Annotated in this window: 50 protein-coding genes and 1 pseudogene (1 of these 51 cut by a window edge); 33 read left to right on the forward strand and 18 right to left on the reverse strand. The window is 66.5% G+C overall.

From position 1 onward, the window contains the following. Window positions 1–1,372, reverse strand: a 1,372-nt coding sequence (locus VMJ11_RS09735; protein WP_325619206.1) for a beta-galactosidase, incomplete at its 3' end; no start/stop codon positions are given. 23 nt (window positions 1,373–1,395) lie between these two features. After that, complete coding sequence (locus VMJ11_RS09740; RefSeq protein WP_325619207.1) at window positions 1,396–2,574, reverse strand: sn-glycerol-3-phosphate ABC transporter ATP-binding protein UgpC; 1,179 nt, start codon at window positions 2,572–2,574, stop codon at window positions 1,396–1,398. A gap of 189 nt (window positions 2,575–2,763) precedes the next feature. Between VMJ11_RS09740 and VMJ11_RS09745 the strand changes: the two genes are divergently transcribed. Together VMJ11_RS09745 and VMJ11_RS09750 are read left to right on the forward strand one after the other, a co-directional pair. Then, complete coding sequence (locus VMJ11_RS09745) at window positions 2,764–3,789, forward strand: LacI family DNA-binding transcriptional regulator (RefSeq protein ID WP_325619208.1); 1,026 nt, start codon at window positions 2,764–2,766, stop codon at window positions 3,787–3,789. A 156-nt stretch (window positions 3,790–3,945) separates the two neighbouring features. Then, the gene (locus tag VMJ11_RS09750; RefSeq protein WP_325619209.1) at window positions 3,946–5,733 is read left to right on the forward strand and encodes a methyl-accepting chemotaxis protein; all 1,788 of its coding nucleotides are present in this window, start codon (window positions 3,946–3,948) and stop codon (window positions 5,731–5,733) included. Window positions 5,734–5,821: 88 nt separating this feature from the next. On the opposite strand, the gene VMJ11_RS09755 is transcribed toward VMJ11_RS09750, so the two are convergent. Both VMJ11_RS09755 and VMJ11_RS09760 read right to left on the reverse strand, forming a co-directional pair. Next, entirely contained in the window at window positions 5,822–6,805 is a 984-nt protein-coding gene (locus tag VMJ11_RS09755; RefSeq protein ID WP_325619257.1) for a response regulator, read from the reverse strand. Window positions 6,806–6,807: 2 nt separating this feature from the next. Continuing rightward, window positions 6,808–7,741 (reverse strand): annotated as a pseudogene (locus VMJ11_RS09760) (histidine kinase N-terminal 7TM domain-containing protein); the annotation flags it as partial. A 404-nt stretch (window positions 7,742–8,145) separates the two neighbouring features. On the opposite strand from VMJ11_RS09760, the gene VMJ11_RS09765 reads away from it, so the two are divergent. The 3 genes from VMJ11_RS09765 (at window position 8,146) to VMJ11_RS09775 (ending at window position 12,536) form a co-directional block, all read left to right on the forward strand. Then, on the forward strand, window positions 8,146–8,787 hold the full coding sequence (locus tag VMJ11_RS09765; RefSeq protein WP_325619210.1) for an HD domain-containing protein: 642 nt from the start codon (window positions 8,146–8,148) through the stop codon (window positions 8,785–8,787). 246 nt (window positions 8,788–9,033) lie between these two features. Then, complete coding sequence (locus VMJ11_RS09770; RefSeq protein WP_325619211.1) at window positions 9,034–10,746, forward strand: diguanylate cyclase; 1,713 nt, start codon at window positions 9,034–9,036, stop codon at window positions 10,744–10,746. Window positions 10,747–10,961: 215 nt separating this feature from the next. Next, window positions 10,962–12,536: an EAL domain-containing protein gene (locus VMJ11_RS09775; protein WP_325619212.1), complete on the forward strand. Its 1,575-nt coding sequence runs from the start codon at window positions 10,962–10,964 to the stop codon at window positions 12,534–12,536. A 16-nt stretch (window positions 12,537–12,552) separates the two neighbouring features. On the opposite strand, the gene VMJ11_RS09780 is transcribed toward VMJ11_RS09775, so the two are convergent. Further along, window positions 12,553–13,191 (reverse strand): GNAT family N-acetyltransferase, encoded by a 639-nt coding sequence (locus VMJ11_RS09780; protein WP_325619213.1) that lies wholly within the window; start codon window positions 13,189–13,191, stop codon window positions 12,553–12,555. A 235-nt stretch (window positions 13,192–13,426) separates the two neighbouring features. Between VMJ11_RS09780 and VMJ11_RS09785 the strand changes: the two genes are divergently transcribed. The 7 genes from VMJ11_RS09785 to VMJ11_RS09815 all read left to right on the forward strand — a co-directional run bounded on the left by VMJ11_RS09785 (window position 13,427) and on the right by VMJ11_RS09815 (window position 18,240). Next, on the forward strand, window positions 13,427–13,912 hold the full coding sequence (locus VMJ11_RS09785; protein WP_325619214.1) for an OsmC family protein: 486 nt from the start codon (window positions 13,427–13,429) through the stop codon (window positions 13,910–13,912). Between the two features lie 661 nt (window positions 13,913–14,573). Further along, window positions 14,574–14,852 (forward strand): DUF2282 domain-containing protein, encoded by a 279-nt coding sequence (locus tag VMJ11_RS09790; protein WP_325619215.1) that lies wholly within the window; start codon window positions 14,574–14,576, stop codon window positions 14,850–14,852. Continuing rightward, window positions 14,849–15,313 carry a DoxX family protein gene (locus tag VMJ11_RS09795; protein WP_325619216.1) on the forward strand — a complete coding sequence of 155 codons (465 nt, stop codon included), beginning with the start codon at window positions 14,849–14,851 and terminating at the stop codon, window positions 15,311–15,313. The genes VMJ11_RS09790 and VMJ11_RS09795 overlap by 4 nt, the downstream gene beginning before the upstream one ends. Before the next feature lie 100 nt (window positions 15,314–15,413). Beyond that, window positions 15,414–16,178 (forward strand): alpha/beta hydrolase, encoded by a 765-nt coding sequence (locus tag VMJ11_RS09800; protein WP_325619217.1) that lies wholly within the window; start codon window positions 15,414–15,416, stop codon window positions 16,176–16,178. 77 nt (window positions 16,179–16,255) lie between these two features. After that, window positions 16,256–16,519 (forward strand): hypothetical protein, encoded by a 264-nt coding sequence (locus VMJ11_RS09805; protein ID WP_325619218.1) that lies wholly within the window; start codon window positions 16,256–16,258, stop codon window positions 16,517–16,519. Window positions 16,520–16,597: 78 nt separating this feature from the next. After that, entirely contained in the window at window positions 16,598–17,488 is an 891-nt protein-coding gene (locus VMJ11_RS09810) for a DUF692 domain-containing protein (RefSeq protein WP_325619219.1), read from the forward strand. Beyond that, a complete protein-coding gene (locus VMJ11_RS09815) occupies window positions 17,485–18,240 on the forward strand; it encodes a DNA-binding domain-containing protein (RefSeq protein WP_325619220.1) in 756 nt (251 codons plus the stop codon). Before VMJ11_RS09810 ends, VMJ11_RS09815 begins: the two co-directional genes overlap by 4 nt. 7 nt (window positions 18,241–18,247) lie before the next feature. Here the strand turns inward: VMJ11_RS09815 and VMJ11_RS09820 are convergent, their stop codons facing one another. Continuing rightward, window positions 18,248–19,144: a LysR family transcriptional regulator gene (locus tag VMJ11_RS09820; RefSeq protein ID WP_325619221.1), complete on the reverse strand. Its 897-nt coding sequence runs from the start codon at window positions 19,142–19,144 to the stop codon at window positions 18,248–18,250. A gap of 233 nt (window positions 19,145–19,377) precedes the next feature. On the opposite strand from VMJ11_RS09820, the gene VMJ11_RS09825 reads away from it, so the two are divergent. Then, complete coding sequence (locus VMJ11_RS09825; RefSeq protein ID WP_325619222.1) at window positions 19,378–20,430, forward strand: NAD-dependent epimerase/dehydratase family protein; 1,053 nt, start codon at window positions 19,378–19,380, stop codon at window positions 20,428–20,430. A gap of 37 nt (window positions 20,431–20,467) precedes the next feature. Here the strand turns inward: VMJ11_RS09825 and VMJ11_RS09830 are convergent, their stop codons facing one another. Then, window positions 20,468–22,210, reverse strand: a complete 1,743-nt coding sequence (locus VMJ11_RS09830) for an IlvD/Edd family dehydratase (RefSeq protein WP_325619223.1) — start codon at window positions 22,208–22,210, stop codon at window positions 20,468–20,470. A 284-nt stretch (window positions 22,211–22,494) separates the two neighbouring features. Between VMJ11_RS09830 and VMJ11_RS09835 the strand changes: the two genes are divergently transcribed. The 8 genes from VMJ11_RS09835 (at window position 22,495) to VMJ11_RS09870 (ending at window position 31,259) form a co-directional block, all read left to right on the forward strand. Further along, on the forward strand, window positions 22,495–23,445 hold the full coding sequence (locus VMJ11_RS09835) for an ABC transporter substrate-binding protein (RefSeq protein ID WP_414694354.1): 951 nt from the start codon (window positions 22,495–22,497) through the stop codon (window positions 23,443–23,445). A 93-nt stretch (window positions 23,446–23,538) separates the two neighbouring features. Then, complete coding sequence (locus VMJ11_RS09840) at window positions 23,539–25,056, forward strand: sugar ABC transporter ATP-binding protein (RefSeq protein WP_325619225.1); 1,518 nt, start codon at window positions 23,539–23,541, stop codon at window positions 25,054–25,056. After that, the gene (locus VMJ11_RS09845) at window positions 25,053–26,090 is read left to right on the forward strand and encodes an ABC transporter permease (RefSeq protein ID WP_325619226.1); all 1,038 of its coding nucleotides are present in this window, start codon (window positions 25,053–25,055) and stop codon (window positions 26,088–26,090) included. The genes VMJ11_RS09840 and VMJ11_RS09845 overlap by 4 nt, the downstream gene beginning before the upstream one ends. Before the next feature lie 32 nt (window positions 26,091–26,122). Next, window positions 26,123–27,265 carry a galactofuranose ABC transporter, permease protein YjfF gene (yjfF, locus tag VMJ11_RS09850; protein ID WP_325619227.1) on the forward strand — a complete coding sequence of 381 codons (1,143 nt, stop codon included), beginning with the start codon at window positions 26,123–26,125 and terminating at the stop codon, window positions 27,263–27,265. 257 nt (window positions 27,266–27,522) lie between these two features. Then, window positions 27,523–28,626 (forward strand): sugar ABC transporter substrate-binding protein, encoded by a 1,104-nt coding sequence (locus tag VMJ11_RS09855; protein WP_325619228.1) that lies wholly within the window; start codon window positions 27,523–27,525, stop codon window positions 28,624–28,626. Next, complete coding sequence (locus tag VMJ11_RS09860; protein ID WP_325619229.1) at window positions 28,626–29,636, forward strand: ABC transporter permease; 1,011 nt, start codon at window positions 28,626–28,628, stop codon at window positions 29,634–29,636. Before VMJ11_RS09855 ends, VMJ11_RS09860 begins: the two co-directional genes overlap by 1 nt. Then, window positions 29,636–30,460 carry an ATP-binding cassette domain-containing protein gene (locus tag VMJ11_RS09865; protein ID WP_325619258.1) on the forward strand — a complete coding sequence of 275 codons (825 nt, stop codon included), beginning with the start codon at window positions 29,636–29,638 and terminating at the stop codon, window positions 30,458–30,460. The genes VMJ11_RS09860 and VMJ11_RS09865 overlap by 1 nt, the downstream gene beginning before the upstream one ends. 52 nt (window positions 30,461–30,512) lie before the next feature. Beyond that, complete coding sequence (locus VMJ11_RS09870; RefSeq protein ID WP_325619230.1) at window positions 30,513–31,259, forward strand: FadR/GntR family transcriptional regulator; 747 nt, start codon at window positions 30,513–30,515, stop codon at window positions 31,257–31,259. A 217-nt stretch (window positions 31,260–31,476) separates the two neighbouring features. Here the strand turns inward: VMJ11_RS09870 and araH are convergent, their stop codons facing one another. From araH to VMJ11_RS09905, 7 genes are all read right to left on the reverse strand, one after another. Continuing rightward, a complete protein-coding gene (gene araH, locus VMJ11_RS09875; protein WP_325619231.1) occupies window positions 31,477–32,487 on the reverse strand; it encodes an L-arabinose ABC transporter permease AraH in 1,011 nt (336 codons plus the stop codon). Window positions 32,488–32,566: 79 nt separating this feature from the next. Then, window positions 32,567–34,123 carry an L-arabinose ABC transporter ATP-binding protein AraG gene (araG, locus tag VMJ11_RS09880; protein WP_325619232.1) on the reverse strand — a complete coding sequence of 519 codons (1,557 nt, stop codon included), beginning with the start codon at window positions 34,121–34,123 and terminating at the stop codon, window positions 32,567–32,569. A gap of 25 nt (window positions 34,124–34,148) precedes the next feature. Next, entirely contained in the window at window positions 34,149–35,153 is a 1,005-nt protein-coding gene (locus VMJ11_RS09885; RefSeq protein ID WP_325619233.1) for an arabinose ABC transporter substrate-binding protein, read from the reverse strand. Between the two features lie 59 nt (window positions 35,154–35,212). Continuing rightward, window positions 35,213–36,142: a Gfo/Idh/MocA family oxidoreductase gene (locus VMJ11_RS09890; RefSeq protein WP_325619234.1), complete on the reverse strand. Its 930-nt coding sequence runs from the start codon at window positions 36,140–36,142 to the stop codon at window positions 35,213–35,215. A gap of 55 nt (window positions 36,143–36,197) precedes the next feature. Next, window positions 36,198–37,127 (reverse strand): dihydrodipicolinate synthase family protein, encoded by a 930-nt coding sequence (locus tag VMJ11_RS09895; RefSeq protein WP_325619235.1) that lies wholly within the window; start codon window positions 37,125–37,127, stop codon window positions 36,198–36,200. 39 nt (window positions 37,128–37,166) lie between these two features. After that, window positions 37,167–38,534 carry an MFS transporter gene (locus tag VMJ11_RS09900; RefSeq protein WP_325619236.1) on the reverse strand — a complete coding sequence of 456 codons (1,368 nt, stop codon included), beginning with the start codon at window positions 38,532–38,534 and terminating at the stop codon, window positions 37,167–37,169. A 148-nt stretch (window positions 38,535–38,682) separates the two neighbouring features. Next, window positions 38,683–40,434, reverse strand: coding sequence for an IlvD/Edd family dehydratase (locus VMJ11_RS09905; RefSeq protein ID WP_325619237.1), 1,752 nt, complete (start codon window positions 40,432–40,434; stop codon window positions 38,683–38,685). A 141-nt stretch (window positions 40,435–40,575) separates the two neighbouring features. Here VMJ11_RS09905 and VMJ11_RS09910 point away from each other — a divergent pair, with 141 nt between their 5' ends. The 3 genes from VMJ11_RS09910 (at window position 40,576) to VMJ11_RS09920 (ending at window position 43,757) form a co-directional block, all read left to right on the forward strand. After that, window positions 40,576–41,574, forward strand: a complete 999-nt coding sequence (locus VMJ11_RS09910; protein ID WP_325619238.1) for a LysR substrate-binding domain-containing protein — start codon at window positions 40,576–40,578, stop codon at window positions 41,572–41,574. A gap of 52 nt (window positions 41,575–41,626) precedes the next feature. Next, window positions 41,627–42,487, forward strand: a complete 861-nt coding sequence (locus tag VMJ11_RS09915; protein WP_325619239.1) for a class I SAM-dependent methyltransferase — start codon at window positions 41,627–41,629, stop codon at window positions 42,485–42,487. Window positions 42,488–42,563: 76 nt separating this feature from the next. Next, the gene (locus VMJ11_RS09920) at window positions 42,564–43,757 is read left to right on the forward strand and encodes a tyrosine-type recombinase/integrase (RefSeq protein ID WP_325619240.1); all 1,194 of its coding nucleotides are present in this window, start codon (window positions 42,564–42,566) and stop codon (window positions 43,755–43,757) included. Between the two features lie 344 nt (window positions 43,758–44,101). Here VMJ11_RS09920 and VMJ11_RS09925 read toward each other — a convergent pair whose 3' ends face one another. From VMJ11_RS09925 to VMJ11_RS09940, 4 genes are all read right to left on the reverse strand, one after another. Beyond that, window positions 44,102–44,842: a 3-ketoacyl-ACP reductase gene (locus tag VMJ11_RS09925; RefSeq protein ID WP_325619241.1), complete on the reverse strand. Its 741-nt coding sequence runs from the start codon at window positions 44,840–44,842 to the stop codon at window positions 44,102–44,104. Window positions 44,843–45,252: 410 nt separating this feature from the next. After that, window positions 45,253–45,504 (reverse strand): hypothetical protein, encoded by a 252-nt coding sequence (locus VMJ11_RS09930; RefSeq protein ID WP_325619242.1) that lies wholly within the window; start codon window positions 45,502–45,504, stop codon window positions 45,253–45,255. Window positions 45,505–45,588: 84 nt separating this feature from the next. Beyond that, entirely contained in the window at window positions 45,589–47,541 is a 1,953-nt protein-coding gene (locus VMJ11_RS09935; RefSeq protein WP_325619243.1) for an AI-2E family transporter, read from the reverse strand. A gap of 254 nt (window positions 47,542–47,795) precedes the next feature. Next, a complete protein-coding gene (locus VMJ11_RS09940) occupies window positions 47,796–48,413 on the reverse strand; it encodes an ABC transporter substrate-binding protein (RefSeq protein WP_325619259.1) in 618 nt (205 codons plus the stop codon). Window positions 48,414–48,833: 420 nt separating this feature from the next. On the opposite strand from VMJ11_RS09940, the gene VMJ11_RS09945 reads away from it, so the two are divergent. From VMJ11_RS09945 to VMJ11_RS09985, 9 genes are all read left to right on the forward strand, one after another. After that, on the forward strand, window positions 48,834–49,700 hold the full coding sequence (locus VMJ11_RS09945; RefSeq protein ID WP_325619244.1) for an STAS domain-containing protein: 867 nt from the start codon (window positions 48,834–48,836) through the stop codon (window positions 49,698–49,700). A 29-nt stretch (window positions 49,701–49,729) separates the two neighbouring features. Continuing rightward, window positions 49,730–50,089, forward strand: a complete 360-nt coding sequence (locus VMJ11_RS09950; protein WP_325619245.1) for an STAS domain-containing protein — start codon at window positions 49,730–49,732, stop codon at window positions 50,087–50,089. Between the two features lie 26 nt (window positions 50,090–50,115). Further along, complete coding sequence (locus VMJ11_RS09955; protein WP_325619260.1) at window positions 50,116–50,541, forward strand: ATP-binding protein; 426 nt, start codon at window positions 50,116–50,118, stop codon at window positions 50,539–50,541. Further along, the gene (locus VMJ11_RS09960) at window positions 50,526–51,668 is read left to right on the forward strand and encodes an ATP-binding protein (RefSeq protein ID WP_325619246.1); all 1,143 of its coding nucleotides are present in this window, start codon (window positions 50,526–50,528) and stop codon (window positions 51,666–51,668) included. Before VMJ11_RS09955 ends, VMJ11_RS09960 begins: the two co-directional genes overlap by 16 nt. Then, window positions 51,637–53,043 (forward strand): ATP-binding protein, encoded by a 1,407-nt coding sequence (locus VMJ11_RS09965; protein WP_325619247.1) that lies wholly within the window; start codon window positions 51,637–51,639, stop codon window positions 53,041–53,043. Before VMJ11_RS09960 ends, VMJ11_RS09965 begins: the two co-directional genes overlap by 32 nt. After that, window positions 53,040–54,563: a response regulator gene (locus tag VMJ11_RS09970; RefSeq protein ID WP_325619248.1), complete on the forward strand. Its 1,524-nt coding sequence runs from the start codon at window positions 53,040–53,042 to the stop codon at window positions 54,561–54,563. Before VMJ11_RS09965 ends, VMJ11_RS09970 begins: the two co-directional genes overlap by 4 nt. Before the next feature lie 236 nt (window positions 54,564–54,799). Next, window positions 54,800–55,177 (forward strand): DUF2306 domain-containing protein, encoded by a 378-nt coding sequence (locus VMJ11_RS09975; protein WP_325619249.1) that lies wholly within the window; start codon window positions 54,800–54,802, stop codon window positions 55,175–55,177. Next, window positions 55,174–56,310 (forward strand): sensor histidine kinase, encoded by a 1,137-nt coding sequence (locus tag VMJ11_RS09980; protein ID WP_325619250.1) that lies wholly within the window; start codon window positions 55,174–55,176, stop codon window positions 56,308–56,310. The genes VMJ11_RS09975 and VMJ11_RS09980 overlap by 4 nt, the downstream gene beginning before the upstream one ends. A 101-nt stretch (window positions 56,311–56,411) precedes the next feature. Next, window positions 56,412–57,004, forward strand: the 5' portion of a protein-coding gene (locus VMJ11_RS09985; protein WP_325619251.1) for a LytTR family DNA-binding domain-containing protein. It continues 283 nt past the right edge of the window; 593 of the gene's 876 nt are visible here — the first part of the coding sequence; it begins with the start codon at window positions 56,412–56,414; the stop codon falls past the right edge of the window.

Genomic DNA, 57,004 nt, shown 5'->3' on the forward strand with positions numbered 1-57,004 from the left:
GCGCGTGCACCGAAACGATATCCACGTCGAAGCCGAGCGCGCGCAGCGCCGAGTAGTACTCCACAGCAAAGCGCGGATAGTGGAAATCCGCGCCTTGCGGATGGATCTCGAAGAGCCACTTGGCCTCGTAGTCGAACACGAGCGCAACGGGTGTCTTCACGTCGAAGTCGAAGTCGCGGTCCGCCTTTGCCGCCGCGAGCACCGCGTCGATTTCCTCGGCCACGCGCGCCGCCTCCGCGCTGGCGAGATCGGGCCGGTTATCGGGCGTATTCAGGCCCGCGTGCATCTGCTCCTGCGCAAACGGCGCCTGGCGCCAGCGAAAATACGACACGCAGCCCGCGCCATGCGCGAAAGCCTCCCAGCTCCACAAGCGCACCATCCCCGGCAGCGGCGCGGGGTTCCACTGCGCCCAGTTCACGGGACCGGGCTGCTGCTCCATGACCCAGAACGGCAGCTTCGACATGCCGCGATACACGTCGTGATTGAACGAGGCGAAATCCGGGTGACCCGTGCGCAGATAGCGCGCCTTGACTTCGGGCGCATACCACTGCTCTTCGAGCGCGCCGAGCGGATAGCTGTCCCAGGTGGCGACGTCGAGATCGGCGGCAACCTTGTAGTGGTCGAACTCGGTGAAGAGTTGCATGAAGTTGTGCGCGATGGGCCGGCCCGGCGAATGCGCGCGCAAGATGTCGACCTGCATGCGGTTGTAGCGCCGCACTTCATCGGAGGCAAAACGGCGGTAGTCGAGCCGATGCGAAGGATGCGCCTCCGTCACGGTGCCGATAGGCGCGTCGATCTCGTCGAAGCTGCGGTACTCCATGCTCCAGAACACGGTGCCCCAAGCGGTGTTGAGCGCCTCCACGCTGCCGTAACGCTCGCGCAGCCATTCGCGAAAGCGCCGCACGGCGGCCGGCGAGTAGCTGACCACCGTTTGATGGCAGCCATATTCGTTGTCGGTCTGCCAGTAAGCGACGGCGGGATGCTGGCCGTAACGCGCGGCGACCGCTTCGCAGATGCGCCGGGACGCCTCGAAATACGTGGGCGATGAAAAATCGTAGTGCCGCCGCGAGCCGAACGCGCGCACGCGGCCATCGGCGCCAACGGGCAGGATGTCCGGGTGCCGGTCGATCAACCACTTGGGCGGCGTGGCAGTGGGCGTGCACATCACCACCTGCAGGCCCGCCGCGCCGAGCGTGTCGATGGCGCGATCGAGCCAGCCCCAGTCGAACTCGCCGGGCGAGGGCTCGATGCGGCTCCACGCAAACTCGCCGATACGCACCTGCGCAATGCCGAGCGCCTTCATGCGCGCAGCGTCGTCTTTCCACATGGCCTCAGGCCAATGCTCGGGGTAATAGCAAACTCCAAGACGCATTCTTATGTCCTCGCTCGTTGTTCTCATGCGGTTTGATCGACGGTGGCGAGCGGCGCGACGGCGAAGCCGTCCTCCGCGAACAGGTGGCACGCGCTCACGCTCGCGCGAAAGCGCGCGGTTTCGCCGGGTTGCAGGCGCGCGCCGCCGGGCGCCTTGGCGATGAGCGCCGCGCCGCCCGGCTGATCGAGGTGCACGTAGCTGTGCTCGCCGAGTTCCTCGACGAGCGTGATGGTTCGCGTGATGGTCAAGACATCGCGGCCGTCCCGCGTGCCGTCTTGCGCGCCCGGCGCGGCGTTCTCCACCGGTTCGAGATGCTCGGGACGCACGCCGAACGTGACCGGCGCGCCGACGGCGAGGCGCGCGCCCTGCACGGGCAGACGCACCGTCTCGCCGCTTTCGTCGAGCGTGACGCTCACGCCGTCCGCCTCGATGGCCACCACCCGCGCGGGCAGAAAATTCATGCGCGGCGACCCGATGAAGCCCGCCACGAAACGGCTCGCGGGCCGGTGATAGAGCTCGAGCGGCGCCCCCACCTGCGCGATGCTGCCATATCGTTCGGTATCCTTACCGCTGTGCAGCAGCACGATCTTGTCGGCGAGCGTCATCGCTTCGATCTGGTCGTGCGTGACGTACACCACGCTCGCCTGCTCGAACTGGCGATGCAGGCGCGCAATCTCGATGCGCGTCTGGCCGCGCAAGGTCGCATCGAGATTGGAGAGCGGTTCGTCGAACAGGAACACGCCGGGCTCGCGCACGATCGCGCGGCCAATCGCCACGCGCTGCCGCTGGCCGCCCGAAAGCGCCTTCGGGTGACGATCGAGCAGCGCTTCGAGTTGCAGGATGCGGGCGGCCTCGCGCACCTTGCGGTCGATCTCGGCCTTCGGCGTTTTCGCGAGCTTCAGGCCAAACGCCATGTTCTCGTACACGCTCATGTGCGGAAAGAGCGCGTAGCTCTGAAACACCATGGCCACGCCGCGCTGCGCGGCGCTGACCTCGTTCACGAGCTTGCCGCCGATCGAAATATCGCCTTCCGTGACATCTTCGAGGCCCGCAATCATGCGCAGCAGCGTGGACTTGCCGCAGCCCGAAGGCCCGAGAAATACGCAGAACTCGTTCCTGCCGATTTCCAGATCGACGTTGCGAATCACCGGCGCGTTGTCGCCGTATACCTTCTGAACGCCACGTAACGATATGCTCGCCATCGTCTCCTCTCCATGTTCTAATCAGCACGAAGCGGAGATTAAGCGCTTAATCAGCAAGCCATAAAAAAACGATCGCGCGCGATCCAGGCCTGCCGTGTCTCCGATAATCGTTCTGATAGTCGGGCAATACTGCAGCGTGACGCGACCATCAGGCAAATATTGAATGACCATCCCATATTTTGAGATTACATGCCGACCCTGAGCGAAGTCGCGCGCCGCGCCGGCGTTACGCCGGCCACCGTGTCGAACGTGCTGCGCAACCGCGGGCGCGTGGGCGAGGCCACGCGTGAGCGCGTGCTCGAAGCGGTCGAGGCGCTGGGATACCGCCCGCATCTGTCCGCGCGCGCGCTCGCCGAAGGCCGGCCGCCCACCATCGCGCTGATGGTGTCGAGCATCGCCAATCCGTTCTACCCCGAGTTCGCGCTCGCCGTGGAAAATGCGCTGCGGCGCAGCGGCCAGTTCCTCATCATCTGCAACACCGACGGCGACCCGCAAACGGGGCGCGCCTACCTTGAGCAGATCGCCGGCACGCTTTCGGCGGGCGTGCTCGTGATGAACGCCAACCTCGACTTTGCCGACCTGCGCGCCACCGAGCGGCGCGGCGCGCCCGTCGTGCTGTGCATGTGGGAGCGCCCGCTCGATCCGCCGGGCCTCCCCTGCGTGGCCGTGGACTTCCGGCTCGCGGGCGAACTTGCCGCGCAGCACCTGCTCTCGCTTGGGCACCGGCGTATCGGTGCGATCGTCGGCAGCAAGGTCTCGGGCATCCACGCGGCGCGCTATGAAGGCTTCGTCGCGGCCATGCAGGCGGCCGGCCTCGACGGCGCGCTCGCGCCCGTGCGCCAGGCCGCTGACACGACCGAAGGCGGCTACGCGGCCGCGCGCGAACTGCTCGCGCAGCGCCCCGAGCTCACCGCCCTGTTCGCCACCAACGACCTGCCTGCGCTCGGCGCGATGCAGGCCGCCGCGGACCTCGGGTTCGACGTGCCGCGCAAGCTCTCCGTGGTCGGTATCACCGATATCCGGCTCGCGCGCGAGTCGCGTCCCACGCTCACGACCGTTGCAGTTGCAACGACCGAGGCGGCGGAACTGGCCGTGGCCCTGCTCACGGAGCTGATCGAAACGCCGGCTTCGGCCACGGCGGCGGCCTCGCGCGTGCGTGTGACGTCGGCGCCGCGCCTCGTCGTGCGTGCCTCGACAGCGCCGCTGCGGCCGTAAGGCAAACGTCACGTTTGGCGCCACGAACCCGCATCAGGCGCAAGGAACGTCCGAACGAGCCCTCATGTTTCCAGCGGCCTGTCCGTTAAACATGTCGGCGCCGCGGGTCCCCGCCGCCACGAGAACACAATCGAGGATGGCTGGAGAAAAGGGAACGTGAAGCGAATAACGTTGAATCAGAAGGCCTGGAGCATCGTCGCGCTCCTGTGGGCCTCACTCGTCGTGCTGGTGGTCACCAACGCCTTCATGACGCGCTCGGGCTTGCTGGCAGACCGCAAGGCCCTGCTCGAGCAGGAAACGCAAACGGCAATGGGCGTCGTTTCGTACTACCAGAAGGAAGCGGCTGCCGGGCACATGAGCGCCGACGACGCAAAGCGCCTCGCCATCGCCACGCTGCGCAGCATGCGTTATGGCGAGAACCAGAGCGGCTACTTCGGCATCTACGACAGCAACGTCATGGCGGTGCTCGTACCGCCCAAGCCCGAGATGGAAGGCAAGAGCCAGGCGAACACGACCGACCCGCGCGGCACTCGCGTCGCGGTCGAAATCGTCAAGAGTTCGTCGCCGGGCGGCGACGGCTTCAGCAACTACTGGTGGCCGAAGCCAGGCAAGGACGCGCCGGTCGAGAAGATCTCGTATTCGGCCTTCGCGCAGGACTGGGACTGGCACGTCTTCACCGGCGTCTATACCGACGACATCGACGACGCCTTCGAGGCCGCGCTGATCCGCAGCCTTCTGCTCGTGGCCGTGATCGGCGCGGCGGTGACGCTCGGCCTCATGTGGCTCATTCGCATCATTCGCACGAGCCTTGGCGGCGACCCCGAGTACGCCTCGGAAATCTGCCGGCGCATTGCCGAAGGCGATCTCACGGCCCACGTGAACCTCGCGAACGGCGACCAGCAAAGCCTCCTCCACGCGATGCACCAGATGCAGCGCCAACTGGTCGGGACCGTGCAACGCATCCAGGCTTCGGCGGAATCGATCACGACGGGCGCGCAGCAAATCGCGGCCGGCAACATGGACCTCTCCTCGCGCACCGAGGAGCAGGCCGCCTCGCTCGAGGAAACGGCCGCCAGCATGGAAGAGCTCACGGCCACGGTCAAGCACAACACCGACAACGCGCGCCAGGGCAACACGCTCGCCGTCAACGCATCCGAAGTAGCGGCACGCGGCGGCGAGGTCGTGCGCCGCGTGGTCGAGACGATGAACGAGATTTCGGGCAGCTCGCAGCGCGTGGAGCAGATCATCGGCGTGATCGACGGCATTGCCTTCCAGACCAACATTCTCGCGCTCAACGCGGCCGTCGAGGCGGCGCGCGCAGGCGACCAGGGCCGCGGCTTCGCGGTCGTGGCCGGCGAGGTGCGCAGCCTCGCGCAGCGCAGCGCGAGCGCCGCGAAGGAGATCAAGGACCTGATCGGGCAGTCGGTGGCGCAGGTGGCGCAAGGCTCGCAGCTCGTCGACGAAGCGGGCAAGACCATCGACGAGGTGGTGATCTCGGCGCGCCGCGTGGCCGACCTGATGGGCGAGATCGCGGCCGCATCCGAAGAGCAGCACAGCGGCATCGAGCAGGTCAACCGCGCGGTCGCGCAGATGGACGAAGTGACGCAGCAGAACGCGGCACTCGTGGAGGAAGCCTCGGCCGCGGCGCAGTCGATGGCCGCGCAGTCCACCGGGTTGCGTGAGGTCGTGACGGTGTTCCGGGTTGGGGCGCAAGCGGCGTCGTCAGCATCGTCAGTATCGACGGCGGCGGCTCGGCCCGCGCGTGCCGCGCGCCCCGCTGCTTCTGCAGCACCCGCCGCAGCGCTCAGGCGCCCGGCGCCGGCGCGCATGACGCCAGCTGTGAGCCCGGCACCGCGCAAGGCCGGAACCGGGGCCCCCGCAGCCGCGACGGCAACGCCCGTGGCCAAGGCGTCGAACGACACCCCGGACTGGGAAACGTTCTAGATCGCCGCGCCGGCCGCAGCCATGCGCCGCCCGGCGCGTGGCCTGCACTCACGCGAACTCACGCAGGCTCACGCAGAATCACACGAAATCACGCGAAGCGGCCGCCCCCACCCGGCGCGCCGGTCGCGGCCCGCCACGCCGCGAACGTGATCAACCCAGACGCCAGGCCCGGGTCGCCGATGCGGGTCCAGCTCGTATGCGCGTCGTCGAGGCCGGGCACCGGCTTCGGCGTTGCGAACTCCACGCGCGCCATGCCCGGGCGGTATGCCTCGTGCGGCCAGAACACCGGCATGACGCGGCGCGCCGCCATCTCCTCGCGCCATGTGCCGGGGCCGCCTTCGTCGGCCACCACGTCGCACTGCGCCGCCCAGTCGCGAGCGTCCCACGCGAGAAACACGCCCGCGTTGCCCTCAACATCGAACGTCAGCACGGCATTCTGGTCGGGCCGCCAGTAGTACTCGACAAGACGTTCGCGCTGCGCGAGTTCGTGCAGCACGTCGGCCGTGCGCCGGTTCGCGTAGACCGCACCCACCCCGTGCAAGCCGATATGCCCGCGCCGCGCGCAGAACTTGCGTTTGGCATCGTCGATCGCGCCGCGCAGCTTGCGCGTCATGGCGGGGTCCGACTTCTTCACATAGAAGTCGATCAGACCCGCGTTGAAGGCCTCCACGGCGCGCGATTCATCGGCCACGGCCGTGAGCAGGATGCGCGTGCACGCAAGGTCCTTCACGGCGGCGAGGAATTCGAGGCCGTTCATCTCCGGCATTTCGTAGTCCACAACGAGCGCGGCGATGTCGCCAAAGCGCGCCGCGTCGGCCATCACGTCCTCGCCCAGCGCGTTGCCGCCGTTCTTCTCGAACGCCGACCACACGGCGCCCGCTGCGAGGTTGGCCGCCGTCTGGCGGGCCTCTTGCGAAGCGACGAAAGCCAGCGCCTCGCGGGCGCTCGTGAAGTAGCGGTCCGTGGGCGCGTCGGGAAAGAGACCGCGCAGCGCGTGGAGAAAGTCGGCGCTGTCGTCGAGGAAAACGACGGAGACGGGGTGGTACACCGGCTGTCTCAGGATGGCGCCCATCTCCAGACTGCGGCGACCGAACCGGTCGAGCGCGAGCGAAGCCAGCGACATTTCAACCACGGTGCTCGTGCTATCCACCTGGCGGCGAATCGACGAAGCGAGCGAGCTGAGCCGCTCGACCTGCCCCGGATGAAGCGCGTCGGCACACAGCCCGTGCTGCACGGCCAGCTGGTAGCCGCGCATGAGTTCGGGCAGCGCGTTGCCGATCTCCTCGGCATGCATGCCGATGGCCGCGAGCGGCGTGGCGACCTCGTGCGCAACGGCGGCCGCGATCAGGTAGGGCCGCATGAGGCCATGACGCACGATCGTGACCGCGAGTATGCCCAGGCTGATCGCGATGAAAACCGCCCCCATGGGATAGAACGCGGCGCCGTAATTGACGGCGTAGTCGGAGGCGGCGAGCCCATACAGGCAGAGGCTGAAGAGGCACAGGTCGAGCAGGCGGCGGCGTTCGTGCGCTTGCGTCTGGCGGCGCGCGACGAACAGCAGCCACGCGCTGCGGCACGCGAGCACCACCGTCTGCGCCACGTGCACGGGATGCAGCGTGCCTGCCTGCGGATATTTTCCGAAGAAAAACGTGCCGTAGCCGTCCACGACTTCGTTGCCCGTGCGCAGCAGCACCGCAAGCAGCAGACTCAGCGCATAGGAGCCGATGAGCAGCGAGCGCTCGCCGCGCCGCCCGCTCACTTCGATCACGAAGTGATAAAACGTGGTGGGCAGAAACAGGATGAAAAAGTAACCGGCCTTGACGAGCACGGCGGCCAGTTCGGCATCGGATGTCTGAAACAGAAAGGCCCACGTGCCCTGCCAGAAGAACGTGGTCGCGCACATCAGCGCGAACGGCACCGAGAGGCGCGTCACGCCTTCGGTCAAGAGCACGTATGCGCCGAAACCCAGAAAGAGTGCGGACACGAACGCAGGCAGGATCGAATACATAGTCTGGTCTCGTATGGCTTCTTGTTTTACCGACCGGAATGGCGCAGCGCGTTCCCCGCAACGAAGCAATGGTGACGACGCGCGGCGAGCCGCATGGTCATGAATCGCTGTCCCAGGCGGCCGCTACCCGACTCGACGGTCACGGCGCCGTTTCGCGGCGTATGCATCGTGCATTGAGAACGCGCCGATCGAATCGATTTTGGCGATTATCGCCGCGAATGCCGGGTCGTAGCGAAATTTCCCTGCCGGCGGCGCGGGCGCGATGCGACAGGTGAAGCCGGCACCGCCGCCACCGCGACCCGTATCTCAAGCGAAATGGCAGAAAACCACGGCATCCGTTGATTGAGGACGCGTCTGGCACAGACCACAATGAATCTCACCACCCACCCCAACGGAGCACCAAGATGAACCTGACCCTCGCCGACGTCGCCATCCCCGACAGCAAGCTCGCGCGCGAAATCACCGAACTCGTGCGCGACACCGAATCGCCGCTGCTTTTCCACCATTCGAGCCGCGTCTATTACTTCGGCGCGCTGGCCGGCCGCCGCCGGGGCCTGAAGTTCGACAGCGAACTGCTCTACGCAGGCGCGATGTTCCATGACATGGGACTCACGCACGCGCACAGCAGCGAGCATGAGCGCTTCGAAGTGGACGGCGCGAACGTGGCGCGCGACTTCCTGCGCGGGCACGGCATCTCGCAACAGGACATCGACCTCGTGTGGACGGCCATTGCCCTGCATACGACGCCTGGCATTCCAGAGCACATGCATCCCGTGATCGCACTCCTCACCGCCGGCGTGGAAATGGACGTGCTCGGCATTGCCTACGACCAGTTCAGCGAGGCACAACGCGAAGCCGTGGTGCACGCGCATCCGCGCACCGAGCATTTCAAGGAGGACATCATCCAGACCTTCTACAACGTCATCAAGCACAAGCCTGCAACAACCTTCGGCAATGTGAAAGCCGACGTGCTCGCGGACAAGGACCCGCATTTCCACGCCGGCAACTTCTGCAGCGTGATCCGCCATTCCGCATGGCGCGGCTGAGTGCGGCTGGGTGCAGCCGTGTGCGGCCGAGTAAGGCTGAGTAAGCCTGAGCGCCGCTAGCTGCGGCTGCGCTTGGTCGAGGTGCGCCGCGCGAGCCCCGCCTGCCGTGCAATGCTATGCTTTTCGCCACGCCCGGTTCGCGCCGCCGGGCCACGCAGCAGTACCCGCGCGTCCATTCGGCGTCCGGAGGGTTTCATGCAGCACACGCCAGGCCGCACGCGGCCTGCTCGCTTCTCCAGCATGGTCATGAAACGGCCGTACCTGGTGGTGACGGTGTGCTTCCTCGCCGCCTTGATACTCGTGAGCCTCGTGGGCCTGAGGCAACTCTACAGCATGACCCGCTACGACCTCCAGAGCCGCCAGCGCGACCTGGAAGTGCGCGCCGTGGGGGTGAATGCGTTGATCTCCGCGGAGCGCCGCCGTCTTTTCTTCCTGCGCGATTACGCCGAGCACGTGCTCACCTCGCCCAGCGAACAGCGCAGCGGCCTGCAGAATCCGGCCGTGCAGGCCGCGCTGCGAGCGAGCACGAAGCCCGCATGGGAAGTCCCCGGCGCGAAGGACGGCCCGAGCGTGTTCGGCACCAACGCACAGGCGCTCGTGGGCCTCGAAGGCTTTCACCGGAACACGGCCACGCTGGCCTCCGACATCGTGCTCGCCCACGCCATCAGCCCGCTGCTCGCGATCAGCCAGCATGGCGACGTGGTGCAAAGCACAGTGGCATTCGTCTCCACCAACGGCGTATATGTGCTTTCGCCCGAGCGCCGGGACGTGCAAGCGCCCGACCTGCTGCAGCGCTTTAGCATCATGCCGTACTACCGCTTGCAGCTCCCCGAACACAATCCCGAGCGCAACGTCATTTCGACACCGATCTATGCCGAATCGAAAAAGAGCGAGGCGATCGCCACGCTGAGCGCCCCGGTGTATGCGCACGGCAGTTTTCGCGGAGCGGTGTTCATGGACGTCGTGCCATCGCGCCTGCTCGCACTGCAGCTCGCCGCAGCCGGCTCGTCAGAAGACGACGAACCCATAGAATTCGGTCTCCTGAATAGTAACGGCGACCTCGTCTACTTTCTCGATGGCCGGATCACGACGCAGCGTCCTGCAGACTTCGATGCACAACTGCTCGACACGGCACGGGCACAGGCCGCGCTCTGGTTGAAGCGCGGCCAGGGCTATGTACGGCACAAGGGCAACTATCTGCTCTACCAGCACGTGGGCGATTCGAAATGGATCCTGCTCGCGACCACCAGCGACCGCGAACTCACGCTCGCGGCGGCGCGTACCGTGTTCAGCAGCCCGCTGATCGTCGCGTGGGTGGCGATCGCCGTGCTCCTCGTCGGCACGCTGCGCATCGTCACGAGCATTTTCGGCCACTACGTCGAAGCGAGCACGCGGCTCGAAACGCTCGCGCGCAGCGACCCGCTCACCGGTCTCGCGAACCGGCGCCGCTTCGAGGAAGTCTTCGACGAGACGCTCGAGCGCGCCGGGCGCACCCAACCGGGGGCGAGCGCCCTGGCGATGCTGATGCTCGACATCGACTTCTTCAAGCGCGTCAACGACCGCTTTGGCCATGCGGCAGGCGACCGCGTGCTGGCGATATTCGCGCAGATCCTGCGCCACAGCCTGCGCAGCGTGGACCTGCCCGCGCGCGTGGGCGGCGAGGAGTTCGCCGCACTGCTGCCCGGCGCCGATCTCGAAACGGCGGCGGCCGTGGCCGAGCGCATCCGCGCGGAGGTCGAGGCGCACGCGGCTCACGCCCCCACGCCGGGCGACGCCGCCCACCCGGACGCCATTGCGTTCACGGTGTCGATAGGCGTCGCGGCAACTCCCACGGACTGCCCCGCCAACTACGACACGCTCATGTCGGTAGCCGACCGGCGGCTCTATGCCGCGAAGGCGGCCGGCCGCAACCGTGTCGTTGCAGAGGATTCCAGAACGATCGATCCGGCGCGTGCGTGAGCGCGCCTGCGCGGGCGTTCATGCGCCGCGCATCGGTTGGCTCATGCTGGCCATTCCGATCGCACCGGCATCCAGCCGGGACAGCAGCACGTCGACACCGGGCGAAAAACGTTACCATCGGCTGCAGCGATCAAAGAACGTGTCAAGGCGCAGCGCATGCCGTTGATCTTCGCGACCCGCCGCCTTCGTTCGTGCCCGCCGGAGCCCGACACGCCATGAGCAACCGACTCGCCGCCTTGAGGACGTTTTGTGTCGTGGCGTTCGCCATCCTGACGACGCTCGCGCTCGCCGTCTACGCTTCGAACGCCGTTTCGGAGCGCCAGCAGCGGCACCAGATCGACGCGTTCTCGCGCCGCGCGCTGCTGCGCGCAGAGCTGGTGACCTCCGATGCCGAAGCCGCTTTGCGCATGCTCACACCGTTCGACGGCACGCCGTGCACGGGCGAGCACCTGCAGCATTTGCGCCGCGCCGAGGAGCAGTTTCGATACATTCGCGAAGCTGGCTGGACGGATGGCGAGCGGCTGCGCTGCACGTCGCTGCGCGGCCTGATCGACGAAGCGCTGCCGCCCCCCAAATGGACCTATGCAGAAGGCTTCACCGCCTGGCATACGGAGGTTGGCGAGCCCGGGCACGAGCAGCGCATGCTCAACATGCGTCTCGGCAGCCACATAGTGGTGATCGACACGCGCTTCTACCTCGACATCGTGTCGCTCGACGACACCATCGAGCTCGCCGTGCTCGAAGCGCAGGACGGCACCATCATCTCGCGCTGGCCGCGCACGGACCCCGACCTCATGCGCGCGGCGCTGCTGCGCGAAACCGGCAGCCCCTACTTCGAGGGGCGCTATTACGTCGTGGAGCGCTCGCGTCGCTATCCGATCGCCGTGGTCGCCTACGAGCCCGAAGGCCGCGTGCGCAGGAATCTGCTTGCGCAACTCAGGGCGATGCTCGCGCCCGCGCTCGTCACGAGCGCGATCGGCACGTGGCTCGTCATGCACTGGCGGCGCATGCAGCGCACGCCGCGCAGCGTGCTGCTGCAGGCCATCCGCCAGCGGCAATTCGAGGCCTGGCTGCAGCCGCTCGTCTCGCTCGAAAGCGGGCGCTGCGTCGGCGCGGAAGCACTCGTGCGCTGGAAGCTCGAGGACGGCACCGTGGTCGCACCCGACACGTTCATCCCGATGGCCGAATCGCTCGGGCTCGTCGAGCCCATCACCGATCAGGTCGTACAGTCCGTATTCGAGGGCGTGGGCAGCCTCCTTGCCCGGCGCCACGACCTGCACGTTTCGATCAATCTTTCGGGCGAGGATCTCGCGGGCACGCGCTTGCTCGACACGCTGAAGGCCAGCCTCGCGAAATACGCGGTGCGCCCCGAGCAGATCTGGTTCGAAACGATCGAGCGCGCGTTTGTCGACACGGCAAGGGCAGCGCCGGCAATCGAGGCATATCGTGCGGCCGGCCACCTCATCTTCATCGACGACTTCGGCACTGGCTACTCGAGCCTCTCCTATCTGCAGGAGCTGCCGGTGGACGGCATCAAGATCGACAAGACATTCACCCGCTCGCTCGCGAGCGGCGCGCAAGCGAACAAGATCGTGCCGCACATCATCGACATGGCGCGCAGCCTCGACCTCGCGATAGTCGCCGAAGGCGTGGAAACCGAGGCGCAAGCCAACTACCTGCGCGAGCGCGGTGTGCAGTATGCGCAAGGCTGGCTCTACGCGAAGGCAATGCCCGCCGCTGAATTCCTGCGCTATCTGGCGCGCGAAGCGCAAATGGCCCGCACGGCGTGAGCGTTGCGGGCATGCCTCACAAGAACGGGCTCGCCCCCAGCGCATGGGGCAGCGCGCCGGGCGCATGCGGGAACCCGCCGCCGCCATGCAGCGCCGCTGCCTTGCTGAGCACCGCGCTGTCGTAGCCACGGCCGGCAAAGCGCACGACATCGACCAGACTGAAGCCTTGCGCGCGATAGAACGCGATCAGGTGGTCGGCCGGGAACGGCGTGTCGAGCGCGATTTGCGTGTACCCGCGTGCGGCCGCCCAATGGCCCGCGAAAGCGAGCAGCGCGCGGCCGATACCGCGGCTTTGCCACTTCGGCTCGATACCGAACTGATGGACCGAGGCAACGCCGCGCTGGCGATAATGTTCGCACTGCGAATGACTGTCGCGCCCTTTCACCGTGAGCGTTCCGACGATCCTGCCATTGCAGACGGCCACGAAGCAGTCGCCGGCCAGCGCGCGCTCACGCGTGATGTTCGCCGACTGATCGGCGCACAAGCAATGCAACCCGAGTGCCGCGAGGCGCGCGAACGCCCGATTCAGGAGCCGCGTGAGCGCCTCCCATGAATCGTGGCGCGCATCGAAACGCCGCAGCACGAGCCGGCCTATGCCGGGCTGAATGCAGGCGATCCGTTCATCCAGGCGCTGTGGGGCACGCGCGTTCGACATGGCGTCTCCAGTGGTTTCGATGCACCCAGTCTAGATTTGCGCGGTAAGGGCCTCAAGAAAAAATGTCGTAAAAAGCGCGGTGATCCGTGTGAATGCGCCATCATATGCGCCCGCGCGCATACGCGTCGCGATGGCCGCGAATGGCCGCGAGCTGGCGGGCATTGCCGCACGCACGGTATAGCAGCTCACCAGCTGTCATAATTGACCCAAACGGTTTGATCACATGGAGAGCGACATGGCGCACGGCGAACACACCTACCGCGTTTCGGTGCAATGGACCGGCAATCGCGGCAGCGGCACCTCGGGCTATCGCGAGTACGGCCGCGATCACGTCATCCGTGCAAGCGGCAAGCCGGATATTCCCGGCTCGTCGGACCCTGCCTTTCGCGGCGACGCCGCGCGCTGGAACCCCGAAGACCTGCTCGTGGCTTCAGCCTCGGCGTGCCACAAGCTCTGGTATCTCCATCTTTGCGCCGACGCGGGCATCGCGGTGCTCGCCTATGAGGACGATGCCGTTGGCACGATGGCCGATACACCTCAGCGCGGCGCCTTCACGCAGATCGTGCTGCGCCCGCGCGTGACGATCCGCGCGAGCGACAATCGCAGCCTCGCCGAGCGCCTGCACCATGCGGCGCACGAACAGTGCTATATCGCGAACTCGGTGAACTTTCCCATACTCTGCGAGCCGACCATCGAGTTGGGCGCGCCCGGCGAAGCGTGAGCGGCGCAGGGTCGTGGCCGCCCCTGCGGGCGGCAGCCCCGTTTGCCAGTGCGTGAAATGCGTCTGGCAGAAAGGTTCATGCGCCTCGATATGCCAGCCAGCAGATTCGCAACGCAGCGTTTTATTTGGCTTGTTTCGACAACGTGCGGTTCTGCAAGCGCGTGTATCCGTTCGCATTGCAGATACATTCGAAAGCAAACGCAAAGTCATCCTCCCGCCTCACCCTACGTCGCGCCATGCTGGCGGGCGACAACATGCACTCGCGTTCCGCCTCTCGATCCACGAAAAGGCGCGCAAATCCCCTCTGATACTCGCCCGGTGAAAGCACCGTCTTGCGACTGAGCAGCTGGTCAAACGTATCGAGAACGCCATACCCGGCGTACTGATCGTAGCGCCCCCTCTCCCCGTCCCCGATTTTCGATCGTCCGGTTTGTTTCCCAATGTATATGCGGGCACGCGAGATACACGACGTTGCACGCGGCGCCCCTCCCGGAAACAACCCAGATACACGCGCGCGCTTCAATGGCGTCAACGCCGGACGGCCTTTGCCCGCCGCCCCGGCGCCGTGAAAGTAGCCCGTAAGCCTGAGCGCCGCCAGCCCTGCCCGCGGCGCGCCTGGTCGCCGATCCACCCTTAGCCGCTGTTGCCCCAGGAGAACACCATGAACCGTACCCGAGCCGGCCTCGCCGCCGCCTTTGCCCTCTCGATCAGCGTGGCCAGCGGCCTGGCCCACGCCTCCGACGCGGACAGGAAACCGCAGGAAAAATGCTTCGGCGTCGCGCTCGCCGGCAAGAACGACTGCGCCGCTGGCCCCGGCACTACGTGCGCTGCCACATCGAAGGTCGACTATCAGGGCAACGCCTTCGTACTCGTCGACAAAGGCACCTGCACGACCATCAAGACACCGAAGGGCTACGGCTCGCTGAAGGCCACGTCATGAGCACGCGCGCAAAGCCGGTGGCGCAGCCACCGCTCCCGCACATCGAGACAGTGCTGCAGCGCGCGTTGCCGCCCGCGTTGCTGCTGCTCGTGGCGAGGCTTGGCATCGCCGCGATCTTCTTTCTCTCAGGTCGCACGAAAGTCCAGGGACTACTGACGATCAAACCCTCGACCTATGAGCTGTTCCGCTCGGAATACGCGTTGCCGCTCATTTCGCCCGAACTCGCCGCGCACCTCGCCACCTACACGGAACACCTGTGCCCGATCCTGCTCGTGCTCGGGTTGCTCACGCGTCCCGCGGCTTTCGTGCTGCTCGCCATGACGGCAGTGATCGAGATCTTCGTCTATCCCGACGCGTGGCCCACGCACCTGAGCTGGGCGGGGCTGCTGCTGCCGCTCATTGCCTATGGCGGCGGCGCATGGTCCGTCGATGCCTGGCGTACCCGCCGTTCCAACACGTAGCGCAAGATGTCGGCCGCCAGCTCGGCGCGCCGCCCCCTCTTTCATCAACTCAACAACTCATCAACCTCATTGGCCGATCGAGGCCCCCCGGAGACAACGCATGCGCATTCTTTCGTCCATCGCCGCCGCCTGCATCGCGCTGGCCGCGCCCGTCCTCGCGTCCGCGCAGACGCCGAGCGCGCCCGCCGGCGTGAAGAACATTGTCATCGTCCACGACGCCTTCACCGACGGTTCGGGCTGGCGCACCGTGGAAGACATCCTGACCCACAAGGGCTACAACGTGAACGTCGTGCAGGAGCCGCTCACGAACTACGACGAAGACGTCGGCGCCGTGCGCTTCGCCACGCTCGCGGCCGTCGGGCCTGTCGTGCTGGTCGGCCATGGCTACGGCGGCGAGGTGATCACGGCCGCGGGCGCGCGCGCGAAAGTGAAAGCGCTCGTCTACGTCGCGGCGTATCAGCCCGACGTGCTGGAGAGCGTGACCCAACTCGTCTCTTCAATGCCGGCGCCCAGCAACGACTGGGTGACGACGCGCGACGGTCACATCTACTTCAATCAGTCCCATTACGCCGCCGACTTCGCCGGCGACGTGGCGCCCGAACGCACTGGCTTCATGGCCGTCTCGCAGGTGCCGGCCACCCTCGCGGCATTCGGTGCCGCGCCATTCGAGGCGGCCTGGCACGACCATCCGAGCTACGCCATCGTCGCCACGCAGGACCGCGCGCTGAGCCCGGATCTGCAACGCTGGATGGCCGCACGCGCGCACTCGAAAGTCACCGAGATCAACGCAAGCCATTCCGTCGAGATCTCGCAGCCCGAAGCGGTTGCACAGGTCATCGAGAATGCAGCGCTCAACGCTCACTGACCGCGTTCGCGCCTGCACGCTTTCACCAGCCGATTTTTCGAGTCGTTCCCTCAACAAGCCATGGAGAAATCATGAGCATGACTATCAAATCCCGCGCGAGCTTCGCGGCCGCCGCCGCACTGCTCGCCCTCGCTTCGGCCTCGGTCGCCACTGCCGCTAACGCGGCCGGCACCGAGCAACCGGGCCGCTGCTATGGCGTCAATGCCTGCAAGGGCCAAGGGCTCTGCGCGACTTCGCAGAACGATTGCAAGGGCCTCAACAGCTGCAAGGGCAAGGGCCTGCTCGTCAAAACGCCGACCGAGTGCCATGCACTGGGCGGCACGCTGACCGAGCCGAAGTAACCCGAAGTCACGCGCCTCCGGGCCCGGCTCCTTCGAGCCGGGCCGGCGCCCCTTCAATGTCCCGACCGGATACCCGCGATGCCCGCTTCCAACCCCCGCTTTTCCGGCTATGGCCTCGGCCTGCGCAAGGAGCATTACCGCGACTTCCTGGAGACGGCCGTGCCGGTCGACTTCGTCGAAGTCATTTCCGAGAATTTCATGGTCGACGGCGGGCAACCGCGCCATATCCTGCGGCAGATCCGTGAACGCCATCCGGTTGCGCTGCACGGCGTTTCGATGTCGATCGGGTCGGCGGACGGTCTCGACGCCGGCTATCTGCGTCGGCTCAAAGCACTCGTCGACGAAATCGAACCGCTATTCGTGTCCGACCACCTGAGTTGGTCGCGCTTTGGGGGCTTCAATTCTCACGATCTGCTGCCGGTTCCTTATACAGAAGAAGCACTCGACGTCGTCTGCACGCACATCCAGGTGGCGCAAGACGCACTCGGACGCACGCTGCTTGTCGAAAACCCTTCGAGCTATCTGGTGTTCGACGACGCCTCCATGACCGAATGGGAGTTCGTCGCACGCATGACGCAGCGCACGGGATGCGAACTGCTTCTCGACGTCAACAACATTTTCGTAAGTGCTACGAATCATGGATTCGATCCGCTCGAATATCTCGAGGGCATCCCCGCGCAGCGCGTGCGCCAGATTCATCTCGCAGGCCATACGCAGGGGCGCGGCCTGCTCATCGACACCCACGACACGCCCGTGCGCGACGAGGTCTGGGCGCTTTACACGCATGCCGTATCGCGATTCGGCCCCGTCGCGACGATGATCGAGCGAGACGGCGATATTCCGCCGCTGCAGCATCTACTGGATGAGCTCGCCATTGCGCGGCGCACACGTGCTGCGGCCCGTAGCACCGCCGGCGCTACCTTCGGCAACGTTCATGCGCTGCACGCCACCGAGCGGGAGGCCGCATGACGCTCGCCCAGATGCAGGCGCAGTTTCGCGCGTGGCTCGTCGAAGGCAATGACGCTCCCATGCGAAATGTGGCGCGCCACGCAGGCGCCGGCCTGGATGTGTACCAGAACAACTACCGCGCGCAACTCGTCGGTTGCCTCGAAACATCCTTCCCGCAGGTGCGCAAATGGCTCGGCGAGGAAAATTTCATCCATGCGGCGATCAGCCATATCGGCCGCCAGCCGCCGCATGCCTGGACGCTCGATGTCTACGGCAGCGCTTTCGATGAAACGCTCAAGGCCGTGTTCCCGGACAACCCCGATCTCCATGAGCTCGCATGGATCGAGTACGCCGTTTCGGATGCGTTCGTCTCAGCGGATGCTTCGCCGCTTTCACTGGACGGATTGACGGACATCGACTGGGGTACTGCGCGCATCCACCTCACGCCGTCGCTCAGAAGCCGTGTCGCGACCACCAACGCCGAGGCCATCTGGTCGGCCCTGTGCGCGGAACAAACGCTGCCCGAAAGCGAGATGCTTGCCGAAGCGCGCGGCCTGCTCGTCTGGCGGGTTGGCTACGCCACCTGGTTCAAGGAGGTCGATGCGCTCGAGCACGCGGCACTGCTGCGCCTGCAGCGCGACGCCAGTTTCGAGTCGCTGTGCGAGTGGCTGGCTGTGCGGCTAGGCGAGGATGAAGGTGTGGAGAAAGCCGGCGCGCTGCTCGCGAGCTGGCTCAACGCAGGGCTGATCGTCGGGACCGAAACGATGCAGTGAGGATGGATCATGCGCCGGATAGATAGGCGTGCAACCCCGAAACAAGCGCTGCGAATGTCACGGCACAGCGCGCGCTCGTGCGCAAGTCTTCGTGCATGGCCACCCACGTGTCCAGAGTCAGCGAGAATTCTCGCCGGAGCACCCGGACCAGGCCCGGATCTCTTGCCGCCAGGGGAGACTGGCACGCGCCGACACCGAACCCGGCGCGTATTGCGCCCAACTGGGCGAGGTCGCTATCGGCTCGAAAAGCAAAGCGACTGCGCGTGAAAGCTTCAACCTTATTCTTGACCGAGCGAATGTATGCGGTCTCCTGATCGAAGCCGATGAGCGTATGACGTGACAACTCTTTCATCGACCTGGGCACGCCGTGAACCGCCAGATAGCGTTCGTGGGCGTGCAGACCGACTTCAATCGCACCGATGCGCCTGGCTATCAGTGCCTCCTGCACCGGGCGGAACATGCGTACCGCAATATCGGCTTCACGACGCAGCAGATCGTCCGCCTTGTTTGACAGCACCAGTTCTATCGTCAGCTCTGGATGTTCATTGCGCAGGACTGCCAATATCGGCGGCAAGACCTCGACGCCGATGACCTCGCTCGCGGTGAGCCGAACCGTACCGCGGACTCCCGTTCCATGACTGCTCGCCGCCCGGCGCAATGCGGCCGAGGTCATCGCCAGTCCCACGGCGTACGGCTTCAGTGCATTGGCGGCTTCGGTGGGCGAGAACCCGTCGGACGAGCGCGTGAAAAGCGTGAGCCCCAGCGCCGCCTCCAGACTTTCGATGTGACGTCCAACGGTTGGCTGCGTGATGCCCAGCGAGCGGGCGGCCGCCGACAACGAGCCACTCTCCAGGACCTGCAGAAAACTCCGGTACCACTCCCAGTTCGGTTCCCTTTCGGCCATGATATGCAAATCTCCAGAGCCACAAGCTCGATGACAAGGCCCGCCTTCCGTACGTCCCCGATCACATCTGCCCGCCGGAATGAACACAAGCGGATTCGGCGGCTACCGATTTCCAGTCCAGATCGGAAGCTATACATAAATGTATAGTCTCCCGTCTATTTTCGCCAATTTTCTATTGGTGGGTAACAGCGCAGAATGGCCTTCATGACAGCTGATCCGCGAGGAGAATCCGCATGAACGGCATCCCCCTGAATCCGCGAAGCCGTGCGCTCGTGCTCGGCGCGAGCGGCGGTATCGGCAGCGAAGTGGCGCGCCAGTTGCGCGAGGCCGGCTGGCAGGTGCGCGCGTTGCGGCGCGGTGGAGCGCCCAGCCCGGCGTCCAGCTCCGCGCCGGGCGTGCAGGCGACAAATCCGGCGCTCCCCGAGGCTGAGCACATCGAATGGATCGACGGCGACGCGCTCTCGCGCGACGCGGTGCTACGCGCGGCGCAAGGCTGCGCATTGATCGTGCACGCCGTGAACCCGCCCGGCTACCGGCGCTGGGCGCAAGTCGTGCTGCCGATGATCGACAACACGCTCGCCGCCGCGGCCGCCACGGGCGCGACCGTCGTGCTGCCGGGCACCGTCTACAACTACGGGCCCGACACGTTCCCGGTGCTGCGTGAAGACGCGCCGCAGCAGCCGCTCACCCGCAAGGGCGCGATTCGCGTCGAACTGGAGCGGCGCATGCAAGCCGCGAGCGAGCGCGGTGTGCGTTCGATCGTCGTGCGCGCGGGCGACTTCTTCGGGCCACGCGTGGGCAACAGCTGGTTCGCACAAGGGCTTGTGAAGGCGGGCGCGCCGGTGCAGGTCGTGCGCGAACCCAGCGCGCGCGGCATCGGTCACGCCTGGTCGTATGTGCCGGACGTGGCGCGCACGATGCTCGAACTGATCGCGCGGCGCGACACGTTGCCTGCGTTCGCCACGTTCCATATGGCCGGCCACTGGGACGCCAATGGCATGCAGCTCTCCGAAGCGATTTGCCGCGTTGCCCGGGGTCACGGACTGGAGCCGCAACGCAAGCCCTTCCCCTGGACCTTCGTGCGCGCCGTGTCGCCCTTCGTCACGACCCTGCGTGAGCTGATGGAGATGCGCTATTTGTGGCGCGAGCCGTTGCAGCTCGACAACGCGCGGCTCGTGGCCGAACTCGGGCGCGAGCCCCATACGCCGCTCGACGAAGCCGTCGAGGCAACGCTCATGGGGCTTGGCTGCCTCGGCGCGCAGGAGCGGATGCAAAAAGCGGCGTGAACGGCGGCGTGAACAGCGGCGATTCGCTTCGGCATCCTCAATGAGAATGGCTCGGCACCTCCGCGCCGCGGCAGCCCACGAGGAAGTCGAAATCGCAGCCTTCGTCGGCCTGCAGCACGTGCTCGACATAGAGCTTGCGATAGCCGCTGCGATCCGCTGGTACCGGCTGCTGTTGCGCGGCCCACGCATCGAGCCGAGCGCGAATTTCCTCGTCGCCGATATCGATGCGCAGCAGCCCCTTCTCGCAGTCGAGTTCGATCCAGTCGCCGTCGCGCACGATCGCGAGCGGCCCGCCCGCGCGCGCTTCCGGCGCGACGTGCAACACCACCGTGCCATACGCGGTGCCGCTCATGCGTGCATCTGAAACGCGCACCATGTCGGTTACGCCCTGCGCGAGCAGCTTGGGCGGCAGCCCCATGTTGCCCACTTCGGCCATGCCCGGATACCCCTTCGGGCCGCAGTTCTTCATGACGAGCACGGAATCGGCCGTGACCTGGAGATCGGGGTCGCCGATGCGTGCCTTGTAGTCGTCGAAGTTCTCGAACACGACGGCGGGCCCGCGATGCTTGAGCAGCTTCTGGGTCGCCGCCGAAGGCTTGAGCACCGCGCCGTTCGGCGCGAGATTGCCGCGCAGCACGCACAGCGCGCCGTCCCTGACGAGCGGGCGCTCGAGCGGACGGATCACCTCGGCGTTGTGAATGGGCGCTTCGCGCACGTTCTCCCAGAGCGACTTGCCGTTGGCCGTGAGCGCATCGGGATGCGGCAGCAGGTTCGCTTCACCGAGCCGCCGCAGTACCGCGGGCAAGCCGCCCGCGTAATAGAACTCCTCCATCAGGAAGCGGCCCGAGGGCTGCAGGTCGACGATGGTCGGCGTGCCGCGCCCGATGCGCGTCCAGTCGTCGAGTTCGAGCGGCACGCCAATGCGCCCCGCGATCGCCTTCAGGTGGATCGCCGCATTGGTCGAGCCGCCAATGGCCGCGTTCGTGCGGATCGCGTTCTCGAACGCTTCGCGCGTGAGCAGCTTCGACAAACGCAGGTCTTCCAGCGCCATCTCCACGATGCGCATGCCCGACATGTGCGCGAGCACGTAGCGGCGTGCATCGACGGCCGGAATCGCCGCGTTGTGCGGCAGCGAAACACCCAGCGCCTCGGCCATGCACGCCATGGTCGAGGCCGTGCCCATGGTGTTGCAGGTGCCCGCCGAGCGCGACATGCCCGACTCGGCCGACATGAATTGATGGATCGAGATCTTGCCCGCCTTCACCTGTTCGCTCAGTTGCCACACCACAGTGCCCGAGCCGATATCGTGCCCTTCGTGCTTGCCGTTGAGCATCGGGCCGCCGGTCACGACGATGGCGGGCACGTCGCAGCTCGCCGCGCCCATCAGGAGCGCGGGCGTGGTCTTGTCGCAGCCCACCAGCAGCACGACCGCATCGACGGGATTACCTCGTATGGATTCCTCAACATCCATGGAGGCGAGATTGCGGGTGAACATGGCCGTGGGCCGCAGGTTCGATTCGCCGTTCGAGAACACCGGAAACTCAACAGGAAAGCCACCCGCCTCATACACGCCGCGCTTCACGTGCTCGGCGAGCTTGCGGAAATGCGCGTTGCAGGGCGTGAGCTCCGACCACGTATTGCAGATGCCGATGATCGGCTTGCCCGCGAACTCGTGATCGGGGATACCCTGATTCTTCATCCAGCTCCGGTACATGAAGCCGTTCTTGTCCGTGGTGCCGAACCACGCGGCCGAGCGAAGCTTGGGCTTACGGGTGTTCATGGTTTTGCCCACTTAGTGAGAATATTCAATAAATAGCATGACTATATGAGGGGGGATTCTCGGGAAAACGCTAATCGAAACCCATCATCGCGTTGCATATAGTTTGTCTATTGTGGTCAGCAGGCGACGACCAGGGTCCCCCCGAAAAGGGCGGCCCTGGCTTGGGATGGCGCGATACTTCTCGTGATACTGTCCGGCCGTGATGGACGCGGGTGTAGCGCCATGTTTTAAAGAAATACAACGAACAGGCTACATCGGAGACACGCATGAAACTGGTAACTCGCATGATAAGCGGGCTCGTCGCTGCGGCGGCCGCATTCTCGCTGGCGGCCGGCGTCGCCCACGCGGAAGACAAGCAGATCACGCTGGGTTTCGCGCAGGTCGGCGCGGAAAGCGCCTGGCGCACGGCAAACACCGTATCGATCAAGGCGGCCGCCAAGGACGCCGGCATCAACCTCAAGTTCTCGGACGCGCAGCAGAAGCAGGAAAACCAGATCAAGGCGATCCGCTCGTACATCGCGCAGAAGGTGGATGTGATTGCCTTCTCGCCCGTGGTGGAGTCGGGCTGGGAGCCGGTGCTGCAGGAAGCCAGGCGCGCGGGCATTCCCGTGATCCTCACCGACCGCAACATCGACGTGAAGGACACCTCACTGTACGTGACGATGATCGGCTCGGACTTCATGGAAGAAGGCCGGCGCGCAGGCAAGTGGCTCGAAGACCACTACAAGAACAACCCCGGCCCGATCAACATCGTCGAGCTGCAGGGCACCGTGGGTTCAGCGCCGGCCAACGACCGTCACGCGGGTCTCATCGAAGTGATCAAGAACGATCCGAAGTTCAAGATCATCGCGTCGCAGAGCGGCGACTTCACGCTTGCAGGCGGCAAGCAGGTCATGGAAGCGTTCGCCAAGACGTATGGCAACAAGATCAACGTGGTCTACGCGCATAACGACGACATGGCGCTCGGTGCGATCCAGGCCATGGAAGAAGCGGGCATGAAGCCGGGCAAGGACATCAGCGTGGTCTCGTTCGACGCCACCAAGGGCGGCTTCGAAGCGATGATCGCGGGCAAGATGAATGTCGACGTGGAGTGCAGCCCGCTGCTCGGGCCGCAACTCATGACCGCCGTGAAGGAAGTGGTGGCGGGCAAGCAGTTGCCCAAGCGCATCGTGACCAACGAAACGGTGTTCCCGATGGACGTGGCGGCGCAGGTGCTGCCGTCGCGCAAGTACTGAACTCGCTGCAAGCGGCGCGGCGCGCTTCCTGGCCTTTCATCCTGAAGGGCTCCTGAGGCGCGTCGCGCGCACTGGCCTCTCTCACGGTTGCCTATGAGCGCTTCACCGATACTCGAAACCGTCGGTCTCACCCGAACCTTCCCCGGCGTGCGCGCGCTCGACCGGGTCGATTTTCGTCTGTACCCCGGCGAGATCCACACGCTGATGGGCCAGAACGGCGCCGGCAAGTCCACGCTCATCAACGTGCTGACCGGCGTCCACGCGCCCGAGGCCGGCGAGATCCGGCTGGCGGGCGAGGCGGTGCACTTTTCGACGCCACAGGAAGCCGAAGCCGCCGGCATCCAGACACTCTACCAGGAGGTGAATCTCTGCCCGAACCTTTCGGTGGCGGAGAACATTTTCGCGGGGCGCCAGCCGCGCAAGCGCGGCCTGATCGACTGGAAGACGATCCACCGCCGCGCCGAAGCGGCGCTCGCCGAGCTGAACCTCTCGCTCGACGTCACGCAGTCGCTCGACACCTACCCCATCGCCATGCAGCAGATGGTGGCGATTGCGCGCGCGATGTCCGTCGACGCGCGCATCCTGATTCTCGACGAGCCCACTTCCAGCCTCGACGAAGGCGAAGTCGCGCGCCTCTTCGAAGTGCTGCGCAAGCTGAAGGCTTCGGGCATTGCGATTCTCTTCGTCACGCATTTTCTGGAGCAGACCTACGCCATCTCCGACCGCATTACCGTGATGCGCAACGGCGAGCGCGAAGGCGAATATCTCGCGGCCGACCTGCCCGTGCAGACCCTCGTCGCCAAGATGGTGGGCCTGCAGGACGCGGGCGAGCGGCTCACGCACGCCGAGGTCGCGCACGGCCCCGCAACTGCTACGGATGCCGAACCATATCTCGCCGCGCAAGGGGTGGCGCGCCGCGGCGTGCTGAACCCGCTCGATCTCGAAGTGCAGCCGGGCCAGATTCTGGGTCTCGCCGGCCTGCTCGGCTCGGGCCGCACCGAAACGGCGCGCCTCCTGTTCGGCGCAGATCGTGCCGACGCGGGCGCGGTGCGCATCCAGGGCAAGGTGGTGAAGCTCACCTCGCCGCGCGACGCGGTGCGCCACGGCCTCGCCTATTGCCCTGAAGACCGCAAAAAGGAAGGCATCGTCGCCGATCTTTCGATTCGCGAGAATATCGTGCTCGCACTCCAGGCACAACTCGGCTGGTGGCGCATGATCCGGCGCTCGCGCCAGCGCGAACTGGCCAACGAATACATCGAGCAGCTCGGCATCAAGGCGCGCGACGCCGAGCAGGCCATCGGCCTGCTCTCGGGCGGCAATCAGCAGAAGGTGCTGCTCGCGCGGTGGCTGGCCACGAAGCCGCGCCTCCTGATACTCGACGAGCCCACGCGCGGCATCGACGTGGCCGCCAAGTTCGAGATCATGGACCGCGTGCGCGCGCTCTGCGCGAAAGGCCTCGGCATCCTGTTCATCTCGTCGGAGATCAGCGAAGTGGTGCGCGTGAGCGACCGCATCGCCGTGCTGCGCGACCGCCGCAAGGTGGCCGAGCTTTCGGGCGCGGCGCGCTCGGAGCGCGAAGTCTACGACCTCATCGCCGGAGATCGCCGATGACACGCCCGGCCCTGCCCCTGTGGCTCACGCTCGCGCTCAGGCATCCGCTCGTGTGGCCTGCCGCGACGCTCGTGTGCCTGTTCGTCGTCGACGTCGTCCATCGCGGCAACTTCCTCTCCATCACGCTGCTGGGCGGCCACCTGTTCGGCGCGCCAATCGACATCCTCATGCGCGCCGCGCCGCTCGTCGTGGTCTCGCTCGGCATGACGCTCGTGATCGCCACGCGCGGCATCGACATTTCCGTGGGCGCCGTCGTCGCGATCGCCGGTGCGGCAGCCGCCACGGTGCTCGCCGACGACCCGAGCCGCGTGGGCGCCGCGTTCGGCGCGGCGCTCGTCGTGGGCCTCGTCGCCGGCATGTGGAACGGGCTGCTCGTGGCCTTCGTCGGCATGCAGCCCATCATCGCCACGCTCATCCTCATGGTGGCGGGGCGCGGCGTCGCGCAACTGCTCACGGGCGGGCAGATCATCCCCATCGGCGCGCCCGGCTATCTGTTCGCGGGCGGCGGGTATTTCGCGCTCGTGCCGTGCGCCGTGTGGATCGCCATCGCCGTGACCGTGCTCACCGCGCTCATCGTCAATCGCACGGCGCTCGGCCTCTTCATCCGCTCGATCGGCGTGAACCCGGTGGCCGCGCGCCTCGCGGGCCTCTCCTCGCAGGCCGTGGTGTTCGGCGCCTACGCCTTCTGCGGCGTGACCGCCGCCATTGCCGGCATCCTCATCAGCTCGAACGTGCGCAGCGCGGACGGCAACAACGCGGGCCTTCTGCTCGAACTCGACGCGATCCTCGCCGTGACGCTCGGCGGCACGTCGCTGCTGGGCGGACGCTTCAGCCTGGCGGGCACGGTGCTCGGCGCACTCATCATCCAGACGCTCACCTACACCACCTATTCGATCGGCGTGCCGCCCGAGGCCACGCTCGTCGTGAAAGCCGTGGTCGTGCTGCTCGTGTGCCTGATCCAGTCGCCCGCCGCGCGCGCCTTCGCGTTTCACCAACTCAGGCGCATCGCGCTCGCGCGGCGCGCGCGCGCCTGAACGCCAGTGCGCACATTCGGGGGAAACCCAGCATGACCCGCCCTGCCCTGTCCTTCTCGAACACGCTCGCAGCGTGCCGGCGCGGCGCGACTCGCTTCGTCGATCCGCGCGTGCTGCCCATCGTCGTGACAGTCGTGCTCTTCGCCGCGCTGTTCGGCTTCGGCTCGGTCATGTACCGGGGCTTCTTCTCGCTTCAAGTCGCCTTCGGGCTGCTGGTCGACAACGCGTTCCTGCTGATCGTCGCCATCGGCATGACGTTCGTGATCATCTCGGGCGGCATCGACCTGTCGGTGGGCGCCGTGGTCGCGCTCACGACGATCCTCTGCGCCGTGGGCACCGAGAAGCTGCACTGGCCCGTGGCCGTGGTCGTGCCGCTCGTGCTCGCATGCGGCGCACTCTACGGCGCGGGCATGGGCGCGCTCATTCACTTCTTCAGGCTGCAGCCGTTCATCATCACGCTCGCGGGCATGTTCCTCGCACGCGGCACCTGCTTTCTCATCACCACGGAATCCATCCAGATCAACGACCCCGGCTTTCATGCGCTCTCCGAGTTCAGCATTCCCGTGGGCAGCGGCTCGCTCACCACGGGCTCGCTCACCGCAATCGCCATGCTCGTGGCCGGCATCGTCATCGCGCACTTCACGCGCTTCGGGCGCAACGTCTACGCGATCGGCGGCAACGAACGCTCCGCATTGCTGATGGGGCTGCCAGTGGCGCGCACCAAGATCGGCGTATACGCGCTCTCGGGCTTTTGCTCGGCGCTCGGCGGCGTGGTGTTTACGCTCTACGTGCTCTCGGGCTACGGCCTCCAGGCGCAAGGCATGGAACTCGACGCCATTGCCGCCACCGTGATCGGCGGCACGCTGCTCACGGGTGGCGTGGGCTATGTGATCGGCTCGGTATTCGGCGTGGGCATACTCGGCACGATCCAGACGCTCATCACCTTCGACGGCACGCTCAGTTCGTGGTGGACGCGCATTGTGATCGGCGCGCTGCTCTGCGCGTTCTGCCTGCTGCAGCGCGCGACCGAGCGCCACGCCGCGCGCCGCAAATCCACGGGCACGGGGCGCGGCGCACCGCGCGCCACCCAGCCGCGCACGCAAGCCGCCACTTCGATGGACCAGGCAAAGCTCGCTTCGGCTCCACCGCGCATGCAAGGGGCAAAAGGCGCGTAAGCCCGTTGTCATCCGCGCAAGGCGCTGTGGATTAGTTACGGGTATACATGGATTAGGAGGCCTCATCACACTGCACTAAGATTTTTTGCGGTACCGTCGGCGCCAGGCGAACGCGCGTTCGCTGCGGTTGTCCATCGCGTCATCGCTGTTTGCCCTCGTGAGCGGCGCACGTGCGAACCACCGGTACTGTCCAGTAGCTGCACGCTTTTCGACGATAAGTCGACCATTCGACCACGAAGACAAGAACGGAGGAAGACATGGCGCAGGATCGGGATGACGCAAAAGACGGCAAGAGCTTGATCGACACGGGCCGGCGCGGCCTGATGCAAGGTGCGGGGCTGGGCGCGGCGCTCTCGCTGCTCGGCGCGGTGAGCGGCGGCGGACTCATTTCGACGGCTCAGGCCGCCGAGGCGGCGTTCCCCGCGCACAAGAAGTGGAAGATCGTGTTCGTCAATCACGTCACCACGAACCCGTTCTTCGTGCCGACCCAATACGGCATTCAGGACGCGTGCTCGTTGCTGGGCATGGACTACCAGTGGACCGGCTCGGCCACCTCCGACGCCGGCGAAATGGTGCGCGCCGTGAATTCCGCGATCGCCGCGAAGGCCGACGCGATCGCCGTGCCGATCGTCGACCCCACCGCGTTCGACAAGCCCATCCAGGCCGCGCTCGACGCCGGCATTCCGGTGTTCGCCTATAACGCCGATGCGCCGCGCGGCAAGAAGAATCCGCGCCTAGCCTATATCGGCCAGGACCTGTATCTCTCGGGCTACCAGATGGGCGAGCGTATCGTGAGCCTCATCGACAGCGGCATGGTGGCGCTCTTCATCGCCACGCCTGGCCAGCTCAACATCCAGCCGCGTCTGGATGGCGCGAGCGACGCCATCAAGAAGTCCGGCAAGAAGATCGACATCCAGACCGTGGCCACGGGCGCGACCGTCAACGAAGAGCTTTCGAAGATCAAGTCGTTCTATCTCGGTCACCAGGACGTGAAAGGCATGTTCGCCGTCGATGCCGGCAGCACGCAGGGCGTCGCGCAGGTGATGAAGGACCAGAACCTGCCTTCGAAGGGCGTGCACGGCGGCGGCTTCGACCTGCTGCCCACCACCGTCCAGCTCATTCACGAAGGCTTCCTCGACTTCACCATCGACCAGCAGCCGTACGTGCAGGGCTTCTATACGGTCATGCAGGCGTTCGTGACGCTCGCCTCGGGCGGCCTCGTCGGCCCGGCCGATACCAACACGGGCCTGAAGTTCGTGACGAAGGACACCGTCGAGCCCTACCTGAACACCTCGACGCGTTATGAAGGCAAGACCACCAAGCCGCAAATCGTTCCGATGAACGGCGCAATCAAGTCGTGATGAATACAGTGGACGAAACTGGCAACGCAGAAGTTTCCGCGCGGGCTGCCCGCCCGCGCGGGCAATGGCTCTCCGCCTGGGCACCCGAGCTGCGCATCCTCCTCGTGGCGGCGCTGCTCGCGGCGTACTTCGAATTCTCGAACCGCGATTTCCTGCTGACGAACGCGAGCCTCGTCAACCTCTCGCAGTTCATCGCGCCGGTGGCGATCATCGCGTTCGGCGAAATCATGCTGATGATCGGCGGCGACATCGATCTCTCGGCGGGCATGGTGTTCGCGTTCGCGCCGTTCATGATGGTGTTCGCCAACGACGCGGGCGCGCCCATGTGGCTCGCCGTGATCGCGGGGCTCGTGGCCGCCGCGATCGTCGGCTTCGTGAACGGCGCCGTGACCGTGTGGCTGCGTCTGCCCTCGTTCGTCACGACGCTCGGCACGCTCTTCCTCATCAACGGCATCACGCTCACGGTCTCGCGCGGCACGCCGGTCCAGACGCCCGGTTCGCCCGAGTTCTCGGCCTTCATGGGCGCGTGGGGCTATAGCGAAATCATCTGGACCGTCGTCATCGCGTTCTTCATGCACGTGCTGTTGCGGCACACGCGCTGGGGCCTGCACACGCAGGCAGCGGGCGCGAATCCGCTCGGCGCGAGCGAGGCCGGCATACATGTGAACCGGCTGCGCCTCGGCAACTTCATCATCGCCGCCGTGCTCGCGGGCTTCACCGGCATACTCGAAGGCTTTCGCATCACCTCGATCGACCCGCAGGCGGGCGGCAACCAGATCATGTTCCTCGCCGTGGCCTCGGCCGTGATCGGCGGCACGCCGCTCACGGGCGGCTCGGGCACGATCGTGGGCGGCCTGATCGGCGCGGCCGTGCTCGGCATTCTCAATGACGGCTTCACGCTCATCGGCATCAACGCCTTCACGTTCAACATCATTCTCGGCGCCGCGATTCTCGCCGCCATGATCTTCAATATTCACGTAGGGCGCCTGCGCCGCAAGGGAAGCCGATGATGGACGAATCACAAGGCTCACCGGGCGGCCCGGGCGCCACGGCTGTGACCGCCGCCGCGCCGCTCGCGCTGCGCGGCGACAACATCGTCAAGCGCTTCGGCGCGGTCACCGCGCTCGACGGCGTCTCTTTCACGCTCGGGCGCGGCGAGATACTCGGCATACTCGGCGACAACGGCGCGGGCAAGTCCACGCTCGTGAAAATCCTCACGGGCTTTCACCAGCAAACGAGCGGCACGTTGCAGATCGACGGCAACGAAACGCTGCTGCGTTCGGTCGACCATGCGCGCTCGCTCGGCATCGAATGCGTTTATCAGGACCTCGCGCTCGCGAACTCGCTTTCGATCTATCACAACATGTTCCTGAACCGCGAGATCGTGCGCCGCGGCCCCTTCAAGCTGCTGCTCGATCACAAGCAGATGCGCGAGCGCGCGGCACAGCTCCTCGACGACATCGGCGTGCACGTGCCCTCCGTGGACCTCCCCGTGGAGCGGCTTTCGGGCGGACAGCGCCAGGCCATCGCGGTGGCGCGGGCGGTGCGTTCGAACGCCAGGATCCTGTTGCTCGACGAACCGCTCGCCGCAATGGGCGCACGCGAAGCGGGCCTCATCATCGATCTCATCATGCGGTTGAAGGAAAAGGGCGGCCTATCGATTATCATGATCATGCATAATTATGCGCAAACGCTCGACATTGCAGATCGCATCATGTTGATGCAGCGAGGCCGCGTGACGTACGAGCAGCACAGCGCCAACACCTCGGTGGCCGAGCTGATGGACATCGTGCGGCGGGAATACCGGGCGATGCGCGCCACCAGCGCGCATTGACCTCATAACACAGGGAGACGCTCCGACCGGGCAACCCCCGGGCCGGACAATCATGGATTACCGCAATCTAGAGAAACGCAAGAGCATGCACGCGCGCATCGTGCAGGAGCTCGGCATGCAGATCGTGAGCGGCGCGTTCGCGCCGGGGCAGCGCCTGCCCGCCGAACCCACGCTATGCGAAACCTATGGCGTGAGCCGCCCCGTGCTGCGCGAGGCGACGCGTGTACTCGTTGCCAAGGGCCTCGTCGTTTCGAAGCCGCGCGTGGGCAGCGTCGTGCGCGCGCGCGATGAATGGCACATGCTCGACCCCGACGTGCTGTACTGGACCGTCAACAGCATTCCCGAAGGCGAGTTCTTCCGCTCGCTCATGACCGTGCGGCAGATCATCGAGCCCGCAGCCGCGGCGCTCGCCGCCATCAACGCAAGCGATGAGGACCGCGCGCGCATCGCCGCGGCGTATGCGCGCATGGAGCAGGCCCAAACGGCTGCCGACCTGCTCGAACCCGACCTGGAGTTCCATCGCGCGATCATGGCGGCCACGCACAACAACATGCTCGCCTATATCGGCAACATGCTCTCGCTCGCGCTGTCCGAGTCGATCAAGCTCACGAGCCGCCACCCCAACACGCACGCACTTTCGTTGCCGCGCCACAAGGCCATTCTCACGGCGATCGAGCATCGCGATGCATTGGCGGCGCGGCAGGCGAGCGTCGTGCAGCTCGACAACGCGCGCGTGGACGCCAATTCGATTCTGGGCGGGGCGGCGCTGGAAACCTGGGCGCCCTCCGTGCCCGATTGATCCACTTCTCGAACGGTTTGCCGCGCTTCGCATAGCCTTGCGGCGAGGGATCGGTTTCGGTCTCCTGGTCACCCGTGGGCCCGCGAGAGCCAGGGGCCGATGCCGGCCCTGGCTCTCGCATCGCGCCGCCAATGCCGTGGCACGAAACATCTGAGGCTGTATCACCGGAGAGCGGACAGGCACGCCGGCAGCGCACCTGTCCTCGACTTCAAGAGCCTCACACCGCCCGCTTGCTGCGCCGGAACTGGTCGAACAGCACCGCCAGCAGCAGGATGCCGCCGCGAATCAGGTATTGATAGAAGGTCGGCACATTCATGAGGCTCATGGCGTCCTGCACGGCGCCCATGATGAGCACACCCACCAGCACGCCCGAGATCGTGGCCACGCCGCCCGTGAGCGACACGCCGCCCAGCACGCACGCCGAGATCACGCCGAGTTCGAGGCCCACCGAAGTCTTCGGGTCGCCAAGGCTCATGCGCGAAGCGAGCATCACACCCGCGAAGCCCGTTATGAGCCCCTGCAGCACGAACACCGTGATCTTGATACGCGTGACCGGCAAGCCCGCGAGCCGCGCCGCTTCGCTGTTGCCGCCCACCGCGAGCACGTTCTTGCCGAACACGGTCTTCTTGAGCAGAAAGCCGAACACCACGAAGCCGACGATGTTGCTCCAGATCGGGAACGAGATGCCGAGGAACGAGCCGCCGCCGAGATCGAAGAAGCGTTCTTCCGAGATCATCACGGCGTCGCCGTTCGAGGTGAGGAACGCTAGGCCGCGCACCGCTTCCATCATGGCGAGCGTCGCGATCAGCGAGTTGATCTTGAAGCGCGCGATCAGCACGCCGTTTACGAGGCCGACCGCGCCGCCCGCCAGCACGCCCGCTGCGATGCCCAGCAGCACGCTATGCGACTGCGTGATGACCGTGGAGGCCACCACGCCGGAGAACGCGACGATCGAGGCGACCGAAAGATCGACCTCGCCTAGCGCGAGTACGAACATCATCGTGACGGCAATCGAGCCGATCAGCGTGACGGAGAGCAGCAGGCCCTGAATGTTGCGGGTCGTGAGGAAGTCGGGCACCGTCGCGGATAGCACCGCGAACAGCACCACGAACACCACCACGATGCCCGATTTGTTGATCATGTCCCACGCGCGCGCGCGCGACGCGGTCATGGGCGCGGCGGCTTCGTTGACGGTTGGCGTGCCCTGTGGCTGCATGGCTTCACTCATTTCTGGTTCATCGTTTCGGATCGGCCGCGCGCCTTCATCGCACGCGCGGCCGGCAAGGCAAAAAACAAAAATTACGCTTTCAGCGCGGCAGCGCGAGCTTGATCAGCTCTTCGGGCGAGGCCTCGGCCTTCGGGACGATGCCCGCAATACGCCCCTCGCGCATCACGATGATGCGGTCCGCCACGCCGATCACTTCGGCGAGATCGCTCGACACCATCACGACCGTGCGCCCCGCTTCCGCGAGCTCGTACAGCAGGTTGTAGATTTCGGCGCGCGCGCCCACGTCGATGCCGCGCGTGGGCTCGTCCATCAGGAACACCTCGATGCGCTCGGCAAGCCAGCGCGAGAGGATCACCTTCTGCTGGTTGCCGCCCGAGAGCGTGCCGATGGCCGTATCGCCGTTGCGTGTCTTGATCGCGAGCTTCTTGATGTAGTCCTGAGCGAGTTCGCGTTCGCGCCGCGCGTCGAGCAGGAAGCGCGCCGGGCTGAAGTGGCGGCGCGCGCTGATATTGAGGTTGTCGGCCACCGAGGCGATCGCGACGATGCCCTCCTGCTTGCGGTCCTCGGGGCACAGCGCGACGCCTGCGCGCACGGCGTCGCGCGGGCTCGCGAAATCCACGCGCTTGCCGTCCAGTTCCACATGGCCCGCGCTTGCGCGCGTCGCGCCGTAGATCAGCTTCATGAGCTCCGAGCGCCCCGCGCCCACGAGACCGAAGAAACCGACGATCTCGCCGCGCCGCGCCGTGAACGAAATTGGCTCGGCAAGACCCGGCCCGAGCAGCCCCTTCGCTTCGAGCAGCACGGCGCCCGCTTCGCGCGGACGATACCCGTACACATCCTCGATCGAGCGGCCCACCATTGCCGCAATGAGGCGGTTGCGGTCGAGATCGGCCACCGACTCGAACGTTTCGATATGCTTACCGTCACGGAACACCGTCACGCGGTCGCAGAGCTCGTCGACTTCGTCCATGCGGTGCGTGACGTAGATGATCGCGCGGCCGTCCGCACGCAACGCGTTGATGATGCGAAAGAGATTCTGGGTCTCGCGCGCCGAGAGCGAGCTCGTGGGCTCGTCGAAGGCGATCACGCGCGCGTCGCGCATGAGCGCCTTGCCGATCTCGATCATCTGCCGCTGGCCGATGGAGAGGTTCTTGACCGGCGTGCGCGGGTCGATACGCTCGCCGAGGCGCTCGAGTTCGGTCATCGCGCGCTGCGCGAGCGTGCCCTCGTCGAGCACGCCGAGGCGGTTGGGCAGTTGCCCGAGCATCAGGTTTTCCGCCACCGTCAGCTCGGGCACGAGATGCAGTTCCTGATAGATGATCGCGATGCCCGCGTCGAGCGCCGCGCGCGTGGTCGTGAAGCGGTGCTCCACGCCGGCGAGGCGCAGCGTGCCCTCCTGGGGCTGGTTCACGCCCGAAAGCACCTTGAGCAGCGTGGATTTTCCCGCGCCGTTCTCGCCCATCAGGCCATGCACTTCGCCCGCACGCACTTCGAGCGATACGCGGTCGAGCGCGCGCACGCCGGGAAAGCTCACGGTAATGCCGTCGAGCTCCAGGTACGCGCGTGCCCCCTGTTGAGCGCTCGCACGTGCGTCCGCCGATCTCTGCGCGCCGTCGTCAATCGTGATTTCAGTCATTGCATCCCTGCCCATTACGCAGTCCTTAGATACCCAGCTCGCTGCGCACGGCCTGCCAGTTCTCGCGCGTCATCAGCTTGCCGGTGGTCTGCGTGTCGGCAGCCGGCTCCTTGCCGTTGCGGATCCAGTCGATGAGGTTCTCCGCGCTCTCCTTGCCGTGGTTCGTCGAGCTGACCGCGATCGTGCCGTAGAAGCCCGTAGGCTGCTTCTTCTGGAATTCGGCGAAGGCTTCACCCGCGCCGTTGATGCCCACGCCGATCACGTCCTCCGAGGGAATATGCAGCTGCTCGGTCGCACGCACGGCGCCCAGCACGGATTCTTCGTTCAGCGCGAAGACCACCCACTTCTTGATGTTCGGATGCTGTGCGAGCACGGGCGAAGCCGCGTTGAATCCGCCTTCGTCGTCGGTGGTCTTTTGCGGGGCGTCGAAAATGTTCTCCTTCTTGAAGCCGCCGGCCAGGAGCGATTGCGTTGCGCCGTCCGTGCGCAGTTTCGCCGTGGGCAGTTCATAGTCGGTGATGCGCAGCGCACCCACTTCTTCGGGCTTCCAGCCGCGCCTCTTCATTTCGTCGGAGATCGCCTGGCCCACCTGGTTGCCGATCTTGAACGCCGACATGCCGAGGTGCGGCACATTGGCGAGCGGCTTGCCCGACGAATCGACGAGCTGGTCGTCCACCGTCACGAACTTCATGTTGTAGCGCTTCGCACGCGCCTGAATGGCCGGTCCGAGGCGCACGTCGGGCGCGCAGATCACGAAGCCCTGGGCGCCTTGCGCGCCGAGGTTGTCGATGGCGGCGAGCACCTTCTCGCCGTCCGGCGTGCCGATGTTCACCACCGCGAAGTTCTCCTTCTGACCGAGCGCGGTGGCCGCCTTCTGCTCGTTGATGAACCATGCCTGCTCCGGCATCTTCACGAGGAAGCCAATTTTCACGGGCGAATCGGCATGCGCCGCCACGCTCATGCCGAGCGGGGCCACGCACATTGCCGCGAGCACGGCACGAAGGGTCAAACGGCGGATCTTGCTGGTCATGCTTCTGTCTCCTCTGGTGTGGTCGTTGCGTCTTGGTGAAACTATGAAAAAAGCGGCATTCAGTGGCCGAAGGCCTCGACTTCCACGTGGCGGCCTAGCAGGAAGGCGTCGGCCACGAGGCGCAGCGGGCGCACGTCCACGTCGTCGGTGCCGTGCGCGATGAGCCAGTGGAAGCGCTCGTAGAGCGTCGCGTATTCGCGCTCGGCTTCGAGCGCAACAGGCTCGCCCGCAATCGCGAGGCGCTTGCCGCCTTCTGCGATCGAAAGCAGGCCGTCGGTGGTTTCCACGTCGATTTCCCATTGCTCGACAGGACCATGGCGCCAGTCGAATTCGGCGCGCACGGGCACGCCGTCGGTATCGATGCAGTCGAGGTCGGCCGCAATCGGCGTCGAGCAATCGCTCGGCACGTGCAGGGTCGCGCCACGCAACAGCACTTCACGCGGCAGGATGCGCGTGACGATGGAGAGGGCGTTGATGCCCGGATCGAACACGCCGAGGCCGCCCGGCTCCCAGATCCACTGCTGGCCCGGGTGCCAGCGGCGCACGTCTTCCTTCCAGCGCACGTGCACGGCGCGAATGGTGCGCTCGGCAAGCCACGCGCGCGCCGGTTCGACGGCGCTCGCGCAGCGCGAATGCCAGGTGGCGAACAGCGTGCGGCCACGCTTGTGCGCGAGCTCGCGCAGCGCCTCGACTTCGCTCACGCTCGCGCCAGGCGGCTTTTCGAGCATCACATGCTTGCCCGCCTCCAGCGCGGCGCGCGCCTGCGCATAGCGCACCTGCGGCGGCGCGCAGAGCGAGACGGCGTCGAGATCGGCCTCGGCGGCGAGCAGCGTGCCGATGTCGGTGTAGTTGCGCACGTTCTCCACCTGCGCGTTGCGGCTCGCGCTCGCCACGAGCTCGAAGCCCGGATTGCCCGCAATGGCGGGCAGATGCTGGTCGCGCGCAATCTTGCCCACGCCGACGATGCCCAACGTATAAGACGCTTTCATGACGATCTCCGCCCCTTCACGACAGGGAGATTTTTTATTCTGGATGACGAACGATTCACTTGCCCCAGCGCAGCACGAGCGGGTCGAGCCGGCGCGCAATGGCGATCAATTCGGCACGCGTTTCGGGATGCATTGCGGGCAGCGGGTGGCGCGGCAGCTCACAGGCAATCACGCCGCCCTCCTTCATGAGCGACTTGCAGGCGAGCAGCCCCGCCTGGCGGTTCTCGTGATTGATGAGCGGCAGCCACTTCTGATAAAGCGAAAATGCTTCGTCGATGCGGCCTTCGCGGTGCGCGTCGATGATCGGACGAATGCCGTCCGGGAACCCGCCGCCCGTCATCGAGCCGGTCGCGCCCGCGTTGAGGTCCGCGAGCAGCGTGATGCCTTCTTCGCCGTCCCACGGGCCCTCGGCGTCGGTGCCCGCGAGGCGGATCAGTTCGCGCAGCTTGTTCGCCGCTCCCGGCGTCTCGATCTTGAAGTACGACACCTGCTCGATCTCGCGCGCCATGCGCGCCAGAAATGCGGCGCTCAGCACGGTGCCGCTCGCGGGCGCGTCCTGGATCATGATCGGAATGTCGATCGCGTCGGAAACGCGCGCGTAGAAGTCGTAGATCTGCTGCTCGGGCACGCGGAAGGTCGCGCCGTGATACGGCGGCATCAGCATGACCATTGCGGCGCCCTGCTCCTGCGCGCGCTTGCTGCGCACGGCGGCCACGTTCGTGCCGTAGTGCGTGGTCGTCACGATCACGGGCACGCGGCCCGCCACGTGCTCGAGCACCGTGCGCGTGATGAGCTCGCGTTCGTCGTCGGAGAGCGAGAACTGCTCCGAGAAGTTCGCGAGGATGCATATCCCGTCCGAGCCCGCGTCGATCATGAAATCGACGGCGCGCTTCTGGCTTTCCAGATCCAGCTCGCCGGTTTCGGTGAACGTGGTCGGCACGACGGGAAAAATGCCCCGGTAGCGGGGCGTACGGCTCGTAGTCATGTCAGCGGTCCTGCTTCGAAGTGATGTTTGGCCGGTGCTTCACGATTCGCTCGCGAGGTTCCCCGCGCCACGCGGCGGCGTGCGCAACGCCGCACGCACGGCGAACGTCACGAGCACCGCGAAAACCAGCGTGGCCGCGAGAAAGTAGAGACCGGCCGCCAGGCTGCCCGTCGCGTCCTTGATGAGCCCGATGCCATAGGGGCCGAGATAGCCGCCCAGATTCGCGAGCGAGTTGATCGTCGCGATGCCCACGGCGGCGCTCGCGCCGGTGAGAAACTCGCCGGGCAGCGCCCAGACCACGGCCTGAATCGAGTAGATCGAGAAAGCAGTCAGGCAAATGAACAGCAGTTGCAGCGCCGGCGCGCGGAACCACGCGCTCGCGGCCATCGTCAGCGCCGCGGCAGCCGAGACCACGACGATGTGGCCGTAACGTTCGCGATGCTTGTCCGAATGGCGCGGCACGACGAGCAGGCCCACTACCGCGAACAGATACGGCACCGCGGAAAGCAGGCCCGCCGTGGAATCACTCACGCCGAACGCCTTGATAATGGTAGGCAACCAGAGCGACAAACCATAGATGCACAGCGGAAACGGCAGGAACAGCAGCGCGAGCAGCAGCACGCGGCGGTCCTTGAGCGCGGCGAACGGGTTGCGGTGTGCGTCGAGCCGGTAAGCGCGCGTGTCGGCGGCGAGTTCGCGCTCGATCCAGCGGCGCTCGGCTTCGCTGAGCCAATGCGCGTGCGCGGGCGATTCGGGCAACAGACGCAGCGTGGGAATGCAAAGCAGCACGGCGGGCAGGCCACTCACGACGAAGAGCGTCTGCCAGTTCGACATGCCGAAAAAGCCGTGCGTTTCGAGCAGCGCGCCCGCGATCGGGCCGGTGACGATACCCGCAATGGGTTGCGCGAGCACGAGCAGGCCGATCACGCGCGCGCGGTGCCGCATGGGAAACCAGTGCGTGAGAAAGTACAGAATGCCGGGATAAAGCCCGGCTTCCGCAGCGCCCAGCAGAAAGCGCAACGCATAGAAGCTCTTCGGACCGCTCACGAACGCCATCGCCATCGTGATCACGCCCCACGTGAACAGAATGCGCGCAAACCACACTCGCGCGCCGAAGCGTGCGAGCGCGAGATTGCTCGGCACCTCGCACAGGAAATAGCCGATGAAGAAGAGACCCGCGCCGAGGCCGTAGGCGGCGTCGGAGAGCCCCACGGCTGCGTTCATGTGCAGCTTCGCGAAGCCGACCACCGTGCGGTCGACGTACGCGACCACGTAGATCAGCGCGAGAAACGGCACGAGCCGGCGCGCGATATGGCCGACGATGTGCTTTTCCTCGCTTGCCGGCTCGCCGGCAGCACTCGCCTGGGGAGCCTGGCTCTCGTGTTGCAGCGCCTGGGGGTTCGTCATCGTGTCTCCTTTGCAAAGCTGTTGGCAGCACTCGACGCTTTAGCGTCCCGTGCTGCCCCATGCAAAGCTTCTATGCTCTTTTTCGGCCGTTTCGCGCGCCTCGTGTTCTTTGCGCGTTCGGGGCACCGGCCGGCCCGCCATCAACGCATCAGTGCGAATGTCGCGGCACCGCCGCCCCCCGCTTGCCCACGAGGAAGTCCAGATCGCAGCCCTCGTCGGCCTGCAGCACGTGATCGACATAAAGGCGCGCGTAACCGCCCTTGCCCTGCTGCTCCGCAACGCCGGGCGCCGCAACCGGATCGACGTCGCTCAAACGGCGCGCGAGTTCCTCGTCGCTGATGTCGAGATGCAGGCGCCCCACCTCGCAGTCGAGTTCGATCCAGTCGCCGTTGCGCACGGCGGCAAGCGGGCCGGCCGCCGCCGCTTCGGGCGCCACGTGCAGCACCACCGTGCCGTAAGCGGTGCCGCTCATGCGCGCGTCCGAAATGCGCACCATGTCCTTCACGCCCTCGCGCAAGAGCTTGGGCGGCAGGCCCATGTTGCCGACCTCGGCCATGCCGGGGTAGCCGCGCGGGCCGCAGTTCTTCATTACGAGGATCGAGTCCTTGTCGACGTCGAGCGACTCGTCGCCAATGGTGGCCTTGTAGTGATCGAAGTTCTCGAACACCACGGCGCGGCCGCGATGCCTGAGCAGCTCGGGCGTGGCCGCCGAAGGCTTGAGCACCGCGCCGCGCGGCGCGAGATTGCCGCGCAGGATGCAGATGCCGCCGTCTTCGATCAAAGGCTTGTCGAGCGGACGGATCACCTCGTCGTTGTAGTTCGGCGCCTCGCGCACGTTGTCCCAGAGCGACTTGCCGTTGACGGTGAGCGCATCGGGATGCGGCAGCAGGTTCGCTTCGCCGAGGCGCCGCAGCACAGCGGGCAAGCCGCCCGCGTAATAGAACTCCTCCATCAGGAAGCGCCCCGAAGGCTGCAGGTCGACGATGGTCGGCGTGTTGCGGCCAATGCGCATCCAGTCTTCGAGTTCGAGCGACACACCAATGCGCCCCGCAATCGCCTTCAGGTGAATCACGGCATTGGTCGAGCCGCCAATGGCCGCATTCGTGCGGATCGCGTTTTCGAACGCCTCGCGCGTGAGCACCTTCGAGAGCGTCAGGTCTTCGAGCGCCATCTGCACGATACGCATGCCCGACATGTGCGCGAGCACGTAGCGGCGTGCGTCCACGGCGGGAATCGCCGCGTTGTGCGGCAGCGAGACGCCGAGCGCCTCGGCCATGCACGCCATCGTCGAGGCTGTGCCCATGGTGTTGCAGGTGCCCGCCGAGCGCGACATCCCCCCTTCGGCCGCGAGGAAATGATGAAGGTCGATCTCGCCTGCCTTGAGCGACTCGTGCAGCCGCCACACGGCCGTGCCCGAGCCGATGTCCTTGCCTTCGAGCTTGCCGTTGAGCATCGGACCGCCGGTCACGACGATGGCGGGCACGTCGCAGCTCGCCGCGCCCATCAAGAGCGCGGGCGTGGTCTTGTCGCAGCCGCACAGCAGCACGACGGCGTCGATTGGATTGCCGCGAATCGCTTCTTCCACGTCCATCGAGGCGAGATTGCGCGTGAGCATGGCCGAAGGGCGCAGGTTCGATTCGCCGTTCGAGAACACCGGAAACTCAACAGGAAAGCCGCCCGCCTCGTAAATACCGCGCTTCACGTGCTCAGCGAGCTTGCGGAAATGCGCATTGCAAGGCGTGAGCTCCGACCAGGTGTTGCAGATGCCGATGATCGGCCGGCCGTCGAATTCGTGATCGGGAATGCCCTGATTCTTCATCCAGCTTCGATACATGAAGCCGTTCTTGTCCGTGGTGCCGAACCACTGTTGGGAGCGCAGTTTGGGTTTGGTTGCCGACATCGTGTCCGTCTTGAGGAGCGAGTTGTTCGGCACAGTCTAGGGACATCTCTGATAACCTTCTAATGAAAAAACGGACGTTTCCGATATCGAAACCGGCATTGGTATAAACACCTAAAACTATTTGGGAAATCAGGCGAAAAGATGCTCGATGCGACCCCGTGGTACGTGCGCACACGGCTGAAGACGCGGCAATTGCTGCTCGTCGTGGCGCTGGCCGAAGAAGGCAACATTCACCGCGCCGCGGCGGCGCTCAACATGACGCAGCCCGCCGCCTCGAAGCTGCTGCGCGAGCTCGAAGAGACGCTCGGCGCGGTGCTGTTCGATCGCATGCCGCGCGGCATGCGCCCCACGCTCTACGGCGACGCGCTGGTGCGCCACGCGCGCGCCGTGCTCGGCAGCCTCGACCAGGCGCAGGAGGAACTGAGCGCGCTAAAGGCGGGGCGCCTTGGCCACGTGGCGGTCGGCGCGATCACCTCGCCGGGCGTGCGCGTGCTGCCGGCGGCCGTCGCGGCGGTCAAGCGCACGCATGCGAACCTGCGCGTGAGCGTGGAGATCGACGCGAGCAACGTGCTGCTCGAACACCTGGCCCAGGACAAGCTCGATGTGGTGCTGGGCCGCCTCTCCGCCGAGCACGACAAGCTTCAGTTGCGCTACGAACCGCTCGCGGGCGAGCCCGTGTGCGCCGTGGTGCGGCCCGGGCACCCGATGCTGGGCGGCGCACACACGCCATCGGGCAAGTCACCTCGCGCACCGATCGCGCTGGCCGAGCTTGCGCGCGCCACGTGGGTAGTGCCGCCCGTGGGCAGCGTGCTGCGCCACCGCTTCGAGCTGATGTTCCAGCGCGCGAGCCTCGCGCCGCCATCGAACGTGGTGGAAACGCCCGCGCTGCTTTTCATCACGCGCGTGCTGGAGCAGAGCGACATGATCGCGGTGCTCACCGAAGACGTGGCGCACTACTACGAGGCGCATGGCATGGTGGCGATCCTGCCCGTGCCGATGGATTGCCAGATGGACGACTTCGGCATCATCACACGCGCGGACCGGCTGCCCACGCCCGCCGCGAGCGTCATGATCGAAGCGCTGCGGGAGGTGAGCGCCGAGCTCTATGGAACGCAGCGCGAGAGGCAACTCGCGCGATAATCGTCCGATTCGTCCGATTCGTCCGATCAAAGCGGCCCAGGAGCACGCAGCCATGCAGGACAGCCAACCCGCCGCACCCGACAGCACCGCCATTCGTGTTGCGCTATGGCGCGCGCTGCACGTCGAGGTCGACGACTCACCGCACGTGCTCGAAGACGAGACCGGCATGCGGATCGCCGCGCCCGGCGCCCACTGGCGCGAGCGGCCCGACATGCACCCCGAAGGCACACGCGGCTATCGCGCGTCCATCGTGGGGCGGGCGCGCTTTGTCGAAGACCTCATGGTCGAGCAGGCGGCGAAAGGCCTGGCGCAGCAATATGCGATTCTCGGTGCGGGTCTCGACACGTTCGCGCAGCGCCGCGCCGAGATCGCCTCGCGGCTGCACGTGTACGAGGTGGACAAGCCGGGGCCGCAGGCGTGGAAGCGTCGGCGCCTCGCCGAGCCTGGCTTTCGGGAGCCGGATTGGCTGCGCTTCGTGCCTGTCGATTTCGAAGCCGGCGAAGCGTGGTGGGAGCGGCTCGCCGTTGCCGGGTTCGATGCCGCGCGCCCTGCGGTGATCGCATCGACGGGCGTCTCCATGTATCTCACTCGCGAAGCGAATCGCGCGACGCTGCAGCAGATCGCGCGTCTCGCGCCGGGCTCGACGCTAGCCATGACCTTCCTGCTGCCGCTCGAACTCATCGACGAGCCCGAGCGCTCACAGCACGCCGCCGTGTACGAGCGGGCGCGCGCCGCAGGCACGCCGTTCGTGAGCTTCTTCGCACCCGACGAGATGACTGCGCTCGCTCGCGCAGCGGGGCTTCGCGAGGCACGCCATGTTTCGACTGCGGATCTCACCGCGCATTATTTCGCACAACGTAGTGATGGCTTGCGGCCAGCGAGCGGCGAGTCGATTCTGGTGGCCACTGTATAGGTACGGTGTACGCGGGCGGCCCCATCCGCGTTATAGTCCCTTTCACTTTCCCAGCCACGGCTTTCCCCGCTTCACCATGCAAACCGCCCTGCTCGCCCCGCGCCCCATCGAGACGCTCGAACTTCCCGCCGACCTCGACGGCCACGACGGCGTGAACCGCGCAGCGGGGCGCATGCAGATCGCCGCCGCCAACGACCTGGACGCCGTGCGCGCGTGGCTCGCGCGCGTCGCCGATTCGAAGTCGACGTTCGAGAACTATCGCAAGGAAGCCGAGCGCCTCATGCTCTGGGCGATCGTGCAATCGGGCAAGCCGCTCTCGTCACTCACGCACGAAGACCTGCTCGCCTACCAGCACTTCCTCGCCGATCCCCAGCCCGCCGCGCGCTGGGTGGCGGGCGGCGGGCGCAAGCACGCGCGCAACGACCCGCGCTGGCGTCCGTTCTACGGGCCGCTCTCGCCAACCAGCCAGCGCCAGGCCATGGTGATCCTCAACGCGCTGTTCTCGTGGCTCGTGAGCGCGGGCTATCTCGCGGGCAATCCCCTTTCGCTCTCGCGCCAGCGCGCACGCCGCGCCCAGCCGCGCATCACGCGCTACCTGGAGCGCGAACTCTGGGACGAAGTGAAGGCCTATGTCGAAAGCCTCCCGCGCGCAAGCGAGCGCGAGCGCGCACACCACGGCCGCTCGCGCTGGCTCCTCACGCTGCTCTACCTGGGCGGCCTGCGCATTTCGGAAGTGGGCACGAATACGATGGGCGACTTCTTCAAGCGCCGCGATTCGGCCGGCAAGGAGCGCTGGTGGCTCGACGTGCTGGGCAAGGGAGACCGGCGGCGCCTCGTGCCCGCCACGGCCGAGCTGATGCAGGAGCTCGTGTGCTACCGGCGCGAGCGCGGCTTGCCCGCGTTGCCCACGGAGCGCGAGACCACGCCGCTCGTTCTGCCCATCGGCCAGTCGACGAAGCCGCTCACGCGCGCGGCGCTCCACGCGATCGTGAAGGGCATTTTCGCGGGCGCAGCCGAACGGTTGCGCCAACAACGCAGCGAAACCGGCTCGCCTCACGAGAACGAGGCGCGTGCGGCGCAACTCGAACGCGCCTCGGCACACTGGCTGCGCCACAGCGCGGGCTCCCACATGGCCGACGGCGATCTCGACCTGCGCCTCGTGCGCGACAACCTCGGCCATGCATCGCTGACCACCACAAGCCTCTACCTGCACAGCGACGACGACCGCCGGCACCGCGAAACCGAGGAGCGTCACCGCATCGACTGGTGACGCGCGACTGGTGACGCGCACGACGTCGCACACACAGCCAACCCGCGAAAGCCGGGGTTTTTCCGCATTCACCTGCGCGTGTGCGAGGCCGTTAAATCACTCATGGAGCATGGCAGCGGGTTCAACGACTTGCGGGCCCTTCTGCCCGGCCCCATACCCTGTCCCTGACTGTGGGGGACCACGCAGAGTCGAACTTGAGCGCCGGGAGTCCGCTTCCGGCGCATTTTTCTTTCGACGCTCGGAAAATGAACCAGCGCCTCGAAAAAACGAAGCGGGAGCCGGCATGACACCGCTCCCGCGCGAAAACTTCGTTGTGCTGGCAAATGCCCGGGGGCCCCAGGCGCTCAGCTCATGTGCAGGCCACCATTGAGCGAGAAGTCGGCGCCCGTCGAGAAGCCGGATTCATCGCACGCGAGCCACGCCACGATCGAGGCGATCTCCTGCGGCTCGCCGAGGCGGCGCACCGGAATACTGTCGATGATCTTCGAGAGCACTTCGGGTTTCACCGCCTTCACCATGTCCGTGCCGATATAGCCCGGCGAAACAGTGTTGACCGTCACGCCCTTGGTCGCCACTTCCTGCGCGAGTGCCATCGTGAAGCCGTGAATGCCGGCCTTGGCCGTCGAGTAGTTCGTCTGACCGAACTGGCCCTTCTGCCCGTTGACCGAAGAAATGTTGATCACGCGCCCGAAGCCGCGCTCGATCATGCCGTCGATCACCTGCTTGGTGACGTTGAAGAGGCTCGTGAGGTTGGTATCGATCACGGCGGTCCAGTCTTCGTGCGTCATCTTGCGGAACACGACGTCGCGCGTGATGCCCGCGTTGTTGACCAGCACGTCGATTTCGCCGACGTCCTTCTTCACCTTTTCGAACGCCGCGACCGTGGAATCCCAGTCGGCCACGTTCCCTTCGGACGCGACGAAGTCGTAGCCGAGGGCCTTCTGTTCGTCGATCCAGCGCGTTTTACGCTGCGAATTCGGACCGCAGCCCGCGACCACCGTGAAGCCGTCTTTATGCAGACGCTGGCAGATGGCGGTACCGATGCCACCCATGCCGCCGGTCACGTAGGCAATACGCTTTGCCATAGATCCTCCTTTTGCTTAGGGGGTAGGTGAGATGAAGCAGACTCTGGAGGACGGAGTCAGTTTGACGACCACAAAGAGGCGGTGCGATGGGGATAAACCCGTAGAGGGGAACACCCGTTGGCCAGTTGAAAGGCGAGCCGCCGCACAAAGCTATCGGTTCTCATGCTCGATGGCACTGCATGGCGCGCCCGCAAATAGCCATACCCAGCCACGCTCACTCATTCGCACTGCATAAGAAAAGTCGTATCATCGGGCTCATCGATACCGCCAGTGGAAGTTGGAGCGTAGCAGTGTCCGTTAAGGGACACAAGACGCCGGCGCCTGCCATGTGCGGTTAATCGCACAATTACCTGGCATCACTCAATACATGCCCGAACAGGCAATGCGCCGCGCATGGCGCATCAATGCGATCAAAGGCTCGCCGCGAAACGCTCGCTGCAGAACGCCTCGTGCAAGCCCGTCACGCCATCGAGCCGCCCCACTGCTTCGAGCAGCGAACGGCCGGCCGTCGTGAGCGAGAGCTGGCGATGACCTTCCGTCCACGTGTCGAGCGCGACCAGTTGGCGCTCGAGCAGCGTGTCCAGTTCGTGGCGGTTCATGTCGATCTGGTCCGGCGAATGGCGGACCAGCATCAATGTGGCGAATTCATGCGGGCTCAGCAACGTTGTCTCCCAGTAACTCGAATGCCGCAACCAGGGGCACAGGGTCGCTTATGTTCGGGGTTCAATGTGACACCCGCATGACTGTCACAATTTCGCCCCGGCGCTGTATGGATCCCGTGCGTCCTCGGTGACTGCCTTTTTCGGCTCCTGCGGCGTGTGCGCCGGCCGCAGCGCCGCGCCGCACTCCTCGACGAGATCGCGCAGCGTGGTGGGGAACAGCGTGCCCGGGTCGTCGGCAATGCCGGCGCCTTCGTCGCGCTGCGCCGCGCCGACGCCCACCACGATGGTCGCCTCGGGCGCGCGCTCGCGCACGCGCCGCACGAGATTGCGCAGATACGGCGGCGACTCGGGCGCATCGAGCGTCACCACGCAGATGGCCGGCGAGCGCTCGGCATCTACGAGGGCCGCGCGCGTGGCGCGCACTTCGTCGTAGGTCGTGGCCGTGCAGGGGATATTGCGCCGCAGGAGCAACTGCCCGATGATCGCCACCACCACTTCGTCGAACGCGCCGCGCCCCGGCACGCAGAGCACCTCGCCCCCATCCGGCGAGAGCGTGAACTCGCCGCCCCTCGCGCCCTCGCCTTCGCCTGTCTTGCGTGCGCTGTCGTCTTCGGGCGCCGCGTGGCGCGAATCGTCTACGGATTCGAGGTCCTCGACGATATCGAGCAACGCCTGGTTGATGCGCGCGACCTGCTCGGCCGGCAACACGCCGCGCAGCGCGTCGTTGCGCGCGAATCGCAGACCCTCGAACACCACCTGCTCGTAGTAGTCGATGAGCGGCATGCCCGCCAGCAGCCGGTCGGCCTGCAGCAGCGCTTCGTGCGGATCGTCGGCGAGCAGGCGCTGGTAGCAGGTTTGCGCGGGCGTGAGCGCGGGCTGGTCGCCGAGCAGGATCGTGAGGAAGTTCAGGCGGTCCACGTAGCGGCCGAGCGTGACGATGCACAACGTGAGCGGCGTGGAAAGCACGAGCCCCACCGGTCCCCATAGCCAGCTCCAGAAGATCGCCGCCACCACCACGGCAAGCGGCGAGAGGCCCGAGCGCCGTCCGTAGAGCATCGGCTCCGCGAATTGCCCGGCCACCACGTCCACGACGATGAAGAAGATCAGCGTCCAGACGGCCATGGTCCACTGCGGCTGCGTCGCGGCGGCGACCATCGTGGCCATGATCGCGGCGATCCAGATGCCGATGTAAGGCACGAAGCGCATGAGCGCCGCCACCGCGCCGAACAGCAGCGCCCCCGGCACGCCGATGCCCGCGAGCCCGACCGCGATGATCCCGCCCACCGAGACGTTCACGCCGAGTTGCGCCACGAAGTAGCGCGAGAGCCGCTGCGAGGCGTCGTTGATGGCGGTGGTGGTGCGGTGCAGGTCGTCGGAGCCGAACACGCTGATAAGCCTGTCGCGCAGATCCTCGCGCTGGAACAGGATGAAGATCGTCACCACGAGCACGATGAAGCTCGTTTCGAGCGGCGCAACCACCGGAGCGAGCGCTCTTTGCGCGAGCTGCAACGGCGTGGGCACGGGCGTGTGGACCTCCACGGGCATGGGCTGCTGCGGCTGGTTGCGCGCCGCGCGCCCGCGCGGCTGCGGCGGTGCGGGCGGCGGCGTGGGGGTGACACGCTGCAGCGTGGCGGCGGCGCGCGACATCAGCGAGTCGGCGCGGCCCACGGTCTTTTGCTGCACCGTTTGCACTTTCTGTTCGATCTCTTCCTGGTACTGCGGCAGGGAGGCGGAAAGCTGGTAGACCTGCGCGGCGATCAGCGCACCCACGCCGGCCAGTGCGAGCACGGCGGCGAGCACCGCGACGAGAATGGCGAAGAACTGCGGCACGTGAAAGCGCCGCAGCATGGTCACGAGCGGCGCAAGCAGAAAGCTCAGCAGCACCGAGAGCGTGATGGGAATCAGCACCTCGCGCCCGAAGTACAGGCCACACACCACGACCACGCCGGTAATGACCGAGGCGAGGCTATGCAGGGTGGGCGGACTCGGCGGAAACACCCGGTTGCGTCGGCCCTGCGGCGGCAGCGGGAAATTCATGTCGGATCGAACTGGAAAGAAATGAAATGGACTGAAAGGCTCGCGACAGCTCGGGCAAGCGTGCAGCCATGGGTACGCGCACGCGGCGCGCCTGGAAATGGTACTGCGCCCGCGCGTCAGGCGCGGGGCATGATGAGTCGAATTTTCGCAGGCAACGCGCTAATCGGGTTCCGAACGGCGCCTTCGGATCGGTCCTGCTCGATAGTCGCAGCCGGGGGCGCGGGTGCGGGCGCGGGCGCGGAGCAAGCCGCGTATCACTGCGCCTTACCCGTGACGAGTTCCTGATTACGCGAGGTGAGGAACTGGATGAGCCCGTCCACGCCGCCTTGCTGGATCTTCTCGTTGAATTGCTGGCGGTAGGTCTGGATCAGCCACGCGCCGAGCACGTTCAGGTCGTAGAGCCGCCAGCCCTGCGGGGTCTTGTAGAGGCGATAGTCGATCTCGACGGGGTTGGTGTTCGTCTGCGCGAGCGTGCGCACCACGACGTCGGTGTCGCCGGGGGAACTGCGCACGGGCGGGTAGTTGATCTGCTGATCGGGCTTCAGTTGCGCAATCGCGCCCGAATAGAGATGGATCAGCAGCAACTGGAACTGCTGCTGGATCTGGTCCTGCTGCTCGGGCGTGGCCGTGCGCCAGTGCGGCCCCATGGCGAGCCGCGTGGTGCGGTGGAAATCGACATACGGAAGAATGTCGCGATCGACGATGTCGCGAATGCGCGCGATGTCGTCGGGTGCGATCGACTTCGTACGCACTTCGTCGAGCACCTGCTGCGTGGCGGTCTTGATGAGCGCCTGCGGGTCCGACTGGTCGACCTGGGCGAACGCCGCCGTGGCGGGCAGCAACGCCAGGCACCACGCGAGCAGCGCGGTCATGCGGAATAGCCTGGTCATGGATTTCTCTGAGGAATGGCAAAAGGGCGCAATGCGGTGACTCGCGGCACGAACCGAGCGCGGCGAATCGCACGGGTGGCGCCGGTGCGCCGAGCGCATCGCACGCCAGCGCTCAGTCTACCGGGTCGCGCCTGCGAAGGTCGGCTCGCTGCGCGAGCGCTTCGACCCCATGCACGAACGTGCGGTAAAAACTACAACGGCGCCACGGAAAATCGGAAAGCCATGCAATTCAAGGCGCCCGGTGCTCGTTGCAAGAACAACCAGACGGGCAACGCACATCGCCGGCCGCCACGCGCACCCGCCCGTCGTGTGCGCCCACGTAATAGCTTCAATGGATGCGATGGTGTAACGTTCAGCAGTTCGTCTCAAAAGAAGAGGCGCGACCCTTGCTAAGGAGATCGCATGAACACACCGGAACAAGCCCGCCTGGCGGACGTACTCGGCCAGCATCGCGACACACTTCTTGCCGAATGGCTGCGCCTGCATCTGCCGGTCGCGCTACGCCGAGGCCTCGCGATGGAGGGGGAAATCCGCGAGCAATTCTCCGCATTCCTCAATATCTTTCTCGACACGCTGCCCGAGGCCAACACCTTCGATTGGAGCCACCCCGAGTGGGAACCGGTGCGCGACTTTCTCGCGGAAATGTCGGCCCATCGCGCGCGTCAGGGCTACACGCCGATCGAAACGGCCACCTTCGTGTTCTCGCTCAAAGAGCCGCTCTACGCTCGCCTGCGCGAAGCGTTTTCGCACAGCCCCGCCGAATTCGCCGAGGTGAGCTGGAAGGTGAGCCTGCTGCTCGACGGGTTCGGCCTTTACACCACCGAGGTCTTCCAGAAAAGCCGCGACGCGATCATCGCGCGCCAGCAGGAAGAGCTGCTCGAGCTTTCCACGCCGGTCGTGCAGCTGTGGGAAGGCGTACTCGCGCTGCCGCTCATCGGCACGCTCGACTCCGCACGCACCCAGGTCGTGATGGAGAGCTTGCTGCAAAAGATCGTCGACACGGGCGCGGGGCTCGCCGTCATCGACATCACGGGCGTGCCCACCGTCGACACGCTCGTCGCCCAGCATCTGCTCAAGACCGTGGCCGCCGCGCGGTTGATGGGCGCGGACTGCATCATCAGCGGCATTCGTCCGCAGATCGCGCAGACCATCGTGCATCTGGGCGTCGATCTCACCAACGTCACCACCAAGTCCACGCTCGCCGATGCCTTCGTGATCGCGCTGCAGCGCCTCGGCGCGACCATCACCATGCCGAAGGCCGCGGCCTGACGAATCTCGATGCACGGGGAACGCTCACGATGGAACGCATTCCGATTCTGCGCCTCGGCGACTACCTGATCGTCACGATCCAGGTGGACATGCACGACCGTCTCGCGATCACGCTGCAGGACGACCTCACCGAGCGCATCGTGAAAGAGTCGGCCAAGGGCGTGCTGATCGACATCTCCGCGCTCGACGTGGTCGATTCGTTCATCGGCCGCATGATCAGCAACACGGCCGCCATGGCGATGGTGCTCGACGCGCAAACCGTGGTGGTGGGCATGCAGCCGTCGGTCGCGATCACGCTGGTCGAGCTCGGTCTCACGCTATCCGGCGTGCGCACCGCCCTGAACATCGAAAAAGGCATGGCGCTGCTCAAGCAGCGCCAGCCACGTTAGCGCTAGCACGTCTCTTGCATTCAATGATGAATAGCAACGACACGACAGGGCGGCTCGCAGCGCAATCGAGCCTGCGCTCGGACGAGGAAATCGTCCGGTTGCGGCAGATCGTGCGCGACGCGGCGATCGCGCAGGGCTTCTCGCTCATCGAACAGACCAAGTTCGTGACGGCGGCGAGCGAGCTCGCGCGCAATACGCTGCAGCACGGCGGCGGCGGCGATGCGCGGCTGGAAGTGCTCACGAGGGGCGGGCGCGTGGGCCTGCGGCTCACGTTCGTCGATCAGGGGCCGGGTATTGCCGACATCGAGCGCGCGCTGCAGGACGGCTTCACGAGCGGCAACGGCCTGGGGCTCGGCCTTGGCGGTTCGCGCCGCCTGTGCGACGAGTTCACGATCGAGTCGACGCAGGGCAACGGGACGACGGTCACCATCACGATATGGAAAGTACGCTAGACGGCGCGGCTGGCTCGGCAGGCGGCGCACACCGTTCCTTCGAGATCGGCGACGCGAGCAGCGTCGCCTTTGCGCGCCGCGGCGCGGCCGTGGCCGCGCGCATGGCCGCGCTAGATGAAATCGGCAGTGGCCGGCTCGCAATCGTGCTGACCGAGGCGGCCACCAACATCCTCAAGCATGCCGGCAACGGCGAGCTGCTCGTGCGCCCGCTCGACGGCGCAGTCGAACTGATCGCGCTCGACCGCGGCCCCGGCATGGCCGACGTGGGCGCTGCGCTCGCCGACGGCCATTCCACCGCCGGCACGCCCGGCACCGGGCTTGGCGCGATCGGGCGCCTCTCGAACCAGTTCGCCATTTACTCGCAGCCGGGTGTGGGCACGGTGCTGCGCGCGCTCGTGCACAAGAACCGCGGCGGTGCGCAGCGCATGGCGCTCGGCGGCCCCGAAATCGGCGCGGTGTGCGTGCCCTATCCAGGCGAAGAAGTTTGCGGCGACGGCTGGCAGGCGCAGCCCGACCCGAGCGGCTTCACGCTAGCCGTGGCCGACGGCCTCGGCCACGGCGACCAAGCCCACGTGGCCGCCATGGCCGCGCTCGAGGTGCTGCGGCGCCGCCCCGGCCTCGCGCCCGCCGCACTCATGGAACTCGCGCACGCGGCGCTGCGCCCCACGCGGGGCGCAGCGCTCGCGCTCGTGCGCCTCGATCTCGCGCGTGGCGCGCTCGGGTTCTGCGGCACGGGCAACATCTCGGCCGTCGCCTACGGCATGGGCCGCCCGACCGAAAGCACGCCGCGCCGCTTAACGAGCGCGAGCTCGCCCTCCGCCCCGACACGCGCGAGCTACCAGCTCGTCTCGCGCAACGGCATCGTCGGTCACACGATGCGCGGCACCCAGGAATTCGAACTGGCATGGGGCGAGAACGCAATGCTGATCCTGCACTCGGACGGCATCGGCACGCGCTGGGACCTCGACACGTGGCCCGGCCTCGCCAACCAGCCCGCCGTCGTAATCGCGGCCGTCCTCTACCGCGACTTTGCGCGCCGGCGCGACGACGCCACCGTCGTCGTCGTGCGCGCACGCCCGGGAGTACAGTTGAACCATGAACACCTCACTGTTGCGCATCCGGCTTGAAACCGCCCAGGACGTCGTCGTCGCACGCCGCCGCGCGCGCGAGCTCGCGGCTGGGCTCGGCTTCTCGGCGCTCGACCAGACGCGCGTGGCGAGCGCCGTCTCCGAGATCGCCCGCAACGCGTTCGACTACGCGGGCGGCGGCGAGGTGACGTTCGCGCTGCAAGACGAGCGCTCGTGCCAGGCGCTCGCCGTCGAAGTGAGCGATCGCGGGCCCGGCGTGCGCGAGCTCGAAGCCGTGCTCGACGGCACCTACCGCTCGCCCGGCGGCATGGGCCTCGGCATCGTGGGCAGCCGCCGCCTGATGGACCGCTTCGAGATCCGCACGGGGGCGGGCGCCGGCACGACCGTTACGATGGCACGCCTGTTGCCGCAAGAGCGCGGCGAAGTGCGCGGCGCGGAGCTCGAACGCATCGTGCGTGAACTCTACGTACACGATCCGCAGCGCGAGTCGCTCGACGAAGTGCAGCAGCAGAACCGCGAACTCGTCTCGACGCTCGACGAACTGCGCGAGCGCCAGGAGGAACTCACGCGCCTCGCCGAGGAGCTGGAGGCGACGAACCGCGGCGTGGTGGCGCTCTATGCCGAGCTCGACGAGCGCGCCGAGGAACTGCGCCGCGCCGACCTGATGAAAACGCGCTTTCTCTCGAACATGAGCCACGAATTGCGCACGCCGCTCAGCTCGATCCGCGCGCTCGCCACGTTGCTGCTCAACCGGCTCGACGGCGACCTGAGCGAGGAGCAGGAGCGCCAGGTCCGGCTGATTCTTTCGTCTGCGGAAAACCTGGGCGAGACCGTAAACGACCTGCTCGACCTCGCGAAGATCGAAGCGGGCAAGACCGAAGTCGTGCCCGCCTGGTTCGATCCCGCCGACCTCTTCGCCGCGCTGCGCACGATGCTCACGCCGCTGCTCGACAGGCCTCACGTCTCGCTCGAATTCGCCTCCACGGCGAGCCTGCCGCGCCTTTACACCGACGAACCCAAGCTCACGCAGATCCTGCGCAATTTCGTCTCGAACGCGCTCAAGTACACCGAGTCAGGCCATATCCGCGTGGGCGCGCAGTGCGACGGGGGCGACGGTCCTGCGGAGAGCGGGTGCATCACCTTCTTCGTCGCCGATACGGGCATCGGAATTGCGCACGAGCACCACCAGATCATCTTCGAGGAGTTCGGCCAGGTGCAGAACCGCCTGCAGCAGCGCGTGAAGGGCACCGGCCTCGGCCTGCCGCTGTGCCGCAAGCTTGCCGCGCTGCTGGGCGGTGAGGTGGGCGTGGAAAGCGAGCCGGGCGTGGGCTCGACCTTTCGCGTGAGCGTGCCGGTACGCTTTGCGGCCCTGGAAGAGAGCGAGCCCGAGACCTCGGGGGACGCGACGCCATGAACGCGCACGCCACCGTGATTCTCAATGTTGACGACAACGAAGGCGCGCGCTACGTGAAGTCGCGCGTGCTGCGCCACGCCGGCTTCGCCGTGATCGAGGCCGCCACGGGCCAGGCCGCGCTCGAGGCCGTGCGCGACCACTTGCCCGCGCTCGTGCTGCTCGACGTGAAGCTGCCCGACATCAGCGGCATCGAAGTGTGCCGCCTCATCAAGGCCGACCCGCAGACGAATTCGACGCTCGTGCTGCAAACCTCGGCCGCGGCGGTGCAGACGCGCGACAAGGTGCTCGCACTCGACGGCGGCGCGGACAGCTACCTCACCGAACCCGTCGAGCCCGCCGAGCTGGTGGCGAACGTGCGCGCGCTGCTGCGCCTTTACGCCGCCGAAAAGGCGCTGCGCGACGCGGACCTGCGCAAGGACCACTTTCTCGCGACGCTCGCGCACGAGCTGCGCAATCCGCTCGCGCCCATACGCAACGCCATCGAGCTGCTCGATCCGCGCCACGGGGCGAACGACGCCATGCGCGCCGACGCGCGCCTCATCGCGAGCCGCCAGGTCGAGCACCTCGGGCGCCTCGTCGACGACCTGCTCGACGTCTCGCGCATCTCGCACGGCAAGATCACGCTGCAGATGGGCACGCTCGACCTGCGCGCGATCGTCGAGATGGCCGTCGAGACGAGCCAGCCCTTCCTCGAAGCGAAATCGCAGCAGCTCACGGTCGAGATCGAATGCGAGCCGTGCCACGTGACCGGCGACGCCATACGCGTGGCGCAGATCATCAGCAACCTGCTCTCGAACGCTGCGAAGTACACGGCCGAGGGCGGCAAGATCGCGCTGCGGCTCGAATCGGACGCCTTCGCGGTGTCGATCCATGTGCGCGACAACGGCATCGGCATCGCGCCCGACGAGCTGCCCTACGTGTTCGACCTCTTCATGCAGTCGCGCGATGCCGTCAAGCGCGCCGACGGCGGGCTTGGCATCGGCCTCGCGCTCGTGCGCGAGCTTGCGGAGCTGCACGGCGGCTCGGCGAGCGCGCAGTCCGATGGCCTGGGCCTTGGCTCGGAGTTCGTCGTGCGCCTGCCGATCGCGCGAACGCCTCACTGCGAGTCGCCCTGCGCGCAGGCAGACGATGCGGGCGCGCAGACCGCGCCACCGCGCCGCCGCGTGCTGATCGCCGACGACAATGTCGACTCCGCGGCGTCGCTGCTCATGCTGCTCCAACTCGAAGGCCACGACGTGCGCGTGGCCCACGACGGCCTGGCCGCGCTCGCGCTCGCGCAAACCTTCCTCCCGCACGTGGCGATTCTCGACATCGGGCTGCCCGGCATGGACGGCCACGCGGTGGCCAAGGCACTGCGCTCCGCACCCGCCACCGCGCGCGTGCAACTGATCGCGCTCACGGGCTACGGCCAGGCGCGCGACCGCGAGGCCGCGAGCGAAGCGGGTTTCGACCGGCACCTCGTCAAGCCGGCGTCGCTCGAAGATATCCTGCGGGAAATCGAGAGCGCGCCGCCGAACTGAGCCTCGCCCAGCCGCTTTTGCAGACCTGGGTGGACGCTCTCACACCGCCCCCTCGCCCCTCGCTGCTCCCGCGCGCTTGACACTCCCCACGCCGCCCTCGCCCATACCCATTCGCACCGCCACAGCCGCCATTCGCGCCCGCAATCGCGCGCTTCGTCGCACACGCCTCGCGCGCTGCCCCGCCGCTCTCCACACTGCAGCCATCGAGTCCGCTCGTCCTGCCCCGGAGGGCCAGCATGCCTGCCATCATTGCGGTGCACGTCGCCGCCGCGACGCTTTCTGTCATACTCGGAACCGCCGTCATGCTGGCCGAAAAAGGCAGCACGCGGCACAAATGGCTCGGCCGCCTGTGGGCGCTGACGATGTGCGCCGCCGCGCTCAGCTCGTTCGACATCCGGGAGCTGCATCCGGGGCCCTTCTCCTGGGTGCACGGGCTTTCGCTGCTGACGTTCGTGAGCGTCGGGCGCGCCGTCTGGGCGATTCGCCACGGCGACGTTCGCGGCCACAGCCTCGCCATGCGCGGGTCGTTCTTCGGGCTCGTCATGGCCGGCCTCGCCGCCGTGGCGACGCCGCACCGGCTGATCAACCTCATCGTCACACGCTGGATCGCATGATTCCTGGCAGCCACGTCGAGTTTCCGAACGCCTCCGCACGCCCGTCCGCGCCCGCGGCCAATATCCTGCTGACCGGGTTCGCGCGCGAGGGCGTGATCGTCGTCATCGGCAACGCGCTCATTGCCCTGGCGCTCGCCGCGCTCGGCATTGGCGGGACCTTCTTCGACAACCTCGTCTTCAGCCAGGCGATCGGGCTCTCCATCATGCTGGTGCTCGACGTCGCCCGCTTTCATCTGCAGCGCCGCAACGCGCTCACGGCGCCGCGCCTCGCCGTGGCGATGGTGCTGTCCATCGTCCTCGGCGCGACGCTCGGGCGCGGCATTGCGGGCGCCGTGCTCGGGCTCGGTCTGAGCAAGGCCTTCGCGTTGAAGGATCTCGCCTTGACCGGCTGGATCGCGCTCTCCGCCACGCTGCTTCTCACCTGGTATGGCTGGTCGCGCACGCGCATCGCGGAGCTGAGCGAGCAGGTCGCGCGCACAGCATGGCAGAAGGAAGCCGCCGAGCGCACCGCGCTCAGCGCCCGCCTGCAGGCGCTGCAGGCGCAGATCGAGCCGCACTTTCTCTTCAACACGCTGGCGACGCTCGACAGCCTGATCGCGTCCGATCCGCCACGTGCGCGCGAGCTGCTCACGAGCCTCAACCGCTTTCTGCGCGCCACGCTAGAGGCCTCGCGCGCGCAAAGCGAAACGCTCGCGCAACAGTTCACTGTGCTCGATTCGATGCTCGCCGTGCATGCGATGCGACTCGGCCCGCGCCTCGCCTACGCGCTCGACCTGCCGCGCGATTGCGCGAACCTCGACGTGCCGCCCATGCTGCTGCAGCCGCTCGTCGAGAACGCGCTCAAGCATGGCATCCAGGGCGCGGTGGCGGGCGGGCGGATCGAAGTCGGCGCGCGGCGCGAGGGCCGGCATGTCGAGCTGACCGTCGCCGATACGGGCATAGGCTTCGGTGCGACGCCCGCCACGCAGGGCGCGGGCGTGGGCCTCGCCAATGTGCGCGAGCGGCTCGCGGCGCTCTATGGCGAGCGTGCGTCGCTCACGCTGATCGAGAACGTGCCGCACGGTCTCGTCGCGCGCGTGCGGCTGCCGCTCGACGATACGGTTGGCGCCACCGCAAAGCAGGCCGCGCCGTGAGACGCCGCCCGCCCGTCGATGCGGCCCGGTAGGGCGATGGCGTGCCTGTTGTGCCTGTTGTGCCTGTTGTGCCCGTTACTCCCATTACTCCCGTTAGGCCCATGACGCCCCTTACGCCCGACATGCCCACCGCGCTGATCGCCGAAGACGAGCCGCTGATCGCGGCCGCGCTCGAACGCGAACTGGCGGCCGCGTGGCCCGGCCTGCGGATCGTGGCGAGCGTGGGCAACGGCCACGACGCCATCGAGCGCATCGCCGCGCTCGAGCCCGACATCGCTTTCCTCGACATCTCCATGCCGGGTGCGACCGGTCTCGACGTTGCGCGCGCGTGCGCGAAGCTCGCCACGCCGCCGCAGATCGTGTTCGTGACCGCCTACGACGCCTACGCGCTCGAAGCCTTCGACGCGGCGGCCATCGACTATCTGCTCAAGCCCGTCGAGGCCGCGCGGCTCGCCCGCACGGTCGAGCGCCTACGCGCGCGGCTCGAACGAACTCCCGGGAGTGGCGCGAGCAGCGCACCCGGCGCTACAACGGCCCCGCAAATGCAGGCGGATCTGCAACGCGTGCTGCGCGAGCTGGAGGCGATCACGCGGGACGTTCGCGAGGTGCGCGCCGGTGCGCGAGAAGGCGCCGATGCGAGCGCGCGCGAGACGCCGCTGCGCTATCTGCGCGCCTCCAGCGGCAACGACATCCG

The organism is Paraburkholderia sp. (assembly GCF_035501035.1).
Lineage (GTDB): Bacteria > Pseudomonadota > Gammaproteobacteria > Burkholderiales > Burkholderiaceae > Paraburkholderia.

Bases quoted from the DNA above. Each gene is read 5' to 3' on its own strand.
- VMJ11_RS09740 (WP_325619207.1), bottom strand. From the start codon at position 2,574: ATGGCGAGCATATCGTTACGTGGCGTTCAGAAGGTATACGGCGACAAC.
- VMJ11_RS09745 (WP_325619208.1), top strand. From the start codon at position 2,764: ATGCCGACCCTGAGCGAAGTCGCGCGCCGCGCCGGCGTTACGCCGGCC.
- VMJ11_RS09755 (WP_325619257.1), bottom strand. From the start codon at position 6,805: ATGGGCGCCATCCTGAGACAGCCGGTGTACCACCCCGTCTCCGTCGTT.
- VMJ11_RS09765 (WP_325619210.1), top strand. From the start codon at position 8,146: ATGAACCTGACCCTCGCCGACGTCGCCATCCCCGACAGCAAGCTCGCG.
- VMJ11_RS09770 (WP_325619211.1), top strand. From the start codon at position 9,034: ATGAAACGGCCGTACCTGGTGGTGACGGTGTGCTTCCTCGCCGCCTTG.
- VMJ11_RS09775 (WP_325619212.1), top strand. From the start codon at position 10,962: ATGAGCAACCGACTCGCCGCCTTGAGGACGTTTTGTGTCGTGGCGTTC.
- VMJ11_RS09780 (WP_325619213.1), bottom strand. From the start codon at position 13,191: ATGTCGAACGCGCGTGCCCCACAGCGCCTGGATGAACGGATCGCCTGC.
- VMJ11_RS09785 (WP_325619214.1), top strand. From the start codon at position 13,427: ATGGCGCACGGCGAACACACCTACCGCGTTTCGGTGCAATGGACCGGC.
- VMJ11_RS09790 (WP_325619215.1), top strand. From the start codon at position 14,574: ATGAACCGTACCCGAGCCGGCCTCGCCGCCGCCTTTGCCCTCTCGATC.
- VMJ11_RS09795 (WP_325619216.1), top strand. From the start codon at position 14,849: ATGAGCACGCGCGCAAAGCCGGTGGCGCAGCCACCGCTCCCGCACATC.
- VMJ11_RS09800 (WP_325619217.1), top strand. From the start codon at position 15,414: ATGCGCATTCTTTCGTCCATCGCCGCCGCCTGCATCGCGCTGGCCGCG.
- VMJ11_RS09805 (WP_325619218.1), top strand. From the start codon at position 16,256: ATGACTATCAAATCCCGCGCGAGCTTCGCGGCCGCCGCCGCACTGCTC.
- VMJ11_RS09810 (WP_325619219.1), top strand. From the start codon at position 16,598: ATGCCCGCTTCCAACCCCCGCTTTTCCGGCTATGGCCTCGGCCTGCGC.
- VMJ11_RS09815 (WP_325619220.1), top strand. From the start codon at position 17,485: ATGACGCTCGCCCAGATGCAGGCGCAGTTTCGCGCGTGGCTCGTCGAA.
- VMJ11_RS09820 (WP_325619221.1), bottom strand. From the start codon at position 19,144: ATGGCCGAAAGGGAACCGAACTGGGAGTGGTACCGGAGTTTTCTGCAG.
- VMJ11_RS09825 (WP_325619222.1), top strand. From the start codon at position 19,378: ATGAACGGCATCCCCCTGAATCCGCGAAGCCGTGCGCTCGTGCTCGGC.
- VMJ11_RS09830 (WP_325619223.1), bottom strand. From the start codon at position 22,210: ATGAACACCCGTAAGCCCAAGCTTCGCTCGGCCGCGTGGTTCGGCACC.
- VMJ11_RS09835 (WP_414694354.1), top strand. From the start codon at position 22,495: ATGATAAGCGGGCTCGTCGCTGCGGCGGCCGCATTCTCGCTGGCGGCC.
- VMJ11_RS09840 (WP_325619225.1), top strand. From the start codon at position 23,539: ATGAGCGCTTCACCGATACTCGAAACCGTCGGTCTCACCCGAACCTTC.
- VMJ11_RS09845 (WP_325619226.1), top strand. From the start codon at position 25,053: ATGACACGCCCGGCCCTGCCCCTGTGGCTCACGCTCGCGCTCAGGCAT.
- yjfF (WP_325619227.1), top strand. From the start codon at position 26,123: ATGACCCGCCCTGCCCTGTCCTTCTCGAACACGCTCGCAGCGTGCCGG.
- VMJ11_RS09855 (WP_325619228.1), top strand. From the start codon at position 27,523: ATGGCGCAGGATCGGGATGACGCAAAAGACGGCAAGAGCTTGATCGAC.
- VMJ11_RS09860 (WP_325619229.1), top strand. From the start codon at position 28,626: ATGAATACAGTGGACGAAACTGGCAACGCAGAAGTTTCCGCGCGGGCT.
- VMJ11_RS09865 (WP_325619258.1), top strand. From the start codon at position 29,636: ATGGACGAATCACAAGGCTCACCGGGCGGCCCGGGCGCCACGGCTGTG.
- VMJ11_RS09870 (WP_325619230.1), top strand. From the start codon at position 30,513: ATGGATTACCGCAATCTAGAGAAACGCAAGAGCATGCACGCGCGCATC.
- araH (WP_325619231.1), bottom strand. From the start codon at position 32,487: ATGAGTGAAGCCATGCAGCCACAGGGCACGCCAACCGTCAACGAAGCC.
- araG (WP_325619232.1), bottom strand. From the start codon at position 34,123: ATGACTGAAATCACGATTGACGACGGCGCGCAGAGATCGGCGGACGCA.
- VMJ11_RS09885 (WP_325619233.1), bottom strand. From the start codon at position 35,153: ATGACCAGCAAGATCCGCCGTTTGACCCTTCGTGCCGTGCTCGCGGCA.
- VMJ11_RS09890 (WP_325619234.1), bottom strand. From the start codon at position 36,142: ATGAAAGCGTCTTATACGTTGGGCATCGTCGGCGTGGGCAAGATTGCG.
- VMJ11_RS09895 (WP_325619235.1), bottom strand. From the start codon at position 37,127: ATGACTACGAGCCGTACGCCCCGCTACCGGGGCATTTTTCCCGTCGTG.
- VMJ11_RS09900 (WP_325619236.1), bottom strand. From the start codon at position 38,534: ATGACGAACCCCCAGGCGCTGCAACACGAGAGCCAGGCTCCCCAGGCG.
- VMJ11_RS09905 (WP_325619237.1), bottom strand. From the start codon at position 40,434: ATGTCGGCAACCAAACCCAAACTGCGCTCCCAACAGTGGTTCGGCACC.
- VMJ11_RS09910 (WP_325619238.1), top strand. From the start codon at position 40,576: ATGCTCGATGCGACCCCGTGGTACGTGCGCACACGGCTGAAGACGCGG.
- VMJ11_RS09915 (WP_325619239.1), top strand. From the start codon at position 41,627: ATGCAGGACAGCCAACCCGCCGCACCCGACAGCACCGCCATTCGTGTT.
- VMJ11_RS09920 (WP_325619240.1), top strand. From the start codon at position 42,564: ATGCAAACCGCCCTGCTCGCCCCGCGCCCCATCGAGACGCTCGAACTT.
- VMJ11_RS09925 (WP_325619241.1), bottom strand. From the start codon at position 44,842: ATGGCAAAGCGTATTGCCTACGTGACCGGCGGCATGGGTGGCATCGGT.
- VMJ11_RS09935 (WP_325619243.1), bottom strand. From the start codon at position 47,541: ATGAATTTCCCGCTGCCGCCGCAGGGCCGACGCAACCGGGTGTTTCCG.
- VMJ11_RS09940 (WP_325619259.1), bottom strand. From the start codon at position 48,413: ATGACCGCGCTGCTCGCGTGGTGCCTGGCGTTGCTGCCCGCCACGGCG.
- VMJ11_RS09945 (WP_325619244.1), top strand. From the start codon at position 48,834: ATGAACACACCGGAACAAGCCCGCCTGGCGGACGTACTCGGCCAGCAT.
- VMJ11_RS09950 (WP_325619245.1), top strand. From the start codon at position 49,730: ATGGAACGCATTCCGATTCTGCGCCTCGGCGACTACCTGATCGTCACG.
- VMJ11_RS09955 (WP_325619260.1), top strand. From the start codon at position 50,116: ATGAATAGCAACGACACGACAGGGCGGCTCGCAGCGCAATCGAGCCTG.
- VMJ11_RS09960 (WP_325619246.1), top strand. From the start codon at position 50,526: ATGGAAAGTACGCTAGACGGCGCGGCTGGCTCGGCAGGCGGCGCACAC.
- VMJ11_RS09965 (WP_325619247.1), top strand. From the start codon at position 51,637: ATGAACACCTCACTGTTGCGCATCCGGCTTGAAACCGCCCAGGACGTC.
- VMJ11_RS09970 (WP_325619248.1), top strand. From the start codon at position 53,040: ATGAACGCGCACGCCACCGTGATTCTCAATGTTGACGACAACGAAGGC.
- VMJ11_RS09975 (WP_325619249.1), top strand. From the start codon at position 54,800: ATGCCTGCCATCATTGCGGTGCACGTCGCCGCCGCGACGCTTTCTGTC.
- VMJ11_RS09980 (WP_325619250.1), top strand. From the start codon at position 55,174: ATGATTCCTGGCAGCCACGTCGAGTTTCCGAACGCCTCCGCACGCCCG.